A 55,984-nucleotide genomic window follows, 5' to 3' on the forward strand; every position below is an offset into this window, starting at 1 on the left:
TCCGCGATGCAACGGCTGACCGATTTCGGCAATTCGTCGTCGCGCGCGGCGCCGGCAACCTCCCGCAGTAGGGCGCGGATATTGCCGAATGTCCGCATGGAGGGATCCGGATCGACGCAGGCGTGCAGCATCAGGCTGGTCAGCAGGAAGGTGGCGCGCTGATACCAGTAGGCGTTTTCGGGATTCGGCCCGCTGTAGTCTGCAAGGCTGCTGGCGAAGCGGGTGGCGATATCGACGGATTCAACGCTGCCGGCATCGATCACGTCGAGTGGATTGAAGCTGTCCGAAGGGTCCGACGTGACACCGAACGGGTCGAGCAGTACGACCTTCTGGCCCATCGCGCGGCGGTGCCGGGCCGTCACGGCGTAGTTTTCACCCTTCGGGTCGATCACGATCACCGGGCCATCATGCCGAAGAAGGGCGGGAATGATGCAGCAGCGACCCTTGCCCTGCCCCGTGGGGGCAATGGTGATCAGATGCCCTTCCCCCGACAGCAGGATCGGATCCAGAAAGCCGGTCGAGGGAGTTTGCTGCGGCGAGCCGAAGCTGAAACCCCAGGGCGGGCTTGCGGGTTCTGCTTCCAGCGACCAGCCCACCAGCAGGCCCGGCGCGTCGATCAGATCGGGCAGACGCAGCGGACGGTCGGTCTGAAGGTTGAAATCGCCCTTTGCGGCCATGTCACCCTTCCCCTTCGGCAGGCGGGCAGACAGGCGCGCCCCGGGCGAGCCATTCGAACCGGTCGGGCCCGCAGGCCGTTTCACCGGTCAGCAGTTCGTCGTCGATCATCTCGATAAGGCCGCTGCGCTGAAGCTGGAACCTGGTGTTGAACAGGGTGCGCCCGTAGCGGACACTTGCCTCGATGAGCCAGTGTTCGCCCTGCGCCCTGGCAAGGGGGGGCTTCACCAGAGACCGGAACGGAGCTGCATCGCCATGGTTGTACGGGGCGAGATCGTCCGCCGATGTCAGCACATGGAAGCGCCCCTCTGCGCCATGGACGGCGCTGCCGAAGAAGACCGTATAGGCAAGGGCGGCCTGCGCCGAGGCGATGTCGAGATTGATCCGCTGGTTCAAATCATGAAGGGGGGCCGAGGTGCCATCGATCGGGATCACGCCTTCCGCCCCGAACAGGAAGGCGCCGGCCAGGGGCTGCCCCCGGATCATGAGACCAATTTCGCACAGCAGGTGGCGTGGATAGCAGGCAAGCGGCATGGCCCGTATCCCGCCCTGCCGTGCATATTCCTCTGGCCCGAACTGCCGCATGAACGACAGGCGGAGCGAATCGATGTAACGCTGTTCCAGCTTGAATCGATCAACCCCGGAAATTCGCTTCCAGTCGCCCGGGATGATCGGCGGCACCGGCAGATCGATCGGGATGTCCATCATGCCTTACTTCCCGCTCTTTTCGGGATCGTCGCCGGAAAACAGCTCCGCGATCCAGCTGCTGTCAGGCATGACGCGCAGGATCGCCAGCGTGACGATCATGATCTGCACCCCGATGAAGGCGCCGGGAATGCCCCAGATGATCGCCCAGAAGAAGACGGCGAACAGCACCAGCACCGGCGACATCGACAGCGCGGAACCGGCCATCAGTGGTTCGATGTAGCTGCCCAGCACGAAATTGATGGCGCTGGTGCCGCCGACGGCCAGCAGCGCCATCCAGACACTGCCGAACTGCGCCGCCGCGAACAGGCCCAGCGCGAAGGCGACCAGCAGGGGGCCGATGAAGGGAATGAAGTTGAGCGTGCCGACAAGGATCGCCCAGGCCAGCGGCTCGTCCAGCCCGATCAGGCGGAAGAAGAGATAGCAGACGAGCGCATCGATCACGCTGACCACCAGCCTGACCTTCATGTAGAGCCGGAACTTGGCCGACACATCCTTCGCCACCACGGAAATCTTCAGATTCGGCCGTTCCGCCTCGATCCGGGCGAGACGGCGACCCATTCCTTCGAGATCGGTGAGCCCCAGCACGACGAACACGAACATCAGAAGAGCGAAACCGCTGATCAGCCGGACCTGGCCGACAAGCGCGGTGACGGGGCCTATGATCCAGCGCGGATCGAAACTGCCGGGCAGGAACAGTTCCATCGGCATGTTCTGATCCGCAAGCCAGGCCTCTGCCTGCCGGTAGACGGCATCGAAACGCGCCAGGTTCGCAAGCACCCACTGCACGACCTGCGAAATGCCCCAGCCAACGACGGAAAAGAAAAGGACGAGCACGGCCAGCGTCAGCAGCACGGTGACGATCATTGCCAGGCCCTTGCCGATCAAGGGCTTCAGCCGCAGCATGAAAGGGGCGGTCAGCGCGATGATGAACAGGGCGAACACCAGAGGTTCGAACACGGCGGCGCCGAAATAGAGGCTGACCATCGCCGCGAGAAATCCGCAGATCAGCAGCGGCACCTTCGGCAGACCGAACCCCAAACCCTGCCCTGCCGCCATGTCATACCCCCAGATGTTGTCTGAGGGGGTTAGACACGGAAATTTCGAAGATTTCCAGTGGAAGTCATGGTGCTGCCGGGGAGGATTGAACTCCCGACCTCAGCCTTACCAAGGATGCGCTCTACCACTGAGCTACGGCAGCAGGCCATGACATATGCTGGGCCGAACGGCCCGTTGCAGGGGCGCGCCTTTCGCGGATGCGGGCGGCGAAGTCAAGCGCGCAGGGCCGGTTCGCCCACGAATTCAGGCGGGTTTTTCGGCTTTGGGGCAGCCCGGCAGGCGAAGTACGGCCATCAGGCCCCCCAGATCCTCGGATTCGGAGAGGCTGACGGACCCGCCGTAAATGGCCGCAACATCGCGGACGATCGCCAGCCCAAGGCCCGTTCCCGGCTTGCCTGTATCGAGACGCGTGCCGCGTTCGAACATGGTTTCCCGCAGTTTCACCGGGATGCCCTGCCCGTCGTCTTCGACGGCGATCTGGATCTGGCCGGCGGCTTCGTCGCGCGAAACGGTGACGAACACACGACCGCCTCCATATTTGGCGGCGTTGTCGATGAGGTTGCCCGCCAGTTCCTCCAGATCCTGTCGCTCGCCCCGGAAAATTGCGGACCGATCACCCGCCAGATCGATCACAACGCCCCTTTCGGCATAGATCCGCTCGATTGCGCTGACGAGCCGTTCGAGTGACGGCCAGACATCCGCCCGGGCCGTGGCCGAGGTGCGGCGCCCCATGGCCCGCGCCCGGGCCAGATGGTGATCGATGTGGCGGCGCATGGTGGAAAGCTCCCGCACGACGGCCTGCGCGAGATCCGGGCTGTTGCCGGCGGCCTCGTTCGTGAGGACACTCATCGGGGTTTTCAGCGCATGCGCCAGATTGCCGGCATGCATGCGGGCAGCTTCGGCGGCCTGTTCATTGTGATCGAGCAGGGCGTTGAGTTCATTGACCAGCGGCGCGACTTCGGGCGGGACATCGTGGATCGGCACACGGGTCATCCGGCCGGCGCGGATGGCAGCCATCGCGGCCGAGATCCGGCGCAGCGGCATCAGACCATAGCTGGCCTGCAGCAGCGCCAGCAGCAGCAGGCCCGCGCCGAGCGCGCCGAGCGACCACCAGAGCGTGCGCCTGACATCCGCCACCTGCGCGTCGAGCTGTTCGGTCGATTGGGCGACCTGAAAGCGCCAGACAACCGGCGATCCAGGGATGATCCCGTCGCGTTCCACGATGCGGAGCGGCTCGTTGCGGAAAGCGCTGGTGCGCGAGGTGCAGGGTTCCACGCAGGAGACGCTGAAATCCGCCGGAAGTTCCCGATCCCAGAGCGAGCGGCTGCGGAATGGCATGCGGCCTTCGGCGGCGACCTGCCAGTAGAGCCCGGAATAGGGCTCGTTGAAGCGGGGATCGACCGGCGGGCGGTTGAAGCGCACCTCTCCGAACGGGTCCAGTTCGGCTGCGGCGATCATCGCCGGAAGCGCCAGCGACAGCTGGGCATCGAAGTTGCGGACGATCGTGCCGGTGACGATACGATCGAGCGCAAAGCCGCCGATGGCGATCAGAAGCGCCGTCCAGACCGTCGCCAGGACGAGCAGCCGGCGGCTGATCGAGCCCGGCGTGCGGGCCGGTTCAGCCTTCGAGGCTGTAGCCGAGACCGCGGATGGTGGTGATGAGATCTGCACCCAGCTTCTTCCGGATTCGCGTGATGAAGACCTCGATCGTGTTCGAATCGCGATCGAAATCCTGATCGTAGATATGCTCGATCAGCTCGGTGCGGGAAACGACCTTGCCCTTGTGGTGCATCAGATAGGACAGGAGCTTGTATTCCTGCGCGGTGAGCTTCACCGGCTCTCCGGCGAGGGTGACCCGGCCCGAACGGGTGTCGAGCCGGACATCGCCCGCCACCAGTTCGGAGGAAGCGTTGCCGGACGCGCGGCGGATGAGCGCGCGCAGGCGGGCGATCAGCTCTTCGGACTGGAACGGCTTTGCCAGATAATCATCGGCGCCTGCATCGAGCCCGGCGACCTTGTCGGACCAGCTGTCGCGCGCGGTGAGGACGAGGACGGGCATCTTGTTGCCGCCCTTGCGCCAGCGATCGAGGACCGTGAGGCCGTCCACTTCGGGCAGGCCGAGATCGAGGATGACCGCGTCGTAGCTTTCGGTTTCCCCCAGGAACTGGCCTTCTTCCCCATCCTCGGCGGAATCGACGGCATAGCCCGCCGTTTCCAGCGTCTGCCGCAGCTGGCGCTGAAGGTTGGGTTCGTCCTCGACGATCAGTACGCGCATGGAAATCCTGCCTCCCGAAAAGAAACGCGGCCGTCGGCCGTCAATCCCGCTCTGCGACGACGCGCCCTGTGCGGCCATCGACATCCACCCAGACCACATTGCCACCTGGCCTCAGGAACTTGAAGCGATAGATGTTGCGGCCGATATCGGGTTCAACCCCCAGATACTCGCCGCGCCCGCGCGACTGCGCGGACCGCATCAATTCCTCAAAGCCGCGGTTTTCGCCGCTGCGGCTGGTCTGCCGGGCGTGATCATGATCTGAAACGGCGCGACCGCGCGGGGGAACGGGGCTGGAAGGGCCCGGCGGCATCGCCGACGGCGGACGCCCCCCTGACGCGCCGCCGGGGCCGGGAACGAATGCCGCCGCCGGAACGGCCGGGATCGCGATGACCAGCGCAAGCAACGGCCGGAACAGGGGAATTCGGTGGGGTATCATCAATCGGGCTTCCATGCCCTGCCTAGGGCGAAGGCCGTGAACCACTTCTGAATAGACGCCCGCATCGGGATGGGCGTTGCCATGGCGGAACCCGCGTGGCAAGCGCCCCCGCCATGGCTGCCCCCATTGTATCGCTTGAGGACATCGCACTGCGGCAGGGCGACGGCCTGCTGTTCGAAGATCTTTCGCTGTTCATCGGCGCGAAGGACCGGCTGGCGCTGATCGGCCGCAATGGCGCCGGCAAGACAACCCTGCTGCGACTGATCGCCGGCACGCTGGAGCCCGACCGAGGTCGGCGTTCCCAGCAGCCGGGCCAGAAGATCGTGCTGCTGCCGCAGGATCCACCCGTTGCCGGATTCGAAACCCTGGCCGATTTCGCGCTGGCAGGGCCGGACGCGCCGGCGCGACACGAGGTGGAGGCAATCGCGACCCAGCTGGGTCTGGACCTGTCGCTGTCGGCCGGTAGCGCATCCGGCGGGGAGCGGCGCAGGGCGTCCATCGCGCGCGCGCTGGCGCAGCATCCCGACCTGCTGCTGCTGGACGAGCCGACCAACCATCTGGACCTTGAAGCCATCGACTGGCTGGAAGGCTGGCTGACGCGGTTCACCGGCGCATTTCTGGTGATCAGCCATGACCGGACCTTCCTGACCCGGCTGACGAGGGCCTGCCTGTGGCTGGATCGCGGCCAGTTGCGGCGGCAGGAAGTGGGTTTCGGCGGGTTCGAGGCCTGGACGGAGGCCGTCTATGCCGAGGAAGCCAAGGCGGCCGACAAGCTGGACACGAAGATCGCGCAGGAACTGCACTGGCTGCAGCGCGGCGTGACGGCGCGACGGCGGCGGAACCAGGGGCGGCTGGAACGGCTTCACCAGATGCGGGCTTCGCGCAAGGCAATGCTGGGTGTGCAGGGCACGGCCAAGCTGGCGCTGGACACCGACGATGTGAAGTCGAAGATGGTGATCGAAGCCGACGGCGTGACCAAACGCTTTGGCGACCGGACCATCCTGAAGGATTTTTCCATCCGCATTCAGCGCGGCGACCGGATCGGCGTGGTGGGGCGCAACGGCGCCGGCAAGACCACGCTGCTGAGACTGCTGACCGGCGATCTGGCGCCCGACGAAGGCCGGGTCACACGCGCAAAGACCCTGAACGGAATCGCCATCGATCAGCAGCGGAAGCTGATGGATCCCGCCAAGCGGGTGCGTGACGTGCTGGCGGACGGCGGCGACTGGATCGAGGTGCGCGGACACAAGACGCATATCCAGGGCTATCTGAAGCAGTTCCTGTTTCCGCCAACGGTGGCGGACGCAAAGATCGGCACCTTTTCCGGTGGCGAACGCTCCAGGCTGCTGCTGGTGCGGGAGTTCGCGCGGGACTCAAACCTGCTGGTGCTGGACGAGCCCACGAACGACCTGGATCTGGAAACGCTGGATCTGCTGCAGGAAGTGATTGCGCATTATGAAGGAACGGTGCTGATCGTTTCCCACGACCGAGATTTCCTGGATCGCACGACCACCATGACGATCGGTCTGGACGGATCCGGCCGGGCCGACATCGTAGCCGGCGGCTTCCGCGAACTGGAACAGCTGTGGGCTGAGCGGGCGGCCAAGGGACGGAAGGCGCCCGCAAAGTCTGCCGCGCCCGCCGCCACGGCACCTGCCGCCGCCCCGAAGAAGCTGAGCTTCAGGGACCAGCATGATCTGGACCGGCTGCCGGACGAGATCGCGAAGATCGAGGCGGCGATTGCCGCTGCCGAAGCGAAGCTGGGCGATCCCGCGCTTTATGCGCGCGATCCGAAGCAGTTCGACCGGCTGACGGCCGAGATCACCGGCCTGCGCGAACGGCTGGAGGCGGCCGAGATGCGCTGGCTGGAAGTTGCGGAAAAGGCCGAAGCGCTCGCCGGCTAGGGCCGATCAGCGAAGTCGACTCAGGCGAAGTCGACTCCCTCGGGCGCGTCCATGTCCACATGCGGCTGGTGGCGGCCCTGGCCGTGCAGCGGCGCATCCGGGCAGGTGCTGCGGATGAACTGCTCGACCTGCGGCGCGATCACTTCCCGCCATTTGCGGCCATTGAAGATGCCGTAGTGGCCGACGCCGGGCACCATGAAATAACGCTTGCGATCGTCCGCCAGGTTCACCGCGAGATCGAGGCCGGCCTTCGTCTGGCCGAGGCCGGAGATATCGTCGCGCTCTCCTTCGATCGCGAAGATGGAGACATCGGTGATTGCCGCCGGATCGACCGGGGTTTCGCGATGGGTCATGATCCCGCGCGGCAGATGATGGTTCTGGAACACGACATCGATCGTCTGCAGGTAGAATTCCGCCGTCATGTCGCAGACGGAACGGTATTCCTCGTAGAAGGTTTTGGCGGCGTCGGCGGATTCGCCATCGCCCTTGATCAAATGCTTGAACATTTCCCAGTGGGAAATCATGTGATTGCCAAGGTTCATTGACATGAATCCCGCCAATTGCAGGAAACCGGGATAGACCTTGCGGCCGGCGCCGGGATACAGCGCCGGAACCGTTGCGATCACGCTGTTCTCGAACCAGGCGAACGGACGCTCCATCGCCAGCTGGTTCACGGCCGTGGGAGCGCGGCGGGTATCGACGGGGCCGCCCATCATGGTGAGGGTGCAGGGCAGTGCCGGATGCTTCGCCGCAGACATCAGCGCAACGGCGGCATAGACCGGCACCGACGGCTGACAGACAGCGAGCAGGTGTGCGCGCGGCGATCCGGGCGGCGTGATGGCCGACAGCCAGTCGATCACATAATCGACATAGTCATCGAGATCGAAGCGCCCGGCCGACAGCGGGGCCATCTTCGCGTCGCGCCAGTCCGTGATGTAGACATCATGGCTGGGCAGCATCCGTTCCACCGTTCCCCTGAGCAGGGTCGCGTAATGGCCCGACATCGGGGCGACGATCAGCAGTTTCGGATCATCGGGCGAAGCGCCGATCCGTTCGAACCGCTTCAACTGGCCGAAGGGCTTGCGATCCACGACCACCTCGATCACCGGAACCGGCCGGCCATCGACGAGGGTGGAGGCAAAGCCGAATTCCGGCTTTCCGCGCGGGGCGGCGGCATGGGCGAACACGTCCAGCGCGGCGGCTGCGACCTCGCCCGCCCCGGTGTAGGCGAAGGGATTTGCGGGATTTCCCCACCAGTCCGCCCCGATTCGTGCGGCGGTGCTTGCGCCGGTCAGCCAGGTGCGGCCCAGTTCATACGCATCGTAGAGCATGTTCAACCTCTTCGCCCGGTTCGGCTTTTTACCTGTTCTGCTGCGGCGCACAGACATAAAAATGTCATGCCAGCCTGCAGCAGCTAGTCGTTGCCACAAGGCGAGGCTAGACCCGGGCGGCGCCTGGCGCACATGTTTTTTTCGCAGTGCAGCAAGATTAACGACGAAGAGGAGAGTCACGCATGGCTGGTGAGACCCTGGGTTCGAGGCCGCTTGCCGGCCGCAAGGCGGGCGTCACCGGTTCCACCAGCGGCATCGGCCTTGCCATCGCCGAGGCCCTTGCCCGTGCCGGCGCGGATGTGGCGCTGAACGGATTCGGCGATCAGGCCCCTGCCCTCGCCCAGGTTGGCGCGCATGGAACGAAGGTGGTTTTCGTGGGCGCGGACCTGTCGAAGGGGGCCGACAGCCAGAAATGGGTGGCCGACGTACAGGCCGCGCTCGGCGGGCTGGACATCCTGGTGAACAACGCCGGAATCCAGCATGTGGCGCCAGTCGACGCGTTTCCCGAAGACAAGTGGGACGCCATCCTGGCGATCAATCTTTCCAGCAATTTCCACACGATGAAGGCCGCGATTCCGGCCATGAAGGCGCAGAACTGGGGGCGGATCGTGAACATCGCCTCTGCCCACGGCCTGGTCGCCTCCCCTTACAAGAGCGCCTATGTGGCCGCGAAGCACGGCGTGCTGGGGCTGACGAAATCCGCCGCACTTGAACTGGCCGAAACGATGGTGACGGTGAACAGCGTCTGCCCCGGATTCGTGGACACGCCGCTGGTGCGCGGGCAGATCGCGGATCAGGCGCGGGTGAACAACATGAGCGAAGAGCAGGTGGTGAAGCAGATCATCCTGGCGTCACAGCCGACGAAGCGCTTCGTCACGGCGGACCAGGTCGCGGAGATGGTGCTCTTCCTCTGTTCGGATGCGGCGAGCGGGATCACCGGCAGCAGTTTCAGCGTGGATGGAGGCTGGACGGCCCGCTGAGGGCCGCTCAGCGATACAGATAATCCCGGGTGACGGGCACGGCATCGCGCTTGCGGGACAGCTGGATCTGCCAGACGACATGATCGTCATGTCGGAAGGCCATGATGGCGCCTGACAGATAGAATTCCCACATGCGGAAGAAGCGCTCGTCATAGAGGGCGACGATGTCGGCTTTCCGGTCCCGGCACCGCTTGAGCCAGTGTTCCAGTGTCCAGGCGTAATGCAGGCGCCAGACCTCCACATCGGCCGGCCAGAGGTATGCACGCTCGATATGACGGGCGAGTTCCGAATAGGCGGGCGTGTAGCCGCCGGGAAAGATGTACTTCGCCGTCCAGGGATCGGTGCTGCCCGGGCCGCCCGCCCGGCCGATGCTGTGGAGGAGGGCCACGCCGTCCTCTGTCAGCAATGAGGCCAGTTTTTGAAAGAAGGTGCTGTAGTTCGGGCGCCCCACATGTTCGAACATGCCGACCGAGACAATGCGGTCGAACGTCCCTTTCACGTCCCGGTAGTCCATCAGTTCGTAGCGGACCTTGCCGTCAATCCCCAGCTCCCGGGCGCGGGCTCGGGCATGTTGCAACTGCTCCTGCGAGAGCGTCACGCCCAGAACCTCTGCGCCGGACACGCGGTGGATGTGGCGCGCCATGCCGCCCCATCCGCAGCCGATGTCCAGCACCCGCATGCCGGGCTTCAGGCAGAGCTTCTTCGTGATGTGGTCGAGCTTGTCGATCTGGGCCTGTTCCAGGCTGGATTGCGGCCCCTGGTTGCCTTCACGGAAATAGCCGCAGCTGTATTGCCGTTCGGGATCGAGAAAGAGATCGTAGAGCCTGTCGGAAAGGTCGTAATGATGGGCGACATTGCGCCGGGAACGACTGCGGGCGTTCAATTCATCCCATTTGGCGGCGATCCGCTGCTGGCCCCACATGGCGATGCGCAACGCATTCGCGCGATCCCACCGGAGGTTGGCGGACACGAGATCGAGCAGATCGAGGATGTTCCCGCTTTCGACAAGCAGGCGACCATCCATGAAGGCCTCCCCGGTCGCGAGCGGCGGGTTTCGCGCGATACGGCCGGCCGTAGCGGTATCCGTGAGGCGAACCCGGACGGGTTCGGCCTGGGGGTCCCCATAGCGCCGGACCTTCCCGTCGGCTGTGGTGAGTTCGAGCGCGCCGCTTGTGACGGCACGTTTCAGAAGCCGATCCAGAAGCCACATGCAGACATACTGACCCACGCAGGGCCGAATTAGCAAGCCTTGGCGCGGCGCGCGCAACCTGCTTCAAGAGCGATGAGGAGACCCTGCCGATGACATTCCGCCTTGCCCTGCTTGCGACCGCGATCCTGCTGGCGACAACCCCCGCGCAAGGGGGGGACCGGCGCGGCGACCCCGGATTCCAGGGGAGATCCCCGGTGATCGCCGCAAATGGCATGGCGGCGACTGCGCATCCCTTTGCCTCTCAGGCGGCGGTGGAAATTCTGGCTGCGGGCGGATCGGCCGTCGACGCGGCGATCGCGGCCAATGCCGTGCTGGGGCTGGTGGAGCCGACGGGCAACGGCATCGGGGGCGACCTGTTCGCGTTGGTGTATGACCCGGCAACGAAGCAGGTGGTCGGGCTGGATGCGTCCGGCGCAGCGCCGCTGAAGCTGGACGTGAAGGCACTGACCGTGCGCGCGAAGGCGGCCGGCGGGCTGGACCGGGGCATGGATTCCGTGACGACACCCGGCACCGTTGCCGGGTGGGAAGCGCTCCACAAGCGCTATGGCAAGTTGCCGATGTCTGCGGTGCTGGCGCCGGCGATCCGCCATGCGAAGCAGGGATTCCCGGTATCGCCGGTGATCGCGCGGGGATGGACCGCGAACCTGAACAGCTTCCAGCGGGCAGGCGCCGCCATCCAGGGCGAACAGTGGAAGGCGCTGTATGCGCCGACGGGCACGGCCCCGGCACAGGGGCAGGTCTTTACCAATCCCGACCTGGCGGCGACGCTGGAACTGATCGCGTCAGGCGGGGCGGATGCCTTTTACAAGGGCGCCTTCGCGGCCGATTATGAACGGCATTTCAAGGCGTTCGGGCGACCACATTCGGCGGCGGATCTTGCGGCGATGAAGGCCGAATGGGTAACGCCGATCTCAGCGCCCTATCGCGACGTGACGCTGTGGCAGATCCCGCCGGCGACGCAGGGCCTGACAACCCTGCAGATGGCGCGGATCGTGGAGCGGTTCCCGATGGCGACGCTGAGCGAGGCGGAACGCATCCATGTGATCACCGAGGCGAAAAAGCTGGCCTTCGCGGATCGGGCCAGCTTCATCGCCGATCCCCGGATGGTGAAGCTGCCGGTGAAGGCGCTGCTGGCAGATGACTATATTGCAAGGCGCGCGGCGCTGATCCGGATGGACAGGGTGCTGCCCGCCGATGTGCCGGCCGGCGATCCCGAAGGCGAGAAAAGCGACACCACCTATCTGGCGACGGCCGATTCCAGCGGCATGATGGTCAGCCTGATCCAGTCCAACTATGCGGGCATGGGATCCGGGGTGGTCGTGCCGCGCAGCACCCCAGTGGCGGGCGGGCGTGGAACATGGGGCTTCATGCTGCAGAACCGGGGGGCACAGTTTTCGCTGGATCCGAAGGCGCGCAATGTCGCTGCGCCGGGCAAGCGGCCCTTCCACACCATCATTCCGGGAATGCTGACAAAGGCGGGCGAGCCGCTGCTGGCCTTTGGCGTGATGGGCGGAACCATGCAGCCCCAGGGGCAGGTTCAGGTGATGGTGAACCTGGTGGACCTGAAGATGAACCTTCAGGCGGCAGGGGATGCGCCGCGCCTGCGCCATCTGGGCAGCCCCGATCCGGGCGGCGACGGGCGGGAAAAGGAAGCGGGCCTGTTCCTGGAAAGCCAGATCGGGGCAGAAACACGTGCCGCGCTTGCCGCGAAGGGGCATGTGATCCTGGATGGCTATCAGGATGTCGGCGGTTATCAGGCGGTGATGTGGGATGCCGCGAACCGGGTGTGGTGGGGGGCCACGGAAATGCGCAAGGATGGGGTTGCACTGGGTTACTGAGCGGCTTTCATCAGGGGTAGGCGGGCGGCTTCATCGGCTGGCGCTGCCAGCGCGAGAGGCTGCGCCACAGCCATTCGAACGGACCATAGCGGAAATGTTCCAGCCAGGGCCGCGACCAGGCGAGTTGCAAAGCCCAGATGGCAAGGACGACACCCAGCACCTCAAGGCGGGACAGCCTGCCATAGAGGCCGAAACCGACACCCGTGAAGATGAGATTGCCCAGGATCGAAGCCGCCAGATAGTTGCTGAGCGCCATGCGCCCGCAGGCGGACAGGCGGCGGACAAGCCCCTGCAGCGCGCCGGATTTCACAAGCGCGATCAGGGCCGCCGCATAACCCAGCGCCACAAGGGGGGCCAGCAGCACGCGCGCGGCATCCGTGAAATAGAAGGCGACCGCCGAAAAGCCCGAGGCGTGGAAGCGCCACGCCAGCAGCGAGCCGGCGGCCCAGCCTGCGGGAATCAGGGTGGCCGCAACCCGGCGATAATGGGCTGACGGGAAGCCGCTCTGCCACCAGTTCAGCCGGTAGAGCCCCATGCCGATCAGCATCAGCCCCACGGCTTCGGCGAAGAACTGGAACGGCAGCAGGAAGAGACGCGCGAAGCGAACGGATTCGTGCCGGATGGCGAGGATATCGACAACGTCGCCGCGATACAGGGCCAGTTCGCGCGCAATGTCTTCCGGGGCGCTGTAGGTGGCGCCGCGCAGACTGTTCCACGCCTTGACGGCAGCCGGATCGGCGTTCGGCGCCAGGGCGGCCGCCTGGGCCGCCAAACCCTGCATCCCGAACATCAGGTTGATCGCGACCTGCAGGCCAAGTGCGATCACGCCACAGAGGAACAACCGCTGGGCCGGCTGGTTGTGCAGCGGCCAGATGGCGAGCCCAGCCAGCGCAAAGGGGAGCAGGATGTCGCCCGGCCAGAGGAGCGAGGCATGCACCATTCCGAACAGGAACAGCACCGCCATGCGCGCGACATGCCGGGGCGTCGCCCTTTCGGGTGGGCTGCCTTCCGCCATCAGCAGCAGGGATGCGCCGAACAGCATGGCGAACAGGGCACGCATCTTGCCGTCGACCGCGACATGGGCGACGGCCCAGAGTGCGATGTTCAGCGGATCCGCCCCGCCGGTGTACATCGGGTTCAGGTAGGCGGCGCCCGCAAAGGCCATGCCGATGATGTTCATGACAAGGATGCCGAGCACGGCGAAGCCGCGCACCGTATCGATCGAGGTTATCCGCCCGTCGCCCACAAAAAGCACATCGCATGACGCCTGCCGATTGGCTAGGGATCGGGCGGGAGGTACTTATGTTGGGCGGATGGTGGGACCGGCACATGGTGCCGAAGCTGATTGGTTTCTGCTGTTCACAGCCCCCTGTGATGAAGCGTCGCGCAGAGGTGGTGCCTCTGGCCAGCGGGGAGGTTCTGGAGCTGGGCGCGGGCGGCGGGGCCAACCTGGGCCTTTATGACCGCAGACGCGTGACGCATGTGACGGGAATCGACCCTTCGGACGGACTGATCGAGCTGGCGACAGCGCGGATGGCGGACGGCGATCGGGGCTTCTTCCATCTGGAAAAAGGCGTGGCGGAAGCGCTGCCGTTCAAGAATGGGCAGTTCGACACCGTGCTGTGCACCTTCACCCTGTGTTCGGTGCAGGATCCCGCGCGCGCGCTGGCCGAAGCGAAGCGTGTGCTGAAACCGGGTGGCCGGCTGCTGTTCCTGGAACATGGGCTTTCGCCCGATGCCGACGTGCGCAAATGGCAGCGGCGGATCGAGCCCGTTTGGAAACCGATCGCGGGGGGCTGCCACCTGACGCGCCCCGTGACGGACAGCGTGACGGCCGCCGGCTTCCGCGTGCCGGAACGGCATGGACGCTACATGGAGAAATCCCCCAGATTCGCGGCCTGGGTGGAATGGGGCGTGGGACTGGCGGACTGAAGCCGGGCTGAAGCCTGGCTATCGCCCCGCCAAGCGATGCTCGTTTGTGCGGGGCCGGTGCCCGCGGCAGGCTGCGGAAATGGACAAGGATCCTCGCTTCCAGCCCGCCGCCCCTGCGGAGCAGGCGCCCACGGACGAGGGCATCGGCCTGGACCGGATCGTGACCGCGATCGCCTTCGTGGCGACCGTGGTGCTGATCCTGCTATCCCCGCTTGGAAGCTGATCCGCCGGATTTTCAGAAGAACAGTTTGCGGATCGAAACCTCGACGCGGCGACCGACCGGATCGATCAGGTCCGGCTGATAGTTGACCGGCGTGTCGCCGGCGCGGCTGCGCACGTCGATCCGGTCGTCGAACAGATTGTCCACGCCGAACGAGATGCGAGTGCCGCGCAGCCAGGGCGCCTTGCGAACCAGATCGAAGCGCTGGCCCAGATCCGCCCACAGCCTGAGGTTGACGGTGGTGAGGCCGGAAAAGTGCAGATCCTCGTTGGCGGGGGCGCCGCCGGGATTCACCAGCACATCGGTTCCGCTTTGCCAGTTGGCGGATACACGGGCCCCCAGGCCATTCTTGTTGATCGCCGCGCGCGCCTCCAGCAAGTGGCGCGGAACGCCGCCGCTGCTGCCCGTCGCAGAGCCGTTGAGCAGGTCCAGTTCGGGCACACCGTCGCGGATCAGGATGGTGTCGGTGAAGCGCCAGGTGTGGAACAGGGACAGCTGGAACCGGCCCTCCCCCATGCCGCCGCCCATCATCGGACCGCGCGGGCCGCCGCCGGGGCCGGCCGGAGGGCCACCGGCTGGCGGCGCGCCCTGCGGTCGTTGCTGCATCCAGGCCGGGGCGCCGGGAATCGGCTTTCCGCTGGCCTGCGCCTCGGCGCGCTGCTTCTCGAACTCGGCGCGGCGGCGTTCCATCGCGGCGCGCTCCGATTTCGTCGGCTCCAGCCGTTCGGAGAAATTGAAGCCCCAACGGAGTTCCGACTTGTCGGAACGCTGGAAGTTCACGGGGCGGTTGTCGATCAGCAGCAGCTGGCCATCCGCATCCCGAAGGAAACGCTGCGGAAAGGCGGATTCGATTTCCGCTGTCGCCGTGGGGAAGCCGGAAATCGGCCCCGTGATCTTCGTGCGGACATAATCGGCCTGAAGGCTGAAATCCGTGTTCTTGATGGGGTTGATGCGTCCGCCAAGCTTCCAGACCTGCCGGCGATCCGCCGCAAGATCGGGATTGCCGCCGTCGATCCGGGTGATCTCCACCGTTTGTCCGGTGGCGTAATCGAAGACGCGGACATTGGGTGTCGTGACGAGCGGGTTGCCCAGTTGCTGGATGGAGGGCGCGCCGTCTTCCGAGGTGTAGGAAGCGATGAACTGGGCGATTTCCACCGGACGCCAGGTAAGGCCCCCGCCCCAGGTGATCAGGTTGCCGAAATCGGACAGCTGGTTGGTTTCGACATTGCCGTTGAGGCTGATGTCGCCCAGGAAGGCGCCGACATCCCGGCGGCGGCTGGTGAGCGGGACATCCACGCTCATCTGCGCGGTTCCCTCGGTCCGCTTCAGGCTCGTCGTCTGTTCCAGACCGCTTGTCCGGGTGAAGCTTTCCAGATCGCGATGATCAAGACCCAGCTTGAAGCTGGTGGAAAGGCCGCCCGCGGGCAGATCCAGGATGCGGTTGTTGGCGACGGCTTCGATCAGGCTGCGATCCGAGTTGGAGCCGGAACGATCCTGCCGCAGCGGGCCGTTGAGTGCGTTGACCGCGAAGGGGTTGAAGCTTGAATCCAGGGCATCGAGGCGAGCCTGGCTGTCCGAAAGATCCAGCGAACGGTCAGTCAGTGTACGGGATTCGTCATGGTCGTGACTGGCCGTGACGGACCAGCGCCACCCGTTCACATCGCCGTTGAAGGCGGCGGCAAGGCGGCCCGTCCAGCTGTCGGAATCGCGCACGAGCGGGCCGCGCACAGTGGTGTAGCCGACAAGTCGCGTATCGGCCACGAAGGGCGAATAGGGGTTTGCGGCGGGCAGCGTGACGTCGGTGGTCGGCAGGCCCAGGCGGCTTTCCGAACTTGCAGCGGTGACGCGCGCTGACAGCGTCATCTGCGTCTTTTCGCTCAGCGGACGGGTGATGCTGGCGCCACCGCTGACATCCGTCGTTTCGGGTAGCAGGGTGCGATATCGGCCGACATCCGTGCGGTTCGGGCTGTTTGCACCGGCTGAGAAATCGGCAAGCGAGGGGGCGGTGGCGGCGGCGGACGCGGGAACCGCCGCGACGGTAACCGTCTGCCCGGCGAGTGCGGACAGAGCCGAATCGATTTCCCCGCCATCGACTGTCGAGACGATGTTGCCGCCAAGGGCGAAGGGCAGCGAGGGCGCCGTTTGCCGGATGTTCCTGTCGCTTTCCAGCAGCGACGTCGCCCGATCCAGCGTGAAATCGAGCAGGATTCGATCATCATTGTTGATGCGCAGGATGGAGGTCTCGATCTCCAGATCGTGCCGCCCGCCCGCTGTGGGGGCGCCAATCTCGAAATCGCCCGTGGTTGCGCGGAAGCGGGGACGAAGCACGAAATTCACCACGCGCTGGTCGGCGCGATAGCCATAAGCGAGGGCCGTTTCCTCGGGCAGCACCTCGACGCGCAGGATGGCTTCGGGCGGCATCGAGCGGATTTCCTGGAAGCCCGATGTGCGCCGTCCGTTCAGCAACACGACGGGCATCCCCCCGCCACGTCCCCGCCCACTGCTGGTCTGCGGCGAAAGCTGGGTGAGCAGATCCGCCATGCTGGTGGCGCCATAGGCGCGGATGTCCGCCGGGTTCAGCACCAGTTCCGGCTGAACATCGGAAACGATGGAGCCGCGCGGACGGCCGGCGACGACGACGATATCCTCCCCCATGTCCGCCTCGGCGGGCGCGGCCGGGGCCGCCTGAGGTTCGGGCGCGGCGACTGCCGGCGCCTCCTGGGCGGCTGCGGAAGCGGAGATGGTGACAAGGGTGAGGGCGGCGCTTGCGGCCGTGGACTTGAACATGGACACACCGTGGTTACGCGGAAGGAGCCGCCGATCCCACGGCAATTGCCGGAGAAAAATGAACGGCGGATGTAGGGGTGACGAAAACCGGTTGATTTTCAGTCGGAATGTCCGGGCGAAGCCGGGCGAAACCGCTTGTCCATGATCCGGGCGGTCAGGCTGTCATGCCTGAAATTCGGATGTCGCAGGCCAGCTTCCGATAGCCGCAAACCGCCTCAGATGATCTGCCGCTCGGTCACGAAGAAGATGGGGGAACGCGGCAGGTCGATGAATTTGCGCTCATCCTCCAGCAGCAGCAGGCCTGCCGCCCTTCCCTCCTCCGTGCCGCCGGGGGCCATCAGGCCTTCGAGATCGTCCCACCAGAGTTCGGCGACGCCGTCATATTCGAGGCCCGCCGAACCCCGCGCCTGCGCGCCGAAGCTAAGCGCCGGATCGGACAGGCTGTGGGACTGGACATAACGGCGGATGTTGAGGACGCCGGCGACGGAGCGGACGAGCGGCGCGTGCACATCGAACCAGTAGCGCTGGAACGCCTCCCGGCTGAGGTGCGGCAGGCGGTGCAGGCAGAAACTGAGCTTGATCATCCATTCATCCCCTTCGGTGCGGGCTGCGCGCCCCTGACGAGGCGGCCCGGCAACGCGTCTGTTGCCTCGCCCCGCTCGAAGATCGGCACCCCGGATTTTACTGTTGCGACATAGCCGGTTGCGCCTTGCATCAGGCGGCGGGCGCCGGTGGGCAGATCATGCGCCATCCAGGGCTTGCCCAGCTGGAGATTGGGGAAATCGATGAGATTGAAGTCGGCGAGATAGCCGGGTGCGATCACGCCTCGGTCCTGAAAGCCCACAGCCCGTGCCGTTGCGCTGGTCTGCTGGCGGACGACCTCTTCCAGTTCCAGCCGGGGGCCGCGCGTTCGGTCCCGGCTCCAGTGCGTCAGCATGAAGGTGGGCAGGCTGACGTCGCAGATCGCCCCGACATGCGCGCCGCCATCCGACAGGCCCGGCAGGGTGTCGGGGTGAAGGATCATCTCGCGCACGGGTTCCAGGTTGCCGTCGGCATAATTGTGCATCGGGAAGAACAGGAAGGCGCGTCCGTCGTCTTCCAGCAGGGCGTCATAGACGAGATCGAGGATGGGGCGGCCGGTGGCCGCGGATTCCGCCGCAATGCTGGCTTCGGCGGGCGGTTCATAGTCGATCCGCGCACCGACGCGGAACATGCGATGCGGCATCGCCACGACCGAATTCACGAAAGGATGATCCGGCAGCGGATCCTCTGCCAGCAGACGGGCGCGGAAGCCCGGATCGCGCATCGCGGTAAGCTTTTCTGCCAGCGGCCTGTCCGTGATGGCTTTCCAGGATGGGCGACTGGCGAAGGGATTTACAGAGCCTTCGAGGCCGAGCAGCAGCCCGACAGGACGACCGGCGACCTGCGCCTTGATCGGATGGCCTGCGGCCACGCTCTGCGAAGTGCGCGCCAGCAGCATCCGCCACGACTGTGGCACGACATCGGCCTGCACGAGCGAGAAGCTGAGCGGGCGGCCGGACAGTCGCGTCATGTCCTCGATCAGGGCGAATTCGGCTTCGAAGTCGAGGAAGTCCGACACCCACTGGATCACGCCGGCGCCGGCATCCGCCAGGCCATGCGCAATGGCCTCCATTTCGGCGCGTGCCGCCCCGACCGTGGGCGTCAGATCACCGTCTGCCGTGCGATGCACCATGGTGCGGGTCGTGGAAAAACCGATGGCACCGGCGCGGATCGCTTCTGTGGTGAGGGCGCGCATGGCCGCACACTCCGCGTCAGTCGCGTCGGCGCGGGCGGCGCCGCGTTCCCCCATAACATAGACCCTCAGCGCGCCATGCGGCAGCTGGACAGCAACGTCGATGTCGTGGGGGCGGCTGTCCACCGCGTCCATATACTGGGCGAAGCTTTCCCATTCCCACGAAAGGCCTTCGTGAAGCGCCGCGCCGGGGATGTCCTCCACCCCCTCCATCAGGCGGATCAACGTGTCGTGATCAGATGGACGGACAGGCGCGAAACCGACGCCGCAGTTGCCGGTGACAACCGTGGTTGCGCCCAGCGACGAGGACGGATCGACCCGCGACGACCAGCTGATCTGACCATCGTAATGGGTGTGGATATCGACCCAGCCCGGGGTCAGCAGCAAGCCGTCGGCGTCAATCTCCCGCCGGGCGGGGCCGGTGACGCGGCCGACATCCGTGATGCGGTCGCCCTTCATCGCCACGTCCGCCGAGAAGCGCGGACGCCCCGTGCCATCAACGACGGTCGCGCCCCGGATCACCAGATCATGCATCGGCCAAATCCTCTCCCGACAATCAGGTTAGCGCGGGATCGGGCGAAGCGGGACTATCGAAGTCGGGGGAGCGGCACGGCCCGGACGAAAGGGATGACGGGCGGAGGGCTTGCCGGTCAGAAGGGATTCAGGGTGTAGCCCTGCTGCTGCAACTGGGCGTGCGAGGTCATCGCCGACAGTGAAACCTCGACACCGGGCAGCAGTTCTGCGGGGTCGAATTCATAGGCCGCCAGGCTCTGCCCGCACAGGATGATGCGGACATTGTGCTTCAACAACTGTCCGACGGCCTCTGCGCTGCCGTTCGCCGCCCCCTTGTGCCGTGCGGCATGGGCGGATGCGTTCAGCAGATCGTTCGCGGCCGGACCATGAACGACGAGGGCAAGGCGGATGTTCTCCGGCTTCACCCCGCTCGCCACCGCCATGTTGATGAATCGGGCCGCACTGTTGAAGCCGCGATTGATCTTGCCGGGTTCCGCCCGTTCGCTGATGTCGAACGCGATCGAGAAGCGGCTCTCAGGGCCCAGCCGGCTGTTGTTCGGAACCGTCGCGATCAGGCCGAAATCCCGGAACACGGGCCCCGGCTTGAAATTGGCATTCTGGGCAGCGGCCCCCGAACCGGCAAGCAACAGGCCAAGGAAGAGAATATTGCGCATAGCAGGCATCCGGAGCGGTCCTTCTTGCCGGGTCAGCCCCCGATTTGACAGGTCGCCCGGGCCTTCGCAACCGTCACGGGCAGCAACGGCTCTATAGCCAGCCCGGCAAACAGCAGCCGCACCGACAGCGCCATTTCGGCGGCGAACTGGCTGCAGGTCCATTGTTCGGCCAGCCAGGCCTCCGTCACGCCCCCGATGCTGCGCAGCAGGACATCGGTGAGGGCATCCGGGGCTGCAAGCGGCCTGAGCTCGCCGGAGGCGAAGGCTGCCTGCACCATCTGCCGCCAGAGATGCCGGCCTTCCTGCTGCATCAGGGTGCGCAGTTCGCCGCCCTCCGCCCCGCCCGCCGACAGGTAGAGGCCGCGATAGAAGGCCTGATCCGCGCAATAATGATCCACGACGGCGTCGGCCGCCGCCAGAAGGCGCGGCAGCGGCGCAAGCGGCGGCAGCGCCGCGAGCCGGTCGACGAACGAGCGGAACTCGTCCGCCACGATGAGGCGGAGCAGATCGGACTTCGAGCCGAGCAGATTGTAGGGCGTCGCCGGGCTGACCCCGGCCCTTTCCGCAAGCTGCAGCATCGAAAAGCCGGTGCCGCCGTTTTCGCGGATGAGGCAGGCGGCCGTATCCACCAGATGACGGCGGCGGGCTTCGCGGGTTTCAGCGGACAGGGCCATCGCGTCAGGCCGGGATGTTTTCGTAATAGGGGATCATCACATCGGTGCTGCCTTCCTCCACCTGCCCCAGCATGGAGACGGTGACAGGGTGAACGACGGCCGGATCCGTCATGATCTCCAGCAGCGCGGGGCGATTGGCGGCCAGTGCGCGTTCCATGGCAGGCGCGATCTCGGCAAAGCGCGTCACCCGTTCGGCGTGGCAACCGAAGGCGGAGGCGATGTCGGCATAATGGGCGCCGCCCAGCCGGGTGATGACACTGTAATTGCTGCCGAACATCATCTGCTGGCCATGGATGGACATGCCCCAGACCTGATTGTTGAGGACAATGGTGACAATGGGCAGTCCGTGGCGGATCATCGTATCCAATTCCTGAATATGGAACCCGAACGCGCCATCGCCCGTCATGTGGATGACCCGGCGGCCGGGGTGCGCGGCCTGGAGGCCGATGGCGAAGCCCGGGCCGATGCCGAGGCAGCCGAGATAACCGTGGCTGACGATACGACCGGGCGCGTCGACCTGCGCGACATCCGTTCCCCAGGAAGCTGCCTCTCCACCGTCGAACGCATAGGCGGCATCCGGCCCTGCCGCCTGCATCACCGCGAGCGCGGCGTGATAGGGATGGATGGCGTCAGGCGTTTCAGTTTCCGGGAAGGCGGCCGCCATTGCGCCTCGGACGGAGGTGGCAGCTGCCCGCCATGCGGCCAGATCCGGCACGTCCGCACCCAGCAGGGCATCCAGGGCCCGAACCGCCTCTGCCGTGTCTGCGGCGATCCCCAGATCGACATCGCGGATTCGCCCGAGTTCGGCCGCGTCGCTGTGGATCTGCACGAGTCGGGCGGAATCGGGCACGACGAGGCCTGACCGCCCGCCCAGCATCAGCCCCATCTTCGCGCCGAGCAGGATGACGAGATCGGGCTGTTCGATGCCCAGCAGCGGGAATGCGCCGATGCCGCCTGGCGCGCCGCCATCCGACGGGTGACCGGGGGGCAGCAGGCCGGACGCCTGCGGCTTGGCGAAAACGGGAATGGCGAGGCGGGCTGCCAGCGCGCGAACGGCCTCCGCCGTGCGGGCGTTCGCCGCCTCCAGCCCGGCGATCAGCACGGGCCTTTGCGCGCTCCGCACAAGATCCGCGAGGCGGGCAGCCTCGTCCGGCGCCGGGGCGGCATGGGGGCGGACATTGACGCCGGCCGGCGGGGTTGCGCGGGCTTCGGCCACGCTCATGTGCAGCACATCGATCGGCAGTTCGAGGACGACGGGGCCACAGGGCGCCGTCATCGCCTTGCGGATGGCCAGCGCTGCCAGATCCGGGATTCGTTCGGTGGCGGCAATGGAGAGCGCCCACTTGGCAAGCGGGCGAGCGGCTGCGATCTGGTCGATGCCGCCCTGCAGCGGGTTGGTTTCCTGCTCCCTGAGCGGCGGTGCCCCGATGATCACCAGAAGGGGTGTGCCATCGAGCCGGGCGTTGGCAATGGCCGACATGGCATTGGTGAGGCCCGGCCCGGCCGTGACGATGGCAACGCCAAGCTTGCCCGTTGTTCGTGCATAGGCGTCTGCGGCATGGCCGGCGGCAGATTCGTGCCGGCAATCCAGCAGGCGGATGCCTTGTTCGACACAGCCCTTGAACAAGGCCTCCAGATGGCCGCCGTGCAGCACGAAGGCGGTGTCCACCCCGCCGGCCGCCAGCGTGGCGGCGAGCAGGTCTCCGCCGGTTTTCCGGTTGCTGGTCCCAGCAGTGTCTTTCGGATTGTTCATGTCGCCACCCCTTCGGGCCTTGTGAGTGCTTGTGCCTGCGTATCAATCAAATTATAGTGCACTATAATAATGAGCGGCAATCCGGGGAAGGGCCAATCAATGGCGAGGGATTTGCGTTTCGAAGGCAAGGTGGCCGTCATCACTGGCGGTGCATCGGGAATCGGGGCTGCGACCGCCCTATTGCTGCATTCGGAAGGTGCGTCGGTTGTCATCGCGGACCTGCCGGGTGAAGCGGGCAACAGGCTGGTGGCGAAGCTGGGCGAGCGGGCGATCTTCGTGCCGACGGACGTGTCGAGCTGGGAGGCCGTCGATGCGCTGATCAAGGCGGCTGTTGCGCGCTTCGGGCGGCTGGATATCCTGTTCAACAATGCCGGGATCGGCAGCTTCGGCGCGACACCCGATCTGCCGGTGGAGGACTGGCGGCGGGTGATCGCCATCGACCTGGACGCCGTTTTCTATGGCTGCAAGGCGGCGATCCCGGCGATGCGCGCGACCGGCGGCGGTGTGATCGTGAACACGGCATCCGCATCGGGCATGGCGGCGGATTATCATTTCGCGGCCTATAATGCGGCGAAGGCCGGCGTGATCAACTACACGCGGGCGGTCGCGATCGACCATGCGCGGGAAGGTATCCGCTGCAACGCCGTGTGCCCCGGTCCTGTGGAGACCCCGATCCTTTCGGGCATATCCGCCATCCCTGAAATCCGCGCGGCCTGGAACGAGGTTGTGCCGATGGGGCGCTTCGCAAGGCCGGAAGAGATCGCCGAGGTGGTCGCATTCCTCGCCTCTGACGCAGCATCCTATCTGACCGGCGCTGCGATCCCGGTGGATGGCGGGCTGACGGCGCATACCGGCCAGCCCAATCTTCCGAAGCTGATGCCGGCGGCCTGATGAACACCGGGGAGGGATGAGATGAAGGCAATCGTGCGCCGGGATCGCCGGCTGGTGAACGAGGAAATCGCGGAGCTGGCGCCAGGCCCCGGCCAGGTGCTGGTGAAGACATTGGTGTGCGGTATCTGCGGCTCTGACCTGCATGCGCTGCATCACCTTGAGCATATGGTGGAAACCAACCGGCGTTCGGGCGCGGCCGACACGCTGGATCCATCCGCCGACATCGTGTTCGGGCATGAGTTTTCGGCCGAGATCCTGGATCATGGGCCCGATACGGCGCGGACGCTGAAACCGGGAACGCGGGTTGTTTCCGTGCCGATGACGCTGGGACCGGCCGGCGTGGAACTGGTCGGCTATTCCAACAGGTTCCCGGGCGGCTTTGCGGAACGGATGCTGTTGCAGGAAGCAATGCTGATGCCGGTGCCCAACGGGCTGTCCGCAGAAGCGGCCGCCCTGGTGGAGCCGATGGCGGTGGGTGAGCATGCTGTCGGCAAGGCCAGCCCCGGCAAGGCCAGCGTCTGCCTTGTGGTGGGTTGCGGACCAGTGGGGCTTGCGGTGATCGCTGCGCTGAAAGCGCGCGGGCTGGGGCCGGTGATCGCCAGCGACTATTCGGCTTCGCGTCGGCGCATGGCCGAGGTGATGGGGGCGGATATCGTGGTGGATCCGGCCGAGACTTCACCCCATGCGCACTGGGAAGCATTCGACGTGCCCGCCACGCTGGCGAGTTTCGGCGCGGCCCGGCTGATGGGGCGATCCATGCGGGACGCCATCGTGTTCGAGTGCGTGGGCGTGCCGGGACTGATCCAGTCGCTGATGGAGGCCGTGCCGCCGACGGCCCGCATCGTCGTGGTGGGGGTGTGCATGGAAGAGGACCGGATCACGCCGGTGCTGGCCATCAACAAGCAGCTGAGCCTGGATTTCGTGTTCGCCTACAGCCCGGAGGAGTTCGCGGCCACGCTGCATCGCGTAGCGGACGGCACAATCGACGTGGCACCCCTGATATCCGGCGTCGTCGGCCGGTCCGGCGTGGCCGGCGCGTTCGAGGCACTGGGCACGCCCGGCGGGCCGGTAAAACTGCTTGTCGACCCCTCGCGCGAGTGAGCGGTGTGCACTGGAAATTGACCCATCCGGGAATGCCGGATCGTGTCGTTGACAAGCGGTGTCCCTCCGGTAATTTCAAGATATGGGGATTGCGATCTCCCCATGAGGCTTTTTGCTGAAGTATCGTGTCCGGACCTGAACGGGGACACGCATGCCTGCACTGAATTTCATTTCCGCAGACAAGCTGAAGCGACTGATCGGTCGCCCCCCGGGGCTGCTGTTGCCTGCCCCGGTTGCCTGGCCGTTCGGGCATGGCCCCATGCCGCCGATTCCAGCGGGGCGCGGCATTGTCGTCGCCTGCGAGGGTGGCCGTGCCCAGAGTCATGGCGTGGCCGCCCTGCTGCGGCAGGGGGGCGTGGTCGCCGAATTGCTGGCGGGCGGGGTTGCGGGCTGGGCGGAGGCGGGTTTTCCGCTTGTGCCGGCCGACGCACTGCCGTGGCGGGATGCATCCGGACGTACGCTGTGGGTATGGTGCCGCAATGAACCAGCCGCCTGAGGCGCGCGTTCTCGCACCTGATCCGATGCCCCCGGAAATGAGTTATCCGGCGCTGTTCTGGCGTTTTCTGAAGTTCGGGGCGATGGCGTTCGGCGGGCCTGTGGCGCAAATCGCGATGATCCGGCACGAACTGGTGGACGAGGAGAAATGGATCTCCGGCAGCCATTTCAACAAGTTGATGGCCGTGATGCAGGTTCTGCCCGGGCCGGAGGCGCACGAGCTGTGCGTGCATCTGGGCATCCGCGCAAAGGGCCGGCTGGGCGGTGTGCTGGCCGGGCTGGGCTTCATGCTGCCCGGCCTGATGCTGATGCTGGCGCTTGCATGGGCCTACACGCGCTTCCCTGTCGAGGGCACCATGATGGGCGCACTGTTCCTTGGGGTGCAGGCGGCAGTCATCGCGCTCATCTTCCGGGCGGTTCATCGCATCGGCGCGCATGTGCTGGCAGACCGCTGGCTGTGGCTGACCGCCATTCTGGCCGCCGCCGCCTCCCTTGCCGGGGCCAGCTTCTGGATCGTGCTGCCGGCAGCCGGAATCGCCTATGCCTTCGCTTCCACCGGCCGGCTGTGGCAGGCGGGGCTGGTGGTGACGCTGGCGGCGGCGCTTGCCACCGCCTTTCTGCTGGGAACGGCGGAAGCCATTCAGGCAAGAGTGGCCGCCGCCGCCCCGACACCACTGGCGCTGTTCTGGTCTGGCCTGAAAGGCGGCCTCCTGACGTTTGGCGGCGCCTACACGGCCATCCCGTTCATCCGCAACGACACCGTCGGCCGGGGCTGGATGACCGACGCCCAGTTCCTTGACGGGCTTGGGCTATCCGGAATTCTGCCGGCGCCACTGGTGATTTTCGCCACCTTCGTCGGCTTCGTCAGCGGCGGCTTCCCGGGTGCGCTTGCCATCACCGCGGGCATGTTCCTGCCGGCCTTCGCCTTCTCGCTGCTCTTTTATGAACGGCTGGAGGCCATGGTGGAGGACAGCCGCCTGCAGCATTTTCTGGCGGGTGTGGCGGCCGGCGTTGTGGGGCTTATCGCAGTCACCCTCATCAGCCTGGGCCGATCCGCGGCGGATGCCAGCAGCAACCTCTGGATCAGCCTTGCGATCCTCGCGGCGTCGCTGCTGCTGCTGTATCGCTGGAAGCATCGGATGGCGCCTCTGGCCGTTGTCGGGCTTGGCGCGGCGATTGGCCTTGCGATCCTGAGATGAGGGCGGCGAAGATGCCTGACTCCTCCGCCAAGGATGATGATCCGACGCCATTGAAATGGCGCACCCGACACGATTCGAACGTGTGGCCTTTGCCTTCGGAGGGCAACGCTCTATCCAGCTGAGCTACGGGTGCTTCGCGGATGGGGCTGATGCGGCGGCGCTGCGGGAAAGTCAAGGTTCAGCGGATCTGCATCTGCATTCCCGGCTTCAGCCGCGGAAGTAGCGACCAGAGCGCATCCCGGTCCATCGCCACACAGCCTTCCGTGGGGCGCCAATCCGGCTGCGCGACATGCCAGAAGATGGCGCTGCCCGCCCCCGCGACGACCGGGTGCCGGTTGTGCGAGAGAATGAGGATCAGATCATAGGCGTGATCCTCGCGCCAGAGGCGTTCGGCCGAGACGGGACAGGGATGGCTGACGGGCTGATTGTACGAGGCATCATCCGCCGCGTCGCACCAGCCATCCCAGGGCCTGAGCCAGCGCCAGGGCAGCGCTGTTCCTGGCGCGGGCAACCGATCGGGGCGAACAAGGAGCGCCTCCACGGCCCATGTGCCCAGCGGCGTCGCGCCGTCGCCTTCGCGCTTGCCGGATGCCGGAACCGCCCCGCCCTTCCCGATGGCGACAGGGAATGCCTGACCAAAGGCGTGAAGCGAACGGCTTTGCGTATCGACAATGAGCGACATGGCCCTTTTCCTTGCGCGGCAAACGGGGTTGCTGCAACTGTTCCGGCGCGGTCGGACAACCGGGGGGACGACTTTTCATGGGCAGCGAACATCTGAGCCGGTTCGTGAACCTGTCGGAGCCCGGCACCGACGGTTATCCCCAGGACCTCCCCCGGTTCGGGACGCCTGTCGTTGCTTCGGAACCGGAAGCCGCAGTCTATCCCGTGAAGGACGGCGGAACGGTCGCCCTGCCCTGCTTCGAGATCGGCCTTGTGATGGCCGGGGCGGTTTCGGCTGGGGCCTACACCGCCGGCGTGCTGGATTATCTGTGGGAAGTTCTGGACGACTGGGAAGCGGCGAAGGAAGCGGATGCCTGGGAACATGGCGCGGATTTCACCCGTTGGCGGGTTCCACCCCACGCCCTTCGCATCCGTGTGGTTGCCGGAGCCTCTGCCGGAAGTGTCTGCACGGCCCTGATCGCGGTGGCGGCCCAGCGGCGCTTCCTGCCGGTGCGGGCAACGGACACCAACATCGCAGGCCCGGACGCCAGGCGCGACGACAACCCCTTCTATGATCTGTGGGTGAACCGGCTGGATATCCGGGGGATGCTGGAAACCCATGATATCGATCCCGGCGCCAGTTTCATGGATCTGCGCTCGCTGCTGAACAGCGGCGTTGTGCGGGCGGCGGCAGATTCGGTTCTGGCGGCCCGGCAAGGGCCCGTGGACGGGCGACAGTTTCCGAAGCTGCGCCGCTATGTGGCCGATCCGCTGCCGGTGGCGCTGAGCATCGCCAATCTGAACGGCGTTCCATTCCGCTACCGTTTCGAAGGGCTGGAGGGCGCCCGGTTCGCAACCATTCGCCACGCCGACGTGAAGCGCTTCCTGGTGCATGCGGCTTCCGCGCCGGCTCCGCATCCGACCCGGCCGGGCGGCTTCGATGTGGTGGAAGGCATTCCCACAAGCGACCCGGCCCTGAACCCGAAGGCTTCCGCATGGGTCGCCCTGGCAGACGCCGCACTGGCGAGCGGCGCATTCCCCGTGGCCTTTGCCCCGATCGAACTGCAAAAATCGGCCGACGACTACCGCTTCGACCTGCGGCTTCGCGGTGACACGGAGGTTTCCAACGCCAGCCTCTGGGCCCAGCCGGCGACCCTCTGCGCGGGCTTTTCGACCGTGGACAGCAGCATCGACCATCGCTTCGACACGGCCGACGGCGGCACGATGAACAACCAGCCCTTCCTATATGCCCGAAGCATCCTGACCGGGCCGCTGGGTGAACTGGATGGCAACGGGCTGACCGCGCGCAAGGCGATGGTGATCATCGATCCGTTCCCAGCCGATGAAAAGGAAGAACCGGCCGGGCTGGAAAGGCCGGCCCGCGCTTCGCTGGGCGTGGTGACGGCTGCCGCCAAGCTGCTGCGCGCATGGATCAACCAGGCCCGCTATGATGCCAATGATCTGGCGCTGGCGGCCGATGCGGACTTGTACAGCCGCTTCATGCTTTCCCCCTTGCGTGCCCGGCGCAGGGCCGATGGCAGCAGGGGCGGCACCGCCCTGGGGCAGGCCGCCATTGCAAGCGGCGCGATGGGCGGGTTTTCCGGTTTTCTTTCAATTGGCTATCGACATCATGATTTTCTGCTGGGGCGGCGGAACGCCGAAAACTTCCTGCGCAACTATTTCGCGCTTCCGCTGGAGAACGGCCTGTTCAACCAGGACTGGTGGGCGGCCCAGCCTGACGATGTGAAAGCGCAGAACCTGACGCTGACGGCCGAGCCCGGCACGGCGAAAGTGGGCGAGCGGCTGATCATTCCGGCCCTGCAGGCATCCGCCAGACAGCCGGTGCGCCTGAACGACAGCCGGCGATCCCATCCGGATGAGGACCGGCGCAAATCCTTCGTCCGCGAGGCGCTGACGGAGGCTTCGCCGATCTGGCCCGGGGCGCTTCCCGACAGGTTCAATCCGGATTCGCTGGTGCATCTGATCGAAGGCCGGGCCGAGGCACTGGCCGACGTGGCGTTGCGCAGCCTGGCGCCGAAGCTGCCGCGGTTCGTGCGGGCGATCGTGCGCCGCGCGATCGGAAACAAGCTGGGCGCGCCTTCGGCACAGGGCCTTCGGAACGCCCTGGAAAAGCATGGGTTGTTCGACCCGCTGGCCTAGGAACCCATCCCGCCTAGAGCCGGTGGCCCTGCCTGTCGCGTTTGGTTTCCAGATACCTGCTGTTGTGCGGGTTCTCACCGAAGCTGTGCGGGACCAGTTCCACCACCTCGATGCCCTGCCCCGTCAGCGAGGCGGCCTTGGCCGGATTGTTCGAAAGCAGGCGGATGCGGTTGATGCCCAGCATGTTCAGCATCGCCGCCGCCAGATCGAAGTCGCGCTCATCCTCTCCGTATCCGAGGCGCAGGTTGGCGTCCACCGTATCGAAGCCCTGATCCTGCAACTGATAGGCGCGCAGCTTGTTCAGGAGCCCGATTCCACGCCCTTCCTGCTGAAGGTAGAGGAGAACGCCGCCGCTTTGCGCGATCCGCGCCACGGCGGCGCGAAGCTGGGGGCCGCAATCGCATTTCAGGCTGCCCAGCACATCGCCCGTCAGGCAGGCGGAATGCAGCCGCACCAGCGGAACATCCTTCGGATTGCCGATCAGAAGGGCCAGATGCTCGGGCCCGCCATCCGTCGGGCGGAAGGCGACGACAATCGTATCTTCCGCGCCATCGAGCGGCAGGCGGGCGCGGCTGACGATCCTGAGGCGCGGCGCGCGACGCCAGGCGGTCACGGCCCCTGCTTCGGCCGTTGCGCGATCCTGCACGGGGCCCGATGCGGGCACCGCGAACAGCGCGGGCAGAAGGGCGGCCCGCTTCGCCAGCGCAAGGCCCGCTTCGGCCAAGCCCGCGTCCGCACCCAGATCGCGCGTGGGAAACGGCCCCTTGAACGGCATGGCAAGATCATCGACCGGATCCGCAGTGGCCAGGCTGGTGAGCAGATCGTGCCAGGGCATGCGGCAGATGGCGACAGCCCGCGCACCGGCAGCGGCGCGCTGGTTCAGGATCTTCAGCGTTTCCGCCCGTTCCGGCGTGATCAGCAGATCGGCGCGCCCCCCCGATTCCAGTTTCGCGAGACTGTCCGTTGTCGCCAGTTCGGCTGCCAGCAGATCGAGCGCACGCCCGTTGTCCGTGACGCGGATGATCTCTCCCCTGCGCAGATCGTCTACGGCACGGGCGAGTGCGAGATCGGAGGCGGAGTCAATCACAGATCGAACTCGGCAATCAGCGGCACATGATCCGAGGGCCGTTCCCATCCACGCGCGGGAACAAGGGTGTGGAGGCCCCTGGCCGCGCCGGCGAGAGACGGAGAGGCCCACACATGATCGAGCCGCCGGCCCCGGTTGGATTCGGTCCAGTCGGATGCACGATAGCTCCACCAGGTGAACAGCTTTTCCGGAAGGGGCACGAATCGCCGGCCGAGATCGACCCAGCCATGGCTCGCCTGCAATTGCGAAAGCGCTTCGACCTCGATCGGGGTGTGGCTGACAACATCCAGCAACGCCTTGTGGTTCCAGACATCTTCCGGATGCGGGGCGATGTTGAAATCCCCCAGGATGATCGACGGTTCAGTGAGGGCGCCGGACCAGTCCGTCATGCGGGAGAGGAAATCGAGCTTCTGTCCGAACTTTGGATTCTGCGTGCGATCCGGCACGTCCCCGCCCGCGGGCACATAGACATTGTGCAGGACGACACCCGACGGCAAGCGAACCGCGATGTGGCGCGCTTCCCCATTGGCCTGCCAGTCAAACCGGCACACGGGCTCCAGCGGCTGCCTGGACAGGATCGCAACGCCATGGTGCATCCGCTGGCCAGCCAGGTTGAAGTGGTGGAAGCCCATCGCTTCCATTGCGGCGCGCGGGAAGGCGTTGTCCTCGCACTTGGTTTCCTGAAGGCAGAGGATATCGATGTCGTGATCGGCGACGAGCTGCTGCACCAGATGCGGACGGGCACGGATGCTGTTGATGTTCCAGGATGCGATGCGAAGGGCCATCGGAGGGCCATATAGGAGGCGCGGGCAGCGCGTCACGCCCGAAAAGCATGGGGGCCGGTTCCCACCTTGAAGCCGGTGGCGAAATCGGATGGCGGAAATAATTTGGCCCCCGCTCCGGGGGCATGGAGCGAGGGCCGGTTTATGCGTTCGTCACGCAATCGGCAGACTAAAAAGGCCGGGCAACAGGGGGCAAATCCCGACGTTCCGCCTTGCCGATATTCAGACATCTAGCAGAGGGTTTCTTGCCCGAGCCTGAATAAGCCTCTTTTCAGCGCGCCCCCGGGTTTTGTCAAACGGGATTCAGGAAAACGGAACCGGAATGGGGCGATGTCCGGCGGAAAATCGCCTCAACCCGTCTTTCCGGGTGGACGGCTGACAGGTCGCGGATCGCGGAACCTGAAATTCGAATCGGCAACCGGCGCGTTGATCCGGATATTGCCCAGTTCCACACTTGTCAGGTTTCCCTGCGCGTCGGTGACCCGCCACCCCGACAGGCGCAGCCCGCCCGGTGCATCCGAATCAGGGGCCAGGAAGAACAGGATGCGGCCGATATCAGGACGTTTGGGATCCTGCGCGAGCACCGCCACCTTGCCCGGCATGGGGTTGTCGGCATCCGGGACCACGCGCGCAACCTTAGCAAGATCGGCGTTCGGATCCAGCAGGACGCCAAGAGGCGTCTGCCGCACCGGCCATTGGGAAACCTGCGAGACCTTGTAATCCACGAAACTGAGGCGCGAGCCGTCCGCGACGACGAGCATCGTGGCCTTCGGCCCGTAATCGAAGCGGATCCTGCCCGGACGCTTCATCAGCATGGTGCCCCGCACCTGGCGGCCGTCGGCGGCGGTCTGGACGAAATCGGCCTGAAGCGTCTGGGTGGCAGACAGCGCATTCTGCACATCGGTGAGGGCCGGCGCTGCGACGGTGGGCGTCGCGGCCAGCAGGGCGGCGAGGATCAGGGTTCGCATCATCATGCCCGTTCCGCTGGCGGAGCGGCGCTGAACTGCCTTTGAATGACCCCCACCGCCGGGATCAGATCCGGGAAGTGGCCGATCACATGATCCGCGCCAAGGGCATCGACAGGCTCAGTCGAATAGCCGAACGCGACAAGGACCAGCGGCACCCGCGCGGCGAGCGCGGTTTCGGCGTCTGTTCGGCTGTCACCCACGAATATGGCCCGGCGCCCCCCCGCAGCCGCCAGCGTTTCGGTGAGATGGCGCGGATCCGGCTTGCGCCAGGGGCGGGAATCAGCCCCCAGAAGGGCGTGAAAACGGCTGGCCCAGCCCAGTTCGCCGATCAGCTGCTCCGCAAGCGCCACGGGCTTGTTGGTGCAGATGGCCAGGCGAAGGCCCTGCCCCGCCAGCGCATCGAGCGTCTGTTCAACGCCCTGGAACGGGCGGGTGTGGGTGGCGATGTTGGCGCCGTAATAATCAAGGAAGGGACGAACGCCTTTTTCCACCAGATCCGCCGTCATTTCGCCTGTGGCGGCGAGGCCGCGTTCCAGCAGCCTGCGCGCGCCATGGCCCACCATTGCCCGAACGGATGCCGGATCGATGGCGGGGCGTCCCAGCACGGACAGCGCATGATTGAGGCTGGCGGTGAGGTCGCCGGCGCTGTCCACCAGCGTCCCGTCGAGATCGAAGATGATGGTATCGGCCTGCATGCGCCCTGCCCTAGCCGTGCGTTGCGCGCCGGCAAAGCCGCGGCGGCACTTTTATTGGGAAACGGGGTGTGGCAGGGCGCTGACCATGGCTTCCGTTCCAGATCGGCCCGTCGCCGCAATCATCCTTGCCGCCGGCAAGGGCACGCGCATGAAATCAGACACCCACAAGGTTCTGCACCCGATCGGCGGCCGTCCGATGCTGATGCATCTGCTGGCAAGCCTGGACGAACTGAACCCCGAACGGCGGGTGGTGGTGGTGGGCGACAAAGCCGACCAGCTGAGGACGGCGCTGTCGGGAACCGATGTGCAGCTGGCCGTGCAGGAGCCGCAAGAGGGCACCGCGCATGCGGTGTTGCAGGCCGAAGCCGGCCTTGCCGGCTTTGACGGCGTCGCGCTGATCCTCTTCGGCGACGTACCGCTGGTGCGCGCGGACACGATGGCGCGGCTTGTTGCCGCCGTGAACGGGGGCGCCGCCATCGCCGTGCTGGGGTTCCGGCCGGCGCGGGCGGGGGCCTATGGCCGGGTGATCGCCGGGGCGGACGGCCGAATTCTAAAGATGGTGGAGGCGAAGGACGCCACGCCCGACGAACTGGCCGTGCCGCTGTGCAACGCCGGCCTGATGGCGGTGGACGCCGGGCGGCTGTTCGGGCTGCTGAAGCGGGTGGGCAACGACAATGCGGCGGGCGAATATTATCTGCCGGACATCGTGATGCTGGCGAACGCCGACGGCGACGTCTGCCGGGTGCTGGAAGCCGGCACCGACGAGGTGCTGGGTGTGAACAGCCGGGGCGAGCTGGCGGAGGCCGAAGCGATCTTCCAGGCCAGACAACGTGCGGAACTGATGGCGGCGGGCGTGACGATGATCGCCCCGGAAACGGTGTTCCTGAGCCATGATACCCGGATCGGGCGGGATTGCCTGATCGAGCCCCATGTCGTTTTCGGGCCCGGCGTGGCGCTGGCCGAGGGGGTTACGATCCGTGCATTCAGCCATATGGAAGGCGCCGAGGTGGGCGCCGGCTGCGAAGTCGGCCCCTATGCCCGTTTGCGGCCGGGCACCGTGCTGGGCCAGGGCGCGAAGATCGGCAATTTCGTGGAAACCAAGAAGACGGTTCTGGGGCCGGGGGCAAAGGCCAATCACCTGACCTATCTGGGCGACGCCACGATCGGGGCGAAGGCGAACATCGGCGCGGGCACGATCACCTGCAACTATGACGGCTTCGGCAAATACCGGACGGTGATCGGGGAAGGCGCGTTCATCGGATCCAACTCCGCGCTGGTGGCGCCGCTCACCATCGGGGACAGGGCCATCGTGGCAGCCGGCAGCGCGGTCACGCAGGATGTCGAGGCGGATGCGCTGGCGATCGTGCGGCCGCCGCAGGTTTCGAAGACAGGATGGGCGAAGCGCTTCCGTGCCCTCGCCCTCGCCCGGAAAGGGAATTAACAATGTGTGGTATCGTCGGGATCCTGGGCCATGATGCCGTCGCGGGGCCTTTGCTGGACGGTCTGAGGCGTCTGGAATATCGCGGCTATGACTCGGCAGGCATCTGCACGCTGGTTGATGGTGAATTCGCCCGGCGCCGGGCCGAAGGAAAGCTGAAAAACCTGTCCGCGAAGCTGACGGACGATCCGCTGCCGGGCAGTATAGGCATCGCGCACACCAGATGGGCGACGCATGGCGCCCCCACGGAAGACAATGCGCACCCCCATATCGTGGGGGACGTGGCCGTCGTGCACAATGGCATCATCGAGAATTTCAAGCCGCTTCGCGACGAGCTTCAGGCCGAAGGCAGGATCTTCCTGTCCGAGACGGACTCGGAAGTCGTCGGTCATCTCGTCGCGCGGGAACTGGAATCGGGCAAGTCCCCGCAGGACGCAGTTGCCGCGGTGCTGCCGCGCCTGCACGGGGCCTTTGCGCTGACACTTCTGTTCCGGGCCGATCCCGACCTTCTGATCGGCGCCCGCCTGGGCGCGCCCCTGACTGTGGGCTATGGCGAGGGCGCGAATTACCTCGGTTCGGACGCACTGGCGCTGGCCGGGCTGACACAGCGGATCGCCTATCTGGAAGAAGGCGACTGGGTTGTCGTGCGGCGCGGATCGGTGGACATCTTCGACCGGATGAACAGGCCTGTGAAACGGCCGGTCGTGACATCGGGCGTTTCCGCGACAATGACGGAAAAGGGCAACTATCGCCACTTCATGCAGAAGGAGATCCATGAGCAGCCGCTGGTGGTGGCGCAGACTCTGCAATCCTATCTGAAGCCGTTGCAGGGCCAGGTGGCGCTGCCGATCCCGGATTTCGATTTCTCCGGCGTCTCCCGCGTGCAGATCGTCGCCTGCGGCACCAGCTATTACGCCGGAATGGTGGCCAGCTACTGGCTGGAGCAGTTCGCGCGCATCCCTGTCGAGATCGATTTCGCATCCGAGTTCCGCTATCGCGAGCCGGTGCTGGAAGCGGGCGGCCTTGCGCTGTTCATCAGCCAGTCCGGCGAAACGGCGGACACGCTGGCGGCCCTGCGCCACGCCCGGGCAGAAGGGCAGAAGATCGCGGCGGTCGTGAACGTGCCCACAAGCAGCATGGCCCGTGAGGCCGACCTGCTGCTGCCCACCCATGCCGGAACCGAGATCGGCGTTGCGTCCACCAAGGCTTTCACCTGCCAGCTGGCGGTGCTGGCGGCGCTGGCGGCGAACCTTGCCCGCGTGCGCGGCAAACTGAGCGCGCAAGCCGAGCGCGAGATCGTGACGCACCTGGCCGAAGCGCCGGCCGCGATGAACGCGGCGCTGAACCACGACGAGGCCGTTCAGGCCATTGCCCCGCTGGTGGCGAAGGCGCGGGACGTGCTGTACCTGGGCCGCGGCCCGGATTTCGCGATGGCGATGGAAGGCGCGCTGAAGCTGAAGGAAATCAGCTACATCCACGCCGAAGGTTATGCAGCGGGCGAGATGAAGCACGGCCCGATCGCGCTGATCGACGAGCATGTGCCGGTGATCGTGCTGGCGCCTTCGGGGCCGCTGTTCGAGAAAACCGTTTCCAACATGCAGGAGGTGATGGCGCGCGGCGGCAAGGTGATCCTGATTTCCGACGCCGCCGGAATCGCCGCCGCCGGCGACGGCTGCATGGCGACGCTGGAGATGCCGCAGGTGCATCCGCTGATCGCGCCGCTGGTCTATGCCGTGCCGATCCAGCTGCTGGCCTATCATGTGGCGGTTCTGAAAGGCACGGACGTGGACCAGCCCCGCAATCTGGCGAAATCCGTGACGGTGGAATAGGCCCCCCGCGCGGCCAATGGGCCTGCACGAAGGCCCTCTTGGCAGCGCAGGTCTATCACAGTCACAAGCAGGCTTTGTTGGCGTGCGACGCCGATGCCGCCTATGGGGGCCGGATGGACTTCGACTATGATTATTTCGTGATCGGCGCTGGCTCCGGCGGGGTGCGGTCCTCCAGGATCGCGGCCGGGCATGGTGCAAGGGTGGGCATCGCGGAAGAGTTCCGCGTGGGCGGCACCTGCGTGATCCGCGGCTGTGTGCCCAAGAAGCTGCTGGTGATCGGGGCCCATTTTGCCGAGGATCTGGAAGACGCCCGCCGCTATGGCTGGGAGATCGAGGGCAAGCGCTTCGACTGGCCGACACTGCGCGACAATGTGCTGGCCGATGTCGACCGGCTGGAACGTGCCTATCAGTCCACGCTGGACAGCCACAAGGTCGAGACGATCCACGGCCGGGCGACCCTGAGCGGACCGAACCTGGTTGCAGTGGACGGACGCGAAGTGACGGCCCGGCATGTCCTGGTGGCGACGGGTGCGCGGCCGATGGTGCCCGACATTCCCGGGGCGGAACTGGGCATCACATCGAACGAGGTGTTCAGCCTTGAGGCACTGCCGAAACGGGCGATCATCGTGGGCGCAGGCTATATCGCGAACGAGTTTGCCGGCATCCTGCACGAACTTGGCGTGGACGTGACGCTGGTTGTCCGGTCGGACACGCTGCTGCGCGGTTGGGATCGTTCGCTGGCGGACCGGCTGCTGGCGATCTCCACCGAAAAGGGTATCCAGTTCCGCTTCAATACCGTGCCGGCGAAGGTGGAGCGGCGTGATGATGGCAGCATCGCCATGATCTGCGAAAACGGCCGTGTGCTGGACACCGACCTGCTGATCTGGGCGATCGGCCGGGTGCCCAACAGCGAGGGACTGGGGCTGGAGACGCTGGGCCTGACCTTGAAGCCGACCGGGGCGGTCCCGGTGGATGCCGACAGCCACACCGCCCTGCCCTGGTTGCACGCCGTGGGCGACGTGACCGACCGGTTGCAGCTGACGCCGATCGCCATCCGTGAAGGCCATGCGTTGGCGGACCGGCTGTTCGGCAGCCGCCAATGGCGGGTCGATCATACGTGCGTGCCATCGGCCGTGTTCAGCCACCCGCCGCTGGCCAGCGTGGGGCTGACCGAGGCGGATGCCCGGAACAGGCTGGGAAGCGTCCGAATCTATACAAGCGATTTCAGGCCTATGAAGAACGTTCTTGCCGGGCGAAATGAGCGTTGCCTGTACAAGCTGGTGGTGGACGGCACCACGGATCGGCTTGTCGGCGCGCACATGATCGGGCCCGACTCGCCGGAAATTTTGCAGGCGCTTGCGATTGCAGTTAAGGCGGGGCTGACGAAGGCGCAGCTGGACGAAACGGTCGCGCTGCATCCTTCCATGGCTGAAGAACTGGTGTTGATGCGATGACGAACGCGAAATGGACGCCCGAAAGCTGGCGCAAGGCCGAAGGCCGGCAGATGCCGTTGTGGCCGGATGCCGCGAAGGCGGCCGCCGTCGAAGCGGAAATGCGGAGCTTCCCGCCGCTGGTGTTCGCGGGCGAAACACGCCAGCTGAAGGAACGGCTGGCCGATGTGGTGGCTGGGCGCGCCTTTCTGCTGCAGGGCGGTGACTGCGCCGAGAGCTTCGCGGAATTCCATCCCAACAACATCCGCGACACGTTCCGCGTGCTGCTGCAGATGGCCGTGACGCTGACATTCGCCAGCCACATGCCGGTGGTGAAAGTGGGCCGCATGGCCGGCCAGTTCGCCAAGCCGCGCTCCTCCGATGTGGAAGAAGCGGACGGGATCTCCCTGCCCTCCTACCGGGGGGATATCGTGAACGACATCGCGTTCGAGGAATCCGCCCGCGTGCCCGATCCTGAACGCCAGAAGCGTGCCTACATGCAGGCCGCCGCCACCTTGAACCTGCTGCGCGCCTTTGCGACGGGGGGCTATGCCAACCTGCACCAGGTGAACAAGTGGAACCTGGATTTCGTGGCGCGCTCCCCCTGGGCGGAACGCTATGCCGAAGTGGCAAGCCGGATCGGCGAATCCCTTGCCTTCATGGAGGCCTGCGGGATTTCCCCTGATACCGTGCCCCAGTTGAAGGGCACGGAATTCTATACCAGCCACGAAGCGCTGCTGCTGGGCTATGAAGAAGCAATGACCCGGCAGGACAGCCTGACGGGCACCTGGGTGGACACCTCGGCCCACATGCTGTGGATCGGGGATCGCACGCGGTTCGAAGGCTCAGCCCATATCGAGTTCCTGCGCGGCGTGATCAATCCGCTGGGCCTGAAGGTCGGCCCGTCGATGAAGCCGGACGAACTGATCCGCGTGATCGATACGCTGAACCCCGCGAACGAGCCGGGCCGTCTGACGCTGATCAGCCGCTTCGGGGCTGACAAGGTGGAAGCGCATCTGCCCGCGCTGATCCGCGCGGTGAAGCGCGAAGGCCGGCATGTGATCTGGAGCTGCGACCCGATGCACGGCAACACGGTGAAGGCCGGCTCCGGCTACAAGACCCGCCCGTTCGAACGGATCCTGGCGGAGGTACGGCAGGTGTTTTCCGTGCATCGCGCCGAAGGCAGCTACATGGGCGGCATCCATATCGAGATGACGGGCCAGAACGTCACGGAATGCACCGGTGGCGCCATCGCGGTGACGGATGAAGGCCTTGCCGACCGCTACCACACCCATTGCGATCCGCGCCTGAACGCCAGCCAGTCCCTGGAGCTGGCGTTCCTGCTGGCCGAAGAACTGGCCGAAATCCGCAAGGCCCGACCGGCGGCTGCGGCCTGACGGCGGGCTCAGCCGGGCGGCTGATCGGCATGCAGACGATCGGCCGCCGTCTTGCGGGGGCCGGTTGCGGGCACCGTGCCCAGCGCCCGGCCCAACCCAAAGGCCGGCATGTTGCCATAGATGCATTCCACCTGGCCGGGCCTGAGCTCGATCGTTTCATGGAAGATGCCGACACTGGCGCCGTCCGCAATGCCGACATTGCGCATGAAGGCAGTCCAGGCCGGGCGGTGAAGCTGGCCGGAATCGCCGGCGTAGCGGATCAGATCTGCGGTCGAGCGCCAATATTGCTGAACGAGAACCCTTCGCCAGCCCATCCAGGTTTCGGCCCCGAGGAAGCCTGAATCCGGATCGGCCGACAACTCCGCGATCATCGGCCTCATGGACCGTGCCACGGGAACCCATTCACGCAACGCCCGCCAGCGATTGACGCGCATGCCGATCAGAAACAGCACGCAGGGCCTGTCGATCGGGGCAGTGTGTCGACCGTAATTAATGTGCATGCCGGGATCCTCCGCGTAGCAGCATGTTTCATCGACGGCCCCTGTCAAGCAGGGCCCTGTTGACGTTGCAGCGGATCACGCGATTGCGTATATCCACTCCGCAAAAATCAGAAGAATGTAACGAGGGAGTAATGAATGAACGCGCCAGTCGACCCGAAGCAACTGTATCCGGCCGACCTGAAGGTTCGCGGATTCGAGGATCTGGCGCATGTGCCCGGCCCGCCGCCGGCCCGTTTCAAGACATTGCGGACAATCCGGTTCCTGCGGGATCCGAAGGGTGTCATCAACGAACTGGCGAGCCAGTACGGGCATATCTTCCGCCGGCAGGATTACATGGGCTGGGGCGTCACCCTGCTGGGCCCGGAAGCGAACGAACTTGTGCTGTTCAACAAGGACAAGATCTTTTCCAGCAAGCTGGGCTGGGATCCCGTGCTGGATCAGCTGTTCCCGAACGGCCTGATGATGATGGACTATGAACCGCACAGGCAGGATCGCAAGACGCTGTCCGTCGCGTTCAAGCCAGCGCCGATGAAGGCCTATCTGACCGGGCTGAACGAAGGCATCGACAGGCGCATCGGCCGCTGGAGCAAGACGGACAGCTTCAAATTCTATCCAGCGATCAAGGATCTGACCCTCGACCTGGCGGCAGGCTCCTTCCTGGGCCTCCCCTGGGGTCCCGAAGCCCAGAAGATCAACCAGGCCTTCACCGACATGGTGCTGGCGGCTGTCGCCATCGTTCGCCGCCCCCTGCCCTTCACGCAGATGCGGCGCGGCGTGCAGGGCCGGCAGTATATGAGCGAATTCTTCGCCCGAGAGATCCCGAACCGACGCGGGAAGGAAGGGGACGACTTCTTCACCCAGTTCTGCAACGCCCGCGACGAGAATGACCAGTTGCTGGATGATCAGGCGATCATCGATCACATGAACTTCCTGATGATGGCGGCGCATGACACGCTGACTTCGTCGATCACCTCGATGGTCTATTATCTGGGCATCAACCCCGAATGGCAGGAAAAGCTCCGCGAGGAGGTGGATGCCGTTCACGCCCGCCATGGCGACGTGCTTCCCTATGAAGCGCTTGGCGAGCTGGAGCTGGTGGAAATGGCGTTCAAGGAATCGCTGCGACTGATTCCGCCGGTTCCGATGATCCCCAGGCGGGCCGTGAAGGATTTCGAGTTCCAGGGCTACAGGATCCCGGCCGGATCGGGCGTGGGCGTCAACACGCTCTATACGCACCACATGGAAGAGCACTGGCCCGATCCCGAACGGTTCGATCCGCTGCGCTTCACCACGCAAATGTCGGCAAACCGGCACAAATATGCCTGGGTGCCCTTCGGCGGCGGCGCCCATATGTGCCTTGGGCTCCACTTTGCCTACATGCAGGCCAAGGCCTTCTTCTTCCGGCTTCTGTCCGAGCGCCGAATCGTCCTGCCAGACGGTTACACGAGCGAATTCTGGATGGTGCCGATCCCGCGGCCGAAAGACGGCCTTCCGGTCAGGATGCTGCCCCGCTGAGGCGATCGAGGCGTTCCTTCGCGAACGCCTCAACCCGCCCCTGCGCGATCGCATCGCGCAGGCCCTGCATCAGCTGCTGATAGTGCCAGATGTTGTGCTGGGTCAGCAGCATCGGGCCGAGCATCTCTTCCGCCTTGAACAGGTGGTGCAGATAGGCCCGGCTGTAATGGGCGCAGGTGGGACACGGGCACTCCGCATCCAGCGGGCCGGTATCTTCCGCGTGGCGGGCGTTCCTGAGATTCAGCGTGCCATCCATCACGAAGGCCTGCGCCGTTCGGCCGGATCGCGTGGGCAGCACGCAATCGAACATGTCCACGCCGCGCAGCACGGCGCCGATGATGTCAGACGGTTTGCCCACCCCCATCAGGTAGCGGGGCTTTTCATCGGGCAGCAGTTCCGGCGCATAATCCAGCGCCTCGAACATGGCCTGCTGGCCTTCCCCCACGGCAAGCCCGCCGATGGCATAGCCTTCGAAGCCGATCTCGATCAGCTTCTCGGCGGATTCCCGTCGCAGATCCGGATAGAGGCTGCCCTGCTGGATGCCGAACAGGGCGGGTGCGGGATCGGCTTCGAACGCGTCTCGCGATCGCTTCGCCCAGCGCATCGAAAGCCGCATGGAGCGGGCGGCTTCCTCATGCGTGGCCGGGTGCTTCGTGCATTCATCGAAGGCCATCACGATATCGGAACCCAGAAGGCGCTGGATTTCGATCGAACGTTCCGGGCTGACGAAATGCTTCGAGCCATCGATATGGGACTGGAATGAGACGCCCTCTTCCGTGATCTTCACCAGGCTGCCCAGGCTCATCACCTGAAAACCGCCACTGTCGGTGAGGATGGGTTTGTCCCAGTTCATGAACTTGTGAAGCCCGCCCAGCCGCGCCATGCGTTCGGCCCCCGGGCGGAGCATCAGATGATAGGTGTTGCCCAGGATGATGTCCGCGCCGGCGGCCTTTACCTGCTCTGGGTGCTGGCCCTTCACGGTGGCGGCCGTGCCGACGGGCATGAAGGCGGGCGTGCGGATGGCGCCGCGTGCCGTTTCAATGACGCCGGTGCGGGCCCGGCCGTCGGTTGCGTGGCGCGTGAAACTGAACTTTTGCATGCCGCGCTGCCCTAGGGCAGCAGCAGCGAACTGTCACCATAGCTGTAGAAGCGATAGCCATGCTCGATGGCATGGGCATAGGCCGCCTGCATGCGCTCGAGCCCCATCAGTGCGCTGACCAGCATGAACAGGGTGCTTTTCGGCAGGTGGAAGTTCGTCATCAGTCCGTCGATGGCCCGGAAGCGGTAGCCCGGCGTGATGAAGATGTCGGTTGTGCCGGTGAAGGGTTCCAGCCCCGAGGATTCGAGCAGCCGCAGAGAGGTCGTGCCGACGGGAATGATGCGGCGGCCTTCCGCCTTCGCCGCCTTCAGCCGGGCCGAGACGTCAGGGGGCACATGCCCCCATTCGCTGTGCATGCGATGGTCGGCGGTTTCCTCCACCTTCACTGGCAGGAAGGTGCCCGCACCGACATGGAGGGTAACCGTTTCACGCTGGATACCGCGTGCGTCCACTGCCGCGATCAGCTCCGGCGTGAAGTGCAGGGCCGCGGTCGGCGCGGCAACTGCCCCGTCATGGCGGGCGAAGATCGTCTGGTAATCCTGGGCGTCGGCGGCATCGATGCCGCGCTTGCGGGCGATGTAAGGCGGCAGCGGCATCTGCCCTGCACGCTCCAGCGCCACTTCCAGCGGATCATCGCTTTCGAAGCGCCAGTGCACGTCTCCACCTCCGCCCTTCGCCAGCACAATGCCTTCAAGGCCGGCCCCGAAGAAAACGCGATCGGCAGGCTTCAGCCGACGGGAATTGCGCACGAACGACAGCCATTCATATGGCCCCAACCGCATGTGGAGCGTGACATCGATGCTGGCATCCCCCTTGCGGCCGGCCAACTGGGCGGGAATGACGCGCGTGTCGTTCATCACCAGCACATCCCCCGGCGCCAGCAGTGCGGGCAGATCGCGCACCACATGGTCGGAAAGGGCCTGGGGCCTGACCTGAAGCAGCCGAGCGGAATCGCGTGGCGACGCCGGCCGCAGGGCGATCCGGTCTTCCGGAAGCAGAAAGTCGAAATCGGAGACGCGCATGTGCGCCGGCCTCAATTCTTCGGCGGCAGGGCCTGCTGCAGCTTCGCCGCTTCTTCGGCCACAGGATCGGCCGCGGCCTTCGGCGCCGGAAACACGGGCGGTGCCTTGTTGTCCGCCGCGATCGAGGCCTGCAGGATCCGCGACGGGTTGGCGGGCGGTTCGCCGCGTTCGATCGCATCTACCCATTGCATGCCCGAAAACACCCGGCCGAACACGGTGTAGGTTCGATCCAGCCTGAGCAGCGGCTGGAACATGATGAAGAACTGGCTGTTCGCGCTGTCCGGATCCTGCGTGCGGGCCATGGAAACGGCGCCACGCACATGCGGCAGATCGTTGAACTCGGCCTTCAGGTCCGGAAGATCCGACCCGCCCTCGCCTGTGCCCTTGGGATCACCCGTCTGCGCCATGAACCCGTCGATCACGCGGTGGAACAGGACGCCGTCATAGAAACCGCGACGGGTCAGTGTCTTGATACGCTCCACATGCGCCGGGGCAACCTGGGGGCGCAGCAGGATCGCGACCCGGCCACCTGTGGACAGATCCAGATAGAGGATGTTTTCCGGATCCAGCAACGGAGACGGCGAAGTGGCGACCACCGTGGCCGGCGCCTTGCCGGCATCCGCCTTCGGCGCGGATTCATGGGGCAACTGCCCGGCAAGTGCCGGAGAAGCGAATGCCATTGCGGCGACTGCGAGCAGGAGGCGGATCATGCAAAAGGCCTCTCGCGGAAGGACTGTTTCGCCAGGCTGAACAACAAGGAATCAGCCCCTTACCGCGTTGGCGGCAATACGTGCCTTGACCTCGGCGGCGATGGCCGGCGAGACGAACTTGTCGATGGCGCCGCCGTAGGAGGCGATTTCCTTCACCAGCCGCGAGGCGATGGGCTGGAGGGCGACATCGGCCATCAGGAACACGGTTTCGATATCCGCGTTCAGCTGTTGATTCATGCCGGCCATCTGGAACTCATATTCGAAATCAGCGACGGCGCGCAGCCCGCGAACGATGATGGAGGCGCCCTGCGCTTCCGCGAAATGCATCAGAAGGGCATCGAAAGACACCACTTCCACATTGCCGATCCCGGCCGTTTCACGGCGGACATGGCCCACGCGTTCATCCAGTGTGAACAGGGGGGATTTGGACGGGTTGGTGGCCACGCCGATGATCAGCCTGTCCACCAGCTTCGCGCCGCGCGCGATGATGTCCATATGCCCCAGCGTGATGGGGTCGAATGTTCCCGGGTAAACGCCGATCCGCATCAGCGGTCCCTCTCGATTGCAAAACGGGCGATGGCGCGCAGCAGATCCGCTTCCGGGCCGAACCCCTGGAGATGGTGAATGGCCTGATCGATCAGCATCTCGGCCTGGCTGCGCGCCCGATCGACGCCCAGCAATGAAACGAAGGTGGACTTGCCCCGCCCTTCATCCTTGCGCAGCGCCTTACCCGCGGCCTGGGCATCGCCCTCCACGTCAAGGAGATCGTCTGCGATCTGGAATGCAAGCCCCAGATCCCTGGCATAGCCCCGCAGCTTCAGCCGGGTCTGCGGGCCGACCTTGCCCATGATGGCGCCGGATTCCACCGCGAAACCGATCAGCGCACCGGTTTTCAGCTGCTGGAGCCGGGTTGTGGTGGGCAGATCGAACGTTGTCGCTTCCGCTTCAAGATCCATCATCTGCCCGCCGGCCATTCCGGCCGGGCCGGATGCGCGCGCCAGTTCCAGCACCAGTTCGGATCGGACGAAGGGATCCTCATGCGTCGCTTCGTCGGCCAGAAGCTCGAACGCGACGGCAAACAGGCTGTCTCCGGTCAGAACGGCGACCGCTTCGTCAAAGGCCTTGTGCACCGTCGGCTTGCCCCGGCGCAGGTCGTCGTCGTCCATGCAGGGCAGATCGTCGTGAACCAGGCTGTACACATGAACCAGTTCGATCGCGAGCGCCACGCGAAGTGCGCGCTCCTTGTCGACGTTGAAGAGATCGCAGGCCGCGACAACCAGAAGCGGGCGCATCCGCTTCCCGCCACCGATCACGGAATAGCGCATCGCCTCGTACAGGCGGCGCCGGGGATCTTCGGGCAGGGGGAACAAGCGGTCGAAGCGCGTATCAACGGCTTCGCTGATCGCTTCGAGCGCGGGCTTCAGATGATGATTTACTTGCATGATGTCAGTTCAGCCCTGGAACGGGGCCTCGCCCGTGGGGCGGCCTTCGGAATCGATCTGGAGCTGCGCGATGCGGGCTTCCGCAGCGGACAGCCGGGCCTCGCAATGCGCCTTGAGCGACTGCGCTTCCTCGTACAGGCTGATCGCGGCTTCCAGCGGGGCATCGCCGGATTCCAGCTGCTTCACGATCGCTTCCAGACGCTGCAGCGCCGCTTCGAAACTCAGCGAGGAAATATCGTCAGTTGCGGCCATACACTCTCCACCATGGGCCTTTGGACGGCGGCGGTTGACCGGTCAAGCCGTCTGCAGCACTTGCCCGCACTTCAGCGGCGTCCTAGCGTCGGCCGACAGACTGTAAGGAGCCCTCTTTTGCGCCAGCTCGCCCTAGCCGCCCTGCTGATCTCAGCGCCGTCCGCCGCAGCCGTTCCGCTTGCCAGGGTGGCCGCGGAAGCCGACGCAGTCGAGGCGAAGGTGATCAACTGGCGGCGGGATATCCACCAGCATCCCGAACTGGGCAACCGGGAGGTCCGCACGGCTGCCCTTGTGGCGAAGCATCTGAAGGCACTGGGTTTCGAGGTTCGCGAGAAGGTGGGTGTGACCGGCGTGGTGGGCGTGCTGAAGGGCGGCAGACCGGGCGGCGTGGTCGCGCTGCGGGCCGATATGGACGCGCTGCCCGTGAAGGAGGCGACCGGCCTTCCCTTCGCAAGCCAGGCGACCGGCAGCTACAATGGCGCAACGGTTCCAGTGGCGCATGCCTGCGGGCATGATGCGCATGTGGCGATGCTGCTGGGGGCGGCAGAGGTACTTTCGAAACTGAAGGCCGAGATTCCGGGCACTGTCGTGCTTGTGTTCCAGCCGGCCGAGGAAGGGCCGCCGCCGGGCGAGGAAGGCGGCGCCCGGCTGATGCTGAAGGAAGGCGCATTTGCCGCCCCCCGACCGGACGCTGTGTTCGGCATCCATGTGTGGCCGGGGCCGGCCGGAACGCTGGCGTGGCGTCCGGGCGCGCTGATGGCCGAGGCGGACACCGTGCGCATCACCCTGACGGGTACTCAGACCCACGGCGCCGTACCCTGGCGCGGGACGGACCTGATCGGCCAGGCGGCGACGACGGTTCACGAGCTGAACCGGCTGGTGACGCGGACGATCGATCCGACGCAGACGCCGACGGTTCTGACGATCGCCACCATCAATGCCGGGCTTCGGCACAACATCATTCCCGACAAGGCCGAACTTTCCGGTACCCTGCGGACATTCGACCTTGCCCGGCGCGACCAGTTGAAGGGCCAGATCGAACAGGTGGTGAAAGGGATCGCAGCCATCCATGGCACAGAGGCGAATGTCAGTTTCACGACCGCCGGCGCCCTCACCAGCAATGAACCGGCACTGTCGACCTGGATCGCCGGCCCGCTGGCAGAGGCGGCTGGCGGCACGGATCGCATCGCCCCGGACGCCCCGCCCGTGACCGTTTCCGAGGACGTGAGCCTGTTCATGAACGAGGTAGGCGGAGTCTATTACTTCCTGGGCATCAGCCCTGACGGCGTTGCCCCGCGGGATACCCACCCGAACCACAGCCCCTTCTTCACCGTGAACGAGGCCGCGCTGAAGACGGGCGTGAAAGCGCATGTCCTGTCCGCGCTGCGCTTCCTTGAACAGCAGCCCCGGCGGGAGGCGGGGCGCTAGGCCCCAGGCACTTACGCCCCGGCCTTCGCCCGCTCTTCCGCTTCCAGTTCCTTGCGGCTGAGTTTTCCGATCATCGTCTTGGGCAGGCTGTCGCGGATTTCCACGGCGACGACACGCTCATGCTTGCCGATGTTGCTGTTCAGCCATTTCAGCAGTTCCTCGGCACCAACGGTCGCGTCATCCGCGAGTGTCACGAACGCCTTCGGCCTCTCGCCCAGATAGGGATCCGGCACGCCGACCACGATGGCCTCCTTCACGGCCGGATTCGAGTAGAGCATATCCTCCACCTGGCTGGGGAAGACCTTGAAGCCCCCCACGATGATCATGTCCTTCAGGCGATCAACGATGCGGTAATAGCCATCCCCGTCGACCTCGGCGACATCGCCCGTCCGCAGGAAACCGTCCTGGAAGACACCGACATTGTCGCGTTTCCAATAGCCCTTCATCATCTGGGGGCCACGAAAGGCGAGCTCCCCGCTCTCGCCGGGGGTTGCGATCTTCGCGGGATCATCCTTGTCCAGCAGGCGGATTTCCGTGCCGGGCAGCGGCTGGCCGATGGTGCCCGGCTTGCCGCCCGAATAAGGGTTGGCCGACACAACGCCCGAACTTTCGGTCAGGCCATAGCCTTCGATCAGCCTGGCGCCCGTCGCGGCCTCGAAAGCCTTCTGAAGCGGCTCGGGGCATGGCGCCCCGCCCGAGATGCAGATGCGGATGGAGCTGAGATCATAACGGCCGAGTTGGGGATGATCGAGCAGCGCACGATACATTGTGGGCACACCGGGAAGTGCCGTTATCCTTGTCCGCTGAATGGCTTCCAGCGCGGCCTTCACTTCGAACTTCGGCAAGAGCACCATCTGCGCACCCTTCAGGATGGTGCGGTTCATGATGCAGGTGTGCGCAAAGATGTGGAACAGCGGCAGGGCCGCCAGGATCCGGTCCGGTGCGTCCGGCTTGTCATCGATGGCGTTCACCTGCTGCGCATTGATCGACAGGTTGGTATGGGTGAGCATGGCGCCCTTCGGGGTGCCGGTCGTGCCGCCCGTATATTGCAGCAGCGCCACTTCATCCGGCGTGGGCGACAGCCCCTGCAGCTGGAATTCGGGGCCGGACAGCAGGCTGGCAAAGGGGATATGCTGGTCATCCCGATCGAAGCGGCTCCGCTCGCCGCGCTTGAACAACCGGTAGAGAGCCGACTTCACCGGCGGCAAGGCTTCGGCCACGTTTCCGATCACCAGCGTCTTCAGGCGGGTCGATTTCAGCACGGCCTCGATCGACGGCAACAGGGCCTTCACGTCCAGCGTGACCATCACGTCGGCCTCGCTATCTTCCACCTGGTGGCAGAGTTCGTCGACCGTATAGAGCGGTGAGAAATTGGCGAGCCTGGCCCCCGCCGTCCAGGCGCCATAGGCGGCGATCACATATTGGGGGCAATTGGGCAGGAACAGGCCCACTGTCGACCCCGGTCCAACCCCGATGGCCCGAAAGCCCGCCGCTGCCTTCCGCACCCGGCTCGCCAGCTCTCCGTACGAGATGACGGCGCCCATGAAGTCGATTGCCGGCGCGTCCGGCAGCCGCGCTGCGGTGCGGAACAGCAGATCCGGCATCCAGCTGGGTTCGAACACCGTTTCGAGCGGAGTCGGGTGATCATATCTGGTCATAATCGTGTCAGGGCTTTCGGGTCGCTGTTAGGTGGATCCTGATGGGAACCGGAAAGGCGACCCATGCCCCCGGGGAGTCGCTTTCCATTCCGATCCTGAATTGCCGGCGATCAAGCACGGTCTGGCCTGTCATGACGGCCGTGTTGCCCTTGATCGCGAGGGTGAAGGGAAGCGAGACCGGCACGCTGACCCCACGCAGGCCGAGCGTCCCCTTCGCCAGATACTGGCCAGGCTTCACTTGTGTGATGCTTGTCGACTGGAAGCGCGCGACAGGGCTCGTCTTCACGTCGAACCAGTCCGGGCCCGGCAGGCTTCCGTTCACGGTCCTGTCACCTGTCGTGGCTGCCGACAGGTCGATGGCCACATCCACCCGGGCCTCGGCCAGCTTCGCCGGATCGAAGCGAATGGCTGCCGTGAACTTCGGGAAGCGGCCCTCGACAGGCTCGCCATTCCAGACGGGCGTGAAGAGGATGCTCGACTGCGCCGGTACCACGGCCCAGTTGCTGGCGGCCGCCGGTGCAGCCGCCAGCAGAAGCAGGGAAACGGTGACGGTGCGCATCAGCCGACCGACTTGCGCAGGAACGGCAGCATCCGTGCCAGCACATCATCCCTGTCGAGGAAATGATGCTTGAGCGCGCCACCGACGTGCAGCACGAACAGGCCAGCCCCGATGAACGCCATCACTTCATGCGCCTCGGATGCCGCGCCGCTGATTTCGGCGCTGGCGGCAACAGGCAGATGCGGCCATTCGAAAAGGCCGAAGTACAGCGTGGGGAAGCCCAGCGGGCTTGCCGACACCATCAGCCATCCGGACAGCGGCACAAGGATCATGACGGCGTAGAAGCCGACATGCGTGGCCTTCGCCAGCAGCCGTTCCAGAGGTGTCATGTGCGCGGGAAGCGGCGGCACCCCTGTGCCAAGACGCAGCGCCAGACGCAGCAGGCTGAGCATCAGCACCGTCAGGCCGAAGCTCTTGTGCAGTTGCACGATGGTGAAGCCCAGTTGTTTCTGCGCCGCCGTGGCGTCAGGTTCCAGCAACCCCTCGATCAGCAGTCCGCCGACGAAGTTGCCGATGATGAGGAGCGCGATCAGCCAGTGAAGCGTGATCGCTGCGGCGCTGTAGCGGCTGCGCGCCGCGCTCATTTCTTGAAGAACTCCGCTTCGATGATCACCGTGATCTCGTCACCCAGCGGGCCCTGCAGCGCGCTGGAGCCGAAATCGGACCGCTTGAAGCTGCCGGTAGCGCTGAACCCGAGGGCCGGGATCTTGCGCATGGGGTGTTCCTTCGCCCCGTTCAGCGTGACATCCAGCGTGACGGGCCTGGTGACGCCCAGCAGCGTCAGGTCCCCTGTCAGCTTGCCGGTCGTTGCGCCGGTCGCCTTGAGGGCGGTCGATTTGAAGGTGATCGTGGGGAACTGGCCTGCCTGAAGGAACTTTTCCGCGATCACCTTGTCGAAATCCTCCTTCTCGGGGAAGGGGAAGTCGGTGCGGACGGATTTCGGATCGATGGTGACGCTGACAGCCGAGTTGGTGGGCGCCTTGGGATCCAGTGTGACCGTCGCATCGAAGCTGGCGAAGCGAGCCGTGTAGTTGGACAGCCCCATGTGGTTGATCTTGAAGGTCAGGCTGCCGTGCGTCTTGTCCAGCCCATATTCCCCGGCGGGCACATTCAGCGGCGCCGCCTGCGCCTGAAGCGGGGCGGCGGAAGCCATGGCAAACATCGCCACAGCCGCGATCATCGAATTGACGAACTTCATCTTCTGCCTCCTGCATCACGGAAAGGGATGCAGGATGCTAGTCGGCGCCCCCCCGGCGGGCAAGGCCAGCCGGGGGGAACTTCAATCCTGACCTGTCAGGCGGCGGGAAGTTCGGGGTTCGCCATGCCGAACAGGGTGCGCATCTGCGACAGCGAGAAGAGGTGTGCATAGACGAGGCCCAGCATGCCGTTCTGCACCATCTTGCGGGCCTGATCCCCGCGGATGTTCTGCAGCTTCTGCTCGTCGACCATCCTGAAGCCAGCGAAGGTCGCAGGCTGATCCATGCCCGGGTTCTGGATCTGGGCCTGGCCGTCCATCAGCAGACCCAGCTTGTTCAGTTCGTCCATGAAGCTCTTGGTGCGCGCGATGGCCTGTTCGAACTGCTCGCAGAACTGGAGCACATTCTTCGTCACCTGCGAGGGCTGCTTGTCGGCATCGAACAGCTTGTTCTCGGCACCTTCGGCAACCAGGCCGGCAAGGTCGTCAAACACCAGGCTCAGCACGTTGGCGTCGGGCGTCAGGCGAGCCAGCATGAACGGGTGGCGGCGGATGTAGGCCGGGATGTAGGCACCTTCGGTCCATTTGCCGTCGGCGTCGACGAACAGGTTTTCACCTTCGCGCAGGCCGACAAGCGCCAGCGGCACGCCTTCCGAGCCTTCGGAAAAGACGATCGGATAGTTGCGCTGGGCCGAAACGAATTCATCGACGGTGATCGGGATGGCATGCGTGGCGCGGGCGAACTTCAGATCGGTCCGTTCGACGAGGCCGTGATTGGCGTGCAGGTCAGAGGTCAGCGGAATCAGGTTCTGGTAAAAGAGCGGAAGCTGCGCTGCGGGTTGGCTGGCCATCTATAAATCCTGCTTGCTGCTGTGAAAGATGCCGGGTGGTTCGCCACGGCATGCCGATTTTGGCCGGGGTCTAGCGCGGCAACCGGCCGGGCGCAAGCAAGCGGCCGTCAGGCGAAGAGCTTGCCCGGATTGAGGATGCCGCGCGGATCGAGAGCCGCCTTGATCGCCCGCATCGCGGCCAGCTTCGCGGGATCGCCAAGCCGCGCAAGCTCGGCCGCTTTCAGCGTGCCGATGCCATGTTCGGCTGAGATCGAACCATGGAAACGCGCGATCAGGTCGTGCAGCTGCGTGCGGGCCTGTTCGCCGTCCCGTTTCAGCCAGCCTGGCGGCGCGTCGGCCGGCGGCAGGATGTTCCAGTGAAGATTGCCATCGCCCAGGTGGCCGAACACGAAGGCCCGCGCGCCCGGATGGGCAGCCTGCAAAAGGCGCACGGCTTCGGCATGGAACGCCGGCACATCGGCCACGGCGACGGAGATGTCGTTCTTCACCGCCCCTCCGTTTCGTTTCTCAGCCTCCGGGATGGATTCCCGGATCGCCCACATCGCGTCTGCCTGGGCTTCTGATGTGGCGATCACGGCATCGTCCGCCTCGTTAGCCTCGATCGCGGCCGCCAGAACCGATTCCATCACCTCGGCCGGCGCGGCGAGCTCGATCAGCACATGATAAGGATGAGAGCCAGGAAGCGGCGCCCTGAGGCCGGGCATCTGGTGCAGGGTCAGGTCGTGCGCCTCGGCGGAGATCAGTTCATAGCTTTCAACCGTTTCGCCGGCTTCTGCGCGCAGACGACGCAGCAAGGCCAGTGCCTGTTCCGCCGTCGCAAGGCCTGCCCAGGCGGTGCTGCGCTGCCTGAGCGCGGGCGCAAGCCGCAGGGCGACACGGGTGACGACACCCAGCGTTCCTTCCGCCCCGATCAGCAGCTGCTTCAGATCATAACCGCTGTTGTCCTTGCGGAGCGCGGACAGCTGGTTCAGCACCGATCCGTCGGGCAGGACAACCTCCATCCCCAGCACCAGCGCCCGCATGGTGCCATGGCGAAGCACCTGAACCCCACCCGCATTGGTCGAAACCAGCCCGCCGATTGTTGCGCTGCCCTTCGCACCCAGCGAAAGCGGAAAGCGGCAGCCGGCCTGTTCCGCAGCCGAGTGCACATTGGCCAGGATGGCGCCTGCGCCGACAACCATCGACAGCCCGGCGGGATCGATGCCTTCGATCGCATCCATGCGGCGCAGCGACAATACCGCCACGGGCCTGTCCGCCAGCGGTTCCGGCACGCTGCCGCCGACAAGGCCGGTGTTGCCGCCCTGCGGCACCAGCCCGACGCCATGCCGGCCTGCCCAACGGACGATCTCTGCCACATCGACCGTGCTGCGCGGCAAAAGAAGCGCATCCGCCCTGCCCGTCTTCTGGCCGCGCCAGTCCGTCAGGTGCGGGGCAAGATCCACGGGCGACGTTCGCACCACGTCGGATGGCAGTTCCGCCCATGCGGCATCCGGAAGGCTGGACATTGCGGGCCCGCCTCAGTCCTTCGCCAGCTTGTCGATCCGGGCCTGCAGGGCACGAAGTTCCGCCTTCAGGGCCTTCACATCGTCGTCGCCCTCCGGCGCGGTTTCGGCCTTGGGTGCGCCCGGCGCGGTTCCCCACATGTCTGCGGCGGCCTTCATCATCGCCATGTTCTGGCGGGCCAGCGCCTCGAACGGGTTCGACCCGCCAGCCATCATGCCCATCATGGTGCTGCGCACCTGTTCCTGGTTGCGGCGGAAGGCTTCCATGGAAGCCTCAAGATAGTGGGGCACCATCGCCTGCATCTGATCCCCGTACATGGCGATCAACTGGCGCAGGAAGCTGACGGGCAGCAGCGTCGTTCCCCGATTTTCTTCCTCGACGATGATCTGGGTGAGCACGCTGTGGGTGATGTCGACACCCGACTTCGCATCCACCACCTTGAACTCGCGGCCCTGGCGCGTCATCGCCGAAAGATGCTCGAGCGTGATGTAGCTGGAGCTTTCCGTGTCATACAGGCGGCGATTGGCGTATTTCTTGATGATGACGGGGGCGGTATCGCCTTCGGGGGATTGGGGCATGGGTTCCGATCCGGGAGAAAATGATATGGCAACCGACTTAGCATGTGCAGCAAGGGCCCGCAAACGGCGCGCGCGGCCATGCTGCGCAGCATCGGCAGCCGCATGACTGAACAGCGCAAGAGCCGGGGGCGCGGGCCGCACCCGCTGCCCATGTTCCTGTCGCTCGTCACCCGCCGGCTCGGCGATGATCCCGAACGGCTGCGGGCGGTTCTGGACGGACTGAACCGGTATCAAACCGCAGCAAAGACAGAACCGATGCCGCAGATGCCGGCACTTGCCCACAGGGGCGGCGTGCGGCTGCTGGATGTAGGCGGACCTCCGACCGGGCCCCTGCTGGTGGTGATTCCCTCACTCATCAACGCGCCGGCCGTGCTGGATCTGGCACCGGGCCGGTCGCTGGTCCGCCATCTCGCGGATGAAGGGCACCGGGTGCTGCTGCTGGATTGGGGGCCCATGGGGCGCAGCGAACGACGACTGGGCATGGCCGGGCTGGTTTCCGCGCGGCTGATGCCGCTGTTGAGGCAACTGCCGGGGCCGGTTTCCCTGCTGGGCTATTGCATGGGCGGCACGCTGGCCGTGGCGGCCGCGCAATTGCTGGGCGCGCGGTTGAACCGGCTGGCCCTGATCGCGGCGCCCTGGCATTTCGACGGTTTCTCCGCCGAGGCCAGACACGCCGCGCTGGAGACATGGTCTGCCATCCGGCCCCTGGCGACAGGCCTTGGCGCAGTCCCCGTGAGCCTGCTGAATCCGCTGTTCTGGAGCCTGGACGAAGATGCGGTTCTGGCGAAGTTCGAGGCGCTCGCCCGTCGGCCGCCGGACGATCCGCATGTCGGATGGTTCGCCGCGGTGGAGGACTGGGCCAACAGTGGCGCCCCCCTGCCCCTTCCGGCCGCGCGGGACATGTTCCTGAAGGCCTTCGGGGCGGACTGGATCGGGCGCGGACTGTGGCGGGTTGCCGGCCAGTCGATCGATCCGGCATCGATTGCAGCCCCGATCCTGGATTTCGGCGCCACGAAGGACCGGATCGTGCCGCCGGCTGCGCGGTTGCGGCGCGCCGGTATCGACCGGCGCGACGTGGAGTCAGGCCATGTCGGCATGGTGGTCGGTTCCGCTGCGGCGGAAACGCTGTGGGGCCCGCTTTCAAACTGGCTGCACGGCCGCTAGAGCGGGCGGTAACGGCCCTGACGGCGGCGCGCTGCCCCGGGGTGACTGGAACCGAAAGGACGCTTCGATGACCGATGTCGTGATTGCCGCCGCCCGCCGCACCCCTGTGGGCAGCTTCATGGGCAGCTTCGGCACTACGCCGGCGCATGTGCTGGGCAAGGCCGCGATCGAGGCGGCGCTGGCCGACGCGGGTGTTTCCGGCGCGGACGTGGGCGAAGTGATCCTGGGCCAGGTTCTGACGGCGGCGCAGGGCCAGAATCCGGCGCGGCAGGCTTCCATGGCGGCGGGCGTGCCGCAGGAAGTGCCCGCATGGGGCGTGAACCAGGTGTGTGGTTCGGGCCTGCGCAGCGTTGCGCTGGCGGCGCAGGCGATCCGCAACGGCGATCATGCGATCATGGTGGCCGGCGGGCAGGAATCCATGTCCCTTTCCACCCACGCGCAGGCGCTGCGCGCCGGGCAGAAGATGGGCGCGCTGGAACTGGTGGACACCATGATCAAGGATGGCCTCTGGGATGCCTTCAACGGCTACCACATGGGGGTGACTGCGGAAAACATCGCGGAACGCTATCAGATCAGCCGCCTCGCGCAGGATGAATTCGCCGCGCACAGCCAGAACAAGGCCGAAGCCGCCCGCAAAGCCGGCCGGTTCCGGGACGAGATCGTCCCCGTGACCCTGAAGGGCCGCAAGGGCGATGTGGTGGTGGACAGTGACGAATATATCCGCGACGGCGCGACGGTCGAGGCGATGGCGGCGCTGAAGCCCGCTTTCAAGAAGGACGGCAGCGTTACCGCAGCCAACGCTTCCGGCCTGAATGACGGGGCTGCGGCGCTGGTGCTGATGTCGGCGGCGGAAGCCGCCCGCCGCGGCGCGCCGGTGCTGGCGAAGGTGAAAAGCTGGGCATCAGCCGGCGTCGATCCGGCTGTTATGGGGCTGGGGCCGATCCCTGCATCACGAAAGGCGCTGGAAAAGGCTGGCTGGAGCGTTTCCGACCTGGATCTGATCGAGGCGAATGAAGCCTTCGCCGCCCAGGCGCTGGCGGTGGGCCAGGAACTGGGGATCGACCCTTCGAAGCTGAACGTGAACGGCGGCGCAATCGCCATCGGGCACCCGATCGGCGCGTCAGGCGCGCGAATTCTGGTGACGCTTCTGCACGAAATGCAGCGCCGCGATGCGAAGAAGGGCCTTGCCACGCTGTGCATCGGCGGCGGCATGGGCATTGCCCTGACCGTGGAGCGCTGATGACGGCCGGCGAAGCGATTGCAGGCGAGGAACTGGCGCCGGCACGGCTCAACCGGCGGCCATCCCCCCCCGGCGAGGGCGAGGCGATCCTGTGGCAGGGTCGCCCGCGCATGCTAACGCGCAAGCTGTGGGAACTGGCCGGCTTCCTCCTGCTGCTGAGCCTGCTGACCTGGACCGCCATGGAGCTGATCCGGCCGCATCTGGCGGGCTCGCATTTTGCCGGACAGCCCCAAAATCCCTCGCTGCCGCTGATCCTGATGATGGTGGCAGGCATGGTGATGATCATCGCCCTTCCCATCTGGCTGCGATCAAGCGCCAGGGCACGGGCGCATTACATGCTGACAAACCGCCGTGCGCTGGTGTGGGTGGGCGGCCGCATCGCGGGCGAGGTGCAGC

General features: G+C 65.6%; 52 protein-coding genes, 2 tRNA genes and 1 pseudogene (2 of these 55 running past the window's edge). 19 read left to right on the plus strand and 36 right to left on the minus strand.

Features of this window, described 5'->3' with window-relative positions; translation table 11 throughout:
- From ACW9TV_RS10395 to ACW9TV_RS10425, 7 genes are all read right to left on the minus strand, one after another.
- On the minus strand, positions 1–677 hold the start of the coding sequence (locus ACW9TV_RS10395) for a type IV secretory system conjugative DNA transfer family protein (RefSeq protein ID WP_494303408.1). The gene continues 934 nt to the left of window position 1, outside the view; only the first 677 of its 1,611 coding nucleotides appear in the window; the start codon lies at positions 675–677; the stop codon falls past the left edge of the window.
- A 1-nt stretch (position 678) separates the two neighbouring features.
- Positions 679–1,383: a hypothetical protein gene (locus ACW9TV_RS10400; protein ID WP_494303409.1), complete on the minus strand. Its 705-nt coding sequence runs from the start codon at positions 1,381–1,383 to the stop codon at positions 679–681.
- Between the two features lie 3 nt (positions 1,384–1,386).
- Entirely contained in the window at positions 1,387–2,439 is a 1,053-nt protein-coding gene (locus tag ACW9TV_RS10405) for an AI-2E family transporter (protein WP_494303410.1), read from the minus strand.
- A gap of 67 nt (positions 2,440–2,506) precedes the next feature.
- Positions 2,507–2,581: transfer RNA gene (locus ACW9TV_RS10410), tRNA-Thr, on the minus strand.
- A 101-nt stretch (positions 2,582–2,682) separates the two neighbouring features.
- Positions 2,683–4,104 (minus strand): sensor histidine kinase, encoded by a 1,422-nt coding sequence (locus ACW9TV_RS10415; protein WP_494305081.1) that lies wholly within the window; start codon positions 4,102–4,104, stop codon positions 2,683–2,685.
- A complete protein-coding gene (locus tag ACW9TV_RS10420; protein WP_494303411.1) occupies positions 4,058–4,714 on the minus strand; it encodes a response regulator transcription factor in 657 nt (218 codons plus the stop codon). The genes ACW9TV_RS10415 and ACW9TV_RS10420 overlap by 47 nt, the downstream gene beginning before the upstream one ends.
- Before the next feature lie 40 nt (positions 4,715–4,754).
- Complete coding sequence (locus ACW9TV_RS10425) at positions 4,755–5,117, minus strand: PepSY domain-containing protein (protein WP_494303412.1); 363 nt, start codon at positions 5,115–5,117, stop codon at positions 4,755–4,757.
- A gap of 146 nt (positions 5,118–5,263) precedes the next feature.
- On the opposite strand from ACW9TV_RS10425, the gene ACW9TV_RS10430 reads away from it, so the two are divergent.
- Positions 5,264–7,054, plus strand: coding sequence for an ABC-F family ATP-binding cassette domain-containing protein (locus ACW9TV_RS10430; protein ID WP_494303413.1), 1,791 nt, complete (start codon positions 5,264–5,266; stop codon positions 7,052–7,054).
- A gap of 20 nt (positions 7,055–7,074) precedes the next feature.
- On the opposite strand, the gene ACW9TV_RS10435 is transcribed toward ACW9TV_RS10430, so the two are convergent.
- On the minus strand, positions 7,075–8,385 hold the full coding sequence (locus ACW9TV_RS10435) for a polyhydroxyalkanoate depolymerase (protein WP_494303414.1): 1,311 nt from the start codon (positions 8,383–8,385) through the stop codon (positions 7,075–7,077).
- 182 nt (positions 8,386–8,567) lie between these two features.
- Here ACW9TV_RS10435 and ACW9TV_RS10440 point away from each other — a divergent pair, with 182 nt between their 5' ends.
- On the plus strand, positions 8,568–9,365 hold the full coding sequence (locus tag ACW9TV_RS10440) for a 3-hydroxybutyrate dehydrogenase (RefSeq protein WP_494303415.1): 798 nt from the start codon (positions 8,568–8,570) through the stop codon (positions 9,363–9,365).
- Between the two features lie 7 nt (positions 9,366–9,372).
- Here ACW9TV_RS10440 and ACW9TV_RS10445 read toward each other — a convergent pair whose 3' ends face one another.
- Positions 9,373–10,575 (minus strand): class I SAM-dependent methyltransferase, encoded by a 1,203-nt coding sequence (locus ACW9TV_RS10445; protein WP_494303416.1) that lies wholly within the window; start codon positions 10,573–10,575, stop codon positions 9,373–9,375.
- Positions 10,576–10,664: 89 nt separating this feature from the next.
- Between ACW9TV_RS10445 and ACW9TV_RS10450 the strand changes: the two genes are divergently transcribed.
- Positions 10,665–12,413 (plus strand): gamma-glutamyltransferase family protein, encoded by a 1,749-nt coding sequence (locus ACW9TV_RS10450; protein ID WP_494303417.1) that lies wholly within the window; start codon positions 10,665–10,667, stop codon positions 12,411–12,413.
- Positions 12,414–12,423: 10 nt separating this feature from the next.
- Here the strand turns inward: ACW9TV_RS10450 and ACW9TV_RS10455 are convergent, their stop codons facing one another.
- Complete coding sequence (locus ACW9TV_RS10455) at positions 12,424–13,668, minus strand: DUF418 domain-containing protein (RefSeq protein ID WP_494303418.1); 1,245 nt, start codon at positions 13,666–13,668, stop codon at positions 12,424–12,426.
- A 119-nt stretch (positions 13,669–13,787) separates the two neighbouring features.
- On the opposite strand from ACW9TV_RS10455, the gene ACW9TV_RS10460 reads away from it, so the two are divergent.
- Both ACW9TV_RS10460 and ACW9TV_RS10465 read left to right on the plus strand, forming a co-directional pair.
- Positions 13,788–14,345, plus strand: a complete 558-nt coding sequence (locus ACW9TV_RS10460; protein WP_494303419.1) for a class I SAM-dependent methyltransferase — start codon at positions 13,788–13,790, stop codon at positions 14,343–14,345.
- A gap of 79 nt (positions 14,346–14,424) precedes the next feature.
- A complete protein-coding gene (locus ACW9TV_RS10465; RefSeq protein WP_494303420.1) occupies positions 14,425–14,568 on the plus strand; it encodes a hypothetical protein in 144 nt (47 codons plus the stop codon).
- 12 nt (positions 14,569–14,580) lie between these two features.
- Here ACW9TV_RS10465 and ACW9TV_RS10470 read toward each other — a convergent pair whose 3' ends face one another.
- The 6 genes from ACW9TV_RS10470 to ACW9TV_RS10495 form a co-directional block, all read right to left on the minus strand.
- Complete coding sequence (locus ACW9TV_RS10470; RefSeq protein ID WP_494303421.1) at positions 14,581–17,352, minus strand: TonB-dependent receptor; 2,772 nt, start codon at positions 17,350–17,352, stop codon at positions 14,581–14,583.
- 215 nt (positions 17,353–17,567) lie between these two features.
- Entirely contained in the window at positions 17,568–17,936 is a 369-nt protein-coding gene (locus tag ACW9TV_RS10475; protein WP_494303422.1) for an EthD domain-containing protein, read from the minus strand.
- Positions 17,933–19,660: an N-acyl-D-amino-acid deacylase family protein gene (locus tag ACW9TV_RS10480; RefSeq protein WP_494303423.1), complete on the minus strand. Its 1,728-nt coding sequence runs from the start codon at positions 19,658–19,660 to the stop codon at positions 17,933–17,935. Before ACW9TV_RS10480 ends, ACW9TV_RS10475 begins: the two co-directional genes overlap by 4 nt.
- A 116-nt stretch (positions 19,661–19,776) precedes the next feature.
- The gene (locus ACW9TV_RS10485) at positions 19,777–20,313 is read right to left on the minus strand and encodes a DsrE family protein (RefSeq protein WP_494303424.1); all 537 of its coding nucleotides are present in this window, start codon (positions 20,311–20,313) and stop codon (positions 19,777–19,779) included.
- Between the two features lie 32 nt (positions 20,314–20,345).
- A complete protein-coding gene (locus ACW9TV_RS10490) occupies positions 20,346–20,987 on the minus strand; it encodes a TetR/AcrR family transcriptional regulator (RefSeq protein ID WP_494303425.1) in 642 nt (213 codons plus the stop codon).
- 4 nt (positions 20,988–20,991) lie between these two features.
- Entirely contained in the window at positions 20,992–22,740 is a 1,749-nt protein-coding gene (locus ACW9TV_RS10495) for a thiamine pyrophosphate-binding protein (RefSeq protein WP_494303426.1), read from the minus strand.
- Positions 22,741–22,839: 99 nt separating this feature from the next.
- Here ACW9TV_RS10495 and budC point away from each other — a divergent pair, with 99 nt between their 5' ends.
- The 4 genes from budC (at position 22,840) to chrA (ending at position 26,426) form a co-directional block, all read left to right on the plus strand.
- The gene (gene budC, locus ACW9TV_RS10500) at positions 22,840–23,631 is read left to right on the plus strand and encodes a meso-2,3-butanediol dehydrogenase (RefSeq protein WP_494303427.1); all 792 of its coding nucleotides are present in this window, start codon (positions 22,840–22,842) and stop codon (positions 23,629–23,631) included.
- Between the two features lie 21 nt (positions 23,632–23,652).
- A complete protein-coding gene (locus ACW9TV_RS10505; RefSeq protein ID WP_494303428.1) occupies positions 23,653–24,732 on the plus strand; it encodes a zinc-binding dehydrogenase in 1,080 nt (359 codons plus the stop codon).
- 151 nt (positions 24,733–24,883) lie between these two features.
- Positions 24,884–25,228 (plus strand): rhodanese-like domain-containing protein, encoded by a 345-nt coding sequence (locus ACW9TV_RS10510; RefSeq protein ID WP_494303429.1) that lies wholly within the window; start codon positions 24,884–24,886, stop codon positions 25,226–25,228.
- Positions 25,212–26,426 carry a chromate efflux transporter gene (chrA, locus tag ACW9TV_RS10515; RefSeq protein ID WP_494303430.1) on the plus strand — a complete coding sequence of 405 codons (1,215 nt, stop codon included), beginning with the start codon at positions 25,212–25,214 and terminating at the stop codon, positions 26,424–26,426. The genes ACW9TV_RS10510 and chrA overlap by 17 nt, the downstream gene beginning before the upstream one ends.
- A gap of 56 nt (positions 26,427–26,482) precedes the next feature.
- Here chrA and ACW9TV_RS10520 read toward each other — a convergent pair.
- Both ACW9TV_RS10520 and ACW9TV_RS10525 read right to left on the minus strand, forming a co-directional pair.
- Positions 26,483–26,559: transfer RNA gene (locus tag ACW9TV_RS10520), tRNA-Arg, on the minus strand.
- A gap of 45 nt (positions 26,560–26,604) precedes the next feature.
- Positions 26,605–27,108, minus strand: coding sequence for a L,D-transpeptidase family protein (locus ACW9TV_RS10525; protein ID WP_494303431.1), 504 nt, complete (start codon positions 27,106–27,108; stop codon positions 26,605–26,607).
- A gap of 254 nt (positions 27,109–27,362) precedes the next feature.
- Here ACW9TV_RS10525 and ACW9TV_RS10530 point away from each other — a divergent pair.
- Positions 27,363–28,277, plus strand: a pseudogene (locus ACW9TV_RS10530) (patatin-like phospholipase family protein); the annotation flags it as partial.
- A 982-nt stretch (positions 28,278–29,259) separates the two neighbouring features.
- Here the strand turns inward: ACW9TV_RS10530 and ribA are convergent.
- The 4 genes from ribA to ACW9TV_RS10550 form a co-directional block, all read right to left on the minus strand.
- Positions 29,260–30,381 carry a GTP cyclohydrolase II gene (ribA, locus tag ACW9TV_RS10535; protein WP_494303432.1) on the minus strand — a complete coding sequence of 374 codons (1,122 nt, stop codon included), beginning with the start codon at positions 30,379–30,381 and terminating at the stop codon, positions 29,260–29,262.
- Positions 30,330–31,118 (minus strand): exodeoxyribonuclease III, encoded by a 789-nt coding sequence (locus tag ACW9TV_RS10540; protein ID WP_494303433.1) that lies wholly within the window; start codon positions 31,116–31,118, stop codon positions 30,330–30,332. Before ACW9TV_RS10540 ends, ribA begins: the two co-directional genes overlap by 52 nt.
- A 347-nt stretch (positions 31,119–31,465) precedes the next feature.
- Complete coding sequence (locus ACW9TV_RS10545) at positions 31,466–32,083, minus strand: LolA family protein (protein WP_494303434.1); 618 nt, start codon at positions 32,081–32,083, stop codon at positions 31,466–31,468.
- Between the two features lie 2 nt (positions 32,084–32,085).
- Positions 32,086–32,778: an HAD family hydrolase gene (locus ACW9TV_RS10550; protein WP_494303435.1), complete on the minus strand. Its 693-nt coding sequence runs from the start codon at positions 32,776–32,778 to the stop codon at positions 32,086–32,088.
- A gap of 85 nt (positions 32,779–32,863) precedes the next feature.
- On the opposite strand from ACW9TV_RS10550, the gene glmU reads away from it, so the two are divergent.
- From glmU to ACW9TV_RS10570, 4 genes are all read left to right on the plus strand, one after another.
- Positions 32,864–34,219, plus strand: coding sequence for a bifunctional UDP-N-acetylglucosamine diphosphorylase/glucosamine-1-phosphate N-acetyltransferase GlmU (gene glmU / locus ACW9TV_RS10555; RefSeq protein ID WP_494303436.1), 1,356 nt, complete (start codon positions 32,864–32,866; stop codon positions 34,217–34,219).
- Between the two features lie 2 nt (positions 34,220–34,221).
- The gene (glmS, locus tag ACW9TV_RS10560; RefSeq protein ID WP_494303437.1) at positions 34,222–36,045 is read left to right on the plus strand and encodes a glutamine--fructose-6-phosphate transaminase (isomerizing); all 1,824 of its coding nucleotides are present in this window, start codon (positions 34,222–34,224) and stop codon (positions 36,043–36,045) included.
- Between the two features lie 113 nt (positions 36,046–36,158).
- Positions 36,159–37,499: a glutathione-disulfide reductase gene (gorA, locus tag ACW9TV_RS10565; protein ID WP_494303438.1), complete on the plus strand. Its 1,341-nt coding sequence runs from the start codon at positions 36,159–36,161 to the stop codon at positions 37,497–37,499.
- Complete coding sequence (locus tag ACW9TV_RS10570) at positions 37,496–38,872, plus strand: class II 3-deoxy-7-phosphoheptulonate synthase (protein WP_494303439.1); 1,377 nt, start codon at positions 37,496–37,498, stop codon at positions 38,870–38,872. Before gorA ends, ACW9TV_RS10570 begins: the two co-directional genes overlap by 4 nt.
- Positions 38,873–38,880: 8 nt before the next feature.
- Here ACW9TV_RS10570 and ACW9TV_RS10575 read toward each other — a convergent pair whose 3' ends face one another.
- Positions 38,881–39,372: a DUF4188 domain-containing protein gene (locus tag ACW9TV_RS10575; protein WP_494303440.1), complete on the minus strand. Its 492-nt coding sequence runs from the start codon at positions 39,370–39,372 to the stop codon at positions 38,881–38,883.
- A 135-nt stretch (positions 39,373–39,507) separates the two neighbouring features.
- On the opposite strand from ACW9TV_RS10575, the gene ACW9TV_RS10580 reads away from it, so the two are divergent.
- Complete coding sequence (locus ACW9TV_RS10580) at positions 39,508–40,887, plus strand: cytochrome P450 (protein ID WP_494303441.1); 1,380 nt, start codon at positions 39,508–39,510, stop codon at positions 40,885–40,887.
- Here ACW9TV_RS10580 and tgt read toward each other — a convergent pair.
- From tgt to ACW9TV_RS10610, 6 genes are read right to left on the minus strand one after another with little or no spacing between them, the layout of a single operon-like run.
- Entirely contained in the window at positions 40,868–41,986 is a 1,119-nt protein-coding gene (gene tgt / locus ACW9TV_RS10585) for a tRNA guanosine(34) transglycosylase Tgt (RefSeq protein ID WP_494303442.1), read from the minus strand. The two genes, ACW9TV_RS10580 and tgt, sit on opposite strands and share 20 nt — an antisense overlap.
- An 11-nt stretch (positions 41,987–41,997) precedes the next feature.
- Positions 41,998–43,008, minus strand: coding sequence for a tRNA preQ1(34) S-adenosylmethionine ribosyltransferase-isomerase QueA (gene queA, locus ACW9TV_RS10590; protein ID WP_494303443.1), 1,011 nt, complete (start codon positions 43,006–43,008; stop codon positions 41,998–42,000).
- 11 nt (positions 43,009–43,019) lie between these two features.
- Positions 43,020–43,718, minus strand: a complete 699-nt coding sequence (locus tag ACW9TV_RS10595) for a peptidylprolyl isomerase (RefSeq protein ID WP_494303444.1) — start codon at positions 43,716–43,718, stop codon at positions 43,020–43,022.
- Positions 43,719–43,769: 51 nt separating this feature from the next.
- Positions 43,770–44,264, minus strand: a complete 495-nt coding sequence (coaD, locus tag ACW9TV_RS10600; protein ID WP_494303445.1) for a pantetheine-phosphate adenylyltransferase — start codon at positions 44,262–44,264, stop codon at positions 43,770–43,772.
- A complete protein-coding gene (locus ACW9TV_RS10605) occupies positions 44,264–45,160 on the minus strand; it encodes a polyprenyl synthetase family protein (protein ID WP_494303446.1) in 897 nt (298 codons plus the stop codon). Before ACW9TV_RS10605 ends, coaD begins: the two co-directional genes overlap by 1 nt.
- Positions 45,161–45,169: 9 nt before the next feature.
- Positions 45,170–45,412, minus strand: coding sequence for an exodeoxyribonuclease VII small subunit (locus tag ACW9TV_RS10610; RefSeq protein WP_494303447.1), 243 nt, complete (start codon positions 45,410–45,412; stop codon positions 45,170–45,172).
- Between the two features lie 117 nt (positions 45,413–45,529).
- Here ACW9TV_RS10610 and ACW9TV_RS10615 point away from each other — a divergent pair, with 117 nt between their 5' ends.
- Complete coding sequence (locus tag ACW9TV_RS10615; RefSeq protein ID WP_494303448.1) at positions 45,530–46,840, plus strand: amidohydrolase; 1,311 nt, start codon at positions 45,530–45,532, stop codon at positions 46,838–46,840.
- 11 nt (positions 46,841–46,851) lie between these two features.
- On the opposite strand, the gene ACW9TV_RS10620 is transcribed toward ACW9TV_RS10615, so the two are convergent.
- The 7 genes from ACW9TV_RS10620 to phaR form a co-directional block, all read right to left on the minus strand.
- Entirely contained in the window at positions 46,852–48,498 is a 1,647-nt protein-coding gene (locus tag ACW9TV_RS10620; RefSeq protein WP_494303449.1) for a long-chain-fatty-acid--CoA ligase, read from the minus strand.
- A gap of 7 nt (positions 48,499–48,505) precedes the next feature.
- A complete protein-coding gene (locus ACW9TV_RS10625) occupies positions 48,506–49,057 on the minus strand; it encodes a YceI family protein (protein WP_494303450.1) in 552 nt (183 codons plus the stop codon).
- A complete protein-coding gene (locus ACW9TV_RS10630) occupies positions 49,057–49,641 on the minus strand; it encodes a cytochrome b (protein WP_494303451.1) in 585 nt (194 codons plus the stop codon). The genes ACW9TV_RS10625 and ACW9TV_RS10630 overlap by 1 nt, the downstream gene beginning before the upstream one ends.
- Positions 49,638–50,255: a YceI family protein gene (locus ACW9TV_RS10635; protein ID WP_494303452.1), complete on the minus strand. Its 618-nt coding sequence runs from the start codon at positions 50,253–50,255 to the stop codon at positions 49,638–49,640. Before ACW9TV_RS10635 ends, ACW9TV_RS10630 begins: the two co-directional genes overlap by 4 nt.
- 95 nt (positions 50,256–50,350) lie before the next feature.
- Positions 50,351–51,103, minus strand: coding sequence for a SapC family protein (locus ACW9TV_RS10640; RefSeq protein WP_494303453.1), 753 nt, complete (start codon positions 51,101–51,103; stop codon positions 50,351–50,353).
- Positions 51,104–51,210: 107 nt separating this feature from the next.
- Complete coding sequence (locus tag ACW9TV_RS10645; RefSeq protein WP_494303454.1) at positions 51,211–52,608, minus strand: FAD-binding oxidoreductase; 1,398 nt, start codon at positions 52,606–52,608, stop codon at positions 51,211–51,213.
- Positions 52,609–52,620: 12 nt separating this feature from the next.
- Positions 52,621–53,184, minus strand: coding sequence for a polyhydroxyalkanoate synthesis repressor PhaR (phaR, locus tag ACW9TV_RS10650; protein ID WP_494303455.1), 564 nt, complete (start codon positions 53,182–53,184; stop codon positions 52,621–52,623).
- 78 nt (positions 53,185–53,262) lie between these two features.
- Here phaR and ACW9TV_RS10655 point away from each other — a divergent pair, with 78 nt between their 5' ends.
- The 3 genes from ACW9TV_RS10655 to ACW9TV_RS10665 form a co-directional block, all read left to right on the plus strand.
- A complete protein-coding gene (locus ACW9TV_RS10655) occupies positions 53,263–54,348 on the plus strand; it encodes an alpha/beta fold hydrolase (RefSeq protein ID WP_494303456.1) in 1,086 nt (361 codons plus the stop codon).
- Positions 54,349–54,415: 67 nt separating this feature from the next.
- Complete coding sequence (locus ACW9TV_RS10660) at positions 54,416–55,588, plus strand: acetyl-CoA C-acetyltransferase (protein ID WP_494303457.1); 1,173 nt, start codon at positions 54,416–54,418, stop codon at positions 55,586–55,588.
- Positions 55,588–55,984 carry the 5' portion of a hypothetical protein gene (locus ACW9TV_RS10665; RefSeq protein WP_494303458.1) on the plus strand. The gene runs 218 nt beyond the window's last position, so 397 of the gene's 615 nt are visible here — the first part of the coding sequence; it begins with the start codon at positions 55,588–55,590; the stop codon falls past the right edge of the window. Before ACW9TV_RS10660 ends, ACW9TV_RS10665 begins: the two co-directional genes overlap by 1 nt.

The organism is Sandaracinobacter sp. T42, assembly GCF_059115405.1.

Coding starts and splice junctions, on each gene's coding strand:
- ACW9TV_RS10635 (WP_494303452.1), bottom strand. CDS start 50,255: ATGAAGTTCGTCAATTCGATGATCGCGGCTGTGGCGATGTTTGCCATG.
- ACW9TV_RS10525 (WP_494303431.1), bottom strand. CDS start 27,108: ATGTCGCTCATTGTCGATACGCAAAGCCGTTCGCTTCACGCCTTTGGT.
- ACW9TV_RS10630 (WP_494303451.1), bottom strand. CDS start 49,641: ATGAGCGCGGCGCGCAGCCGCTACAGCGCCGCAGCGATCACGCTTCAC.
- budC (WP_494303427.1), top strand. CDS start 22,840: ATGGCGAGGGATTTGCGTTTCGAAGGCAAGGTGGCCGTCATCACTGGC.
- ACW9TV_RS10445 (WP_494303416.1), bottom strand. CDS start 10,575: ATGTGGCTTCTGGATCGGCTTCTGAAACGTGCCGTCACAAGCGGCGCG.
- ribA (WP_494303432.1), bottom strand. CDS start 30,381: ATGGGAACGGCCCTCGGATCATGTGCCGCTGATTGCCGAGTTCGATCT.
- ACW9TV_RS10620 (WP_494303449.1), bottom strand. CDS start 48,498: ATGACCAGATATGATCACCCGACTCCGCTCGAAACGGTGTTCGAACCC.
- ACW9TV_RS10655 (WP_494303456.1), top strand. CDS start 53,263: ATGCTGCGCAGCATCGGCAGCCGCATGACTGAACAGCGCAAGAGCCGG.
- ACW9TV_RS10470 (WP_494303421.1), bottom strand. CDS start 17,352: ATGTTCAAGTCCACGGCCGCAAGCGCCGCCCTCACCCTTGTCACCATC.
- ACW9TV_RS10640 (WP_494303453.1), bottom strand. CDS start 51,103: ATGGCCAGCCAACCCGCAGCGCAGCTTCCGCTCTTTTACCAGAACCTG.
- ACW9TV_RS10495 (WP_494303426.1), bottom strand. CDS start 22,740: ATGAACAATCCGAAAGACACTGCTGGGACCAGCAACCGGAAAACCGGC.
- ACW9TV_RS10480 (WP_494303423.1), bottom strand. CDS start 19,660: ATGCATGATCTGGTGATCCGGGGCGCGACCGTCGTTGATGGCACGGGG.
- ACW9TV_RS10540 (WP_494303433.1), bottom strand. CDS start 31,118: ATGGCCCTTCGCATCGCATCCTGGAACATCAACAGCATCCGTGCCCGT.
- ACW9TV_RS10400 (WP_494303409.1), bottom strand. CDS start 1,383: ATGATGGACATCCCGATCGATCTGCCGGTGCCGCCGATCATCCCGGGC.
- chrA (WP_494303430.1), top strand. CDS start 25,212: ATGAACCAGCCGCCTGAGGCGCGCGTTCTCGCACCTGATCCGATGCCC.
- ACW9TV_RS10595 (WP_494303444.1), bottom strand. CDS start 43,718: ATGATCCGCCTCCTGCTCGCAGTCGCCGCAATGGCATTCGCTTCTCCG.
- phaR (WP_494303455.1), bottom strand. CDS start 53,184: ATGCCCCAATCCCCCGAAGGCGATACCGCCCCCGTCATCATCAAGAAA.
- coaD (WP_494303445.1), bottom strand. CDS start 44,264: ATGCGGATCGGCGTTTACCCGGGAACATTCGACCCCATCACGCTGGGG.
- queA (WP_494303443.1), bottom strand. CDS start 43,008: ATGCGCGTCTCCGATTTCGACTTTCTGCTTCCGGAAGACCGGATCGCC.
- ACW9TV_RS10605 (WP_494303446.1), bottom strand. CDS start 45,160: ATGCAAGTAAATCATCATCTGAAGCCCGCGCTCGAAGCGATCAGCGAA.
- ACW9TV_RS10610 (WP_494303447.1), bottom strand. CDS start 45,412: ATGGCCGCAACTGACGATATTTCCTCGCTGAGTTTCGAAGCGGCGCTG.
- ACW9TV_RS10580 (WP_494303441.1), top strand. CDS start 39,508: ATGAACGCGCCAGTCGACCCGAAGCAACTGTATCCGGCCGACCTGAAG.
- ACW9TV_RS10545 (WP_494303434.1), bottom strand. CDS start 32,083: ATGCGAACCCTGATCCTCGCCGCCCTGCTGGCCGCGACGCCCACCGTC.
- ACW9TV_RS10475 (WP_494303422.1), bottom strand. CDS start 17,936: ATGATCAAGCTCAGTTTCTGCCTGCACCGCCTGCCGCACCTCAGCCGG.
- ACW9TV_RS10570 (WP_494303439.1), top strand. CDS start 37,496: ATGACGAACGCGAAATGGACGCCCGAAAGCTGGCGCAAGGCCGAAGGC.
- ACW9TV_RS10440 (WP_494303415.1), top strand. CDS start 8,568: ATGGCTGGTGAGACCCTGGGTTCGAGGCCGCTTGCCGGCCGCAAGGCG.
- gorA (WP_494303438.1), top strand. CDS start 36,159: ATGGACTTCGACTATGATTATTTCGTGATCGGCGCTGGCTCCGGCGGG.
- ACW9TV_RS10660 (WP_494303457.1), top strand. CDS start 54,416: ATGACCGATGTCGTGATTGCCGCCGCCCGCCGCACCCCTGTGGGCAGC.
- ACW9TV_RS10420 (WP_494303411.1), bottom strand. CDS start 4,714: ATGCGCGTACTGATCGTCGAGGACGAACCCAACCTTCAGCGCCAGCTG.
- ACW9TV_RS10645 (WP_494303454.1), bottom strand. CDS start 52,608: ATGTCCAGCCTTCCGGATGCCGCATGGGCGGAACTGCCATCCGACGTG.
- ACW9TV_RS10485 (WP_494303424.1), bottom strand. CDS start 20,313: ATGCGCAATATTCTCTTCCTTGGCCTGTTGCTTGCCGGTTCGGGGGCC.
- ACW9TV_RS10510 (WP_494303429.1), top strand. CDS start 24,884: ATGCCTGCACTGAATTTCATTTCCGCAGACAAGCTGAAGCGACTGATC.
- glmS (WP_494303437.1), top strand. CDS start 34,222: ATGTGTGGTATCGTCGGGATCCTGGGCCATGATGCCGTCGCGGGGCCT.
- ACW9TV_RS10430 (WP_494303413.1), top strand. CDS start 5,264: ATGGCTGCCCCCATTGTATCGCTTGAGGACATCGCACTGCGGCAGGGC.
- ACW9TV_RS10465 (WP_494303420.1), top strand. CDS start 14,425: ATGGACAAGGATCCTCGCTTCCAGCCCGCCGCCCCTGCGGAGCAGGCG.
- ACW9TV_RS10435 (WP_494303414.1), bottom strand. CDS start 8,385: ATGCTCTACGATGCGTATGAACTGGGCCGCACCTGGCTGACCGGCGCA.
- tgt (WP_494303442.1), bottom strand. CDS start 41,986: ATGCAAAAGTTCAGTTTCACGCGCCACGCAACCGACGGCCGGGCCCGC.
- ACW9TV_RS10405 (WP_494303410.1), bottom strand. CDS start 2,439: ATGGCGGCAGGGCAGGGTTTGGGGTTCGGTCTGCCGAAGGTGCCGCTG.
- ACW9TV_RS10490 (WP_494303425.1), bottom strand. CDS start 20,987: ATGGCCCTGTCCGCTGAAACCCGCGAAGCCCGCCGCCGTCATCTGGTG.
- ACW9TV_RS10460 (WP_494303419.1), top strand. CDS start 13,788: ATGAAGCGTCGCGCAGAGGTGGTGCCTCTGGCCAGCGGGGAGGTTCTG.
- ACW9TV_RS10505 (WP_494303428.1), top strand. CDS start 23,653: ATGAAGGCAATCGTGCGCCGGGATCGCCGGCTGGTGAACGAGGAAATC.
- ACW9TV_RS10550 (WP_494303435.1), bottom strand. CDS start 32,778: ATGCAGGCCGATACCATCATCTTCGATCTCGACGGGACGCTGGTGGAC.
- ACW9TV_RS10450 (WP_494303417.1), top strand. CDS start 10,665: ATGACATTCCGCCTTGCCCTGCTTGCGACCGCGATCCTGCTGGCGACA.
- glmU (WP_494303436.1), top strand. CDS start 32,864: ATGGCTTCCGTTCCAGATCGGCCCGTCGCCGCAATCATCCTTGCCGCC.
- ACW9TV_RS10575 (WP_494303440.1), bottom strand. CDS start 39,372: ATGCACATTAATTACGGTCGACACACTGCCCCGATCGACAGGCCCTGC.
- ACW9TV_RS10625 (WP_494303450.1), bottom strand. CDS start 49,057: ATGCGCACCGTCACCGTTTCCCTGCTTCTGCTGGCGGCTGCACCGGCG.